Raw genomic sequence first — 57,671 nt, 5'->3', positions numbered from 1 at the left:
TTTAATCCCGGGAACATGTGCCGCCCCCAATACAGCAACAACCTTCGTACCTGGTGCCTCTTTAATTTTCTGGGATAAATACTGGTCACGCTCATCAATTAAAGGCTTCTTTAATTTAGGGAAGCTATCGGTAAACTCCTGCAGCATTGAATTTAGCATGTCCTGTGACTTCATTTTTTCCAGTTCTTCTTCAGATATTGTTTCTTTCGTAAAAATACTGCCAATAACCTGCATGAGAAGCATAGCCTTACCCTTTAGTCCGATACCACTCCAAATACGTGAAAAGGTAGTTTGGATATTCCGATCTGCAAGTACGAGGCCAGCATCATGCTCCTTTGCTGATTCAATCCCTTGAATCATTTCCTGTCCTGCATTAATACCAAACTGCTTTGCCATGCGTTTTTGAAAGGATGATATGGCAAGGTTCATTAAAAGCAGAGTTGCTTTCTTTTCTTTAATAACTTTAAATATATCCATATCCTTCCACTTGTTACCATCAACAATTGATTTATATCGTTGTTCATCCAGTTCAATACAAACAGAATCAGGTTTTTCTGCTTCGATAACTTCTTTTACCTGTTCTGCACTATGCTTTGACACGTGCGCAGTTCCAATAAGAATTAATTCTTTATCATCTATATTTATCCTGGTAATGTTCTCTTCAGACATAAACTACCTTCCTTTTATAACTTCATTAATCACTTTATCCATTATATAATGATATCTTAGACAAACAAAAGCCTGGCGTGAAAACCAGGCTTTCCATCATTATGTCATCCATTTAGGCGGACTGTTTTTATCCCAATAAATCTCACCAATTTCGTGGTGGTTTTCAAAACCATCACTATTTAAATGATAATGGAAGTTAAACCAGTATCCTTCTAACGGCCGGTTGTCACGCCGAACATGGAATCGTGCAATATCTTTTTTTGTTCGATTATCATATATATTAAAAATCTTTTCACCCAGACCCTGTGATGGCCGCTCAGTAATGTTGTAAAAAGGGACTTCGTCTTCTCCTGCTTCTGCTAAAATCATATTAAGGGATTCCTCAATTTTAGGCAAAATAGCAGTCATGAAATCGTCTTCTACATGTGTTACAATCTTAGGCCCCATTTTGGTGAATGTCTGTTCTTTGGCTTTTTTGGTTATTTCATTAATAAAGATTTCTTCATCGGGAATTTGATCAGTTTCCGTTTGATTAATAACCTCAGGTAAAGCAACTGAAACGGATTCATCAATATCCGACTTCGGTGAAATAGCCTCACTATTTTCCTCTGCTTCTCTATCCAGAGAAATTTGCGGGACATAAATCCCTAAGGTCATAATTGCGATAAGGATAACTGAAATTTTTCTGAACCATAGTTTCATAGAAAATATCCCCTTTAATGTACTCTATTAAATTTTACCATGTTAAAGAGAAATGTCTACATTATTCTCTTATTTTATTTAAAAGATTGTTGACAAAAAGGTGTGAACTGCGACACTGAGCAATGTTTATTTCCGCTTCGGACAATCGCACGCTTCAGCTTCCTCGGAAGCATAAACCGCTTCCTGTGGGATCTTCAGCTGTTGCTTCGACGAACAGGACGTTCTAGTACCGGCGTTGGTCACAGGACATGACCGGTTTAAGCCGGTGACCCGCAGGTGTCGACTGCCCTATGCTCCAATAAACCGCCATGTTAGCGAAGGAAATACACGGAGACTCCCTGCAGGAAAGCTCGGCGCGATTCACCTGAAAAGCGTAGTGTATTTCCGAAGTGGTGTCATAGCACTCTAGCATTTTTCTGCATTATGTCAGTTTATATCTAACTGCAATTAATTCAATTTTTCTACGTCTGTTACAGTGAAATTATTTTTGTCCATATCTTTTTTAATGCTGTTTACCATTTGTTCGTTGGCTTCTTCAGGAAGAACAATACATACCCTTCTAACATATTTAGAGCCATTATTCAGCGAAATAACACTCTGTACATTACAGTATTTATTAACAATTTTAAGCATCTTTCTTAGGACCCCGGCGTATTCAAGCGTTCCAATTGTTAGGGAATAGCTTCCAATGTTTGCTCCCCAAGCATTCTCCAGCACCTGAATGACATTTCCGTTTGTTAATATCCCAATAAATTCTTCTGAATCATCAATGATTGCAAGAAAAGGAAGACGCTTAATCGAAGAAAATACCTTAAAGAATTGATCATCTTCTTTTACATAGCCATCCTGATCAGAAACAAGCTCCTTCAAGGCTCCATCGAGGGAATGTTCTCTTTCATATTCAAGTAAATCAACTTTGTAAATATTACCGACGTATTTAGACTCTGATTCATCCAATACTGGAATACAGCGATAACCGGTTTCCTCCAGTTTATTTAATGCATATTCCATACTGTCATTTTCTTTAACAAATTTAACATCATGTTTACTTACATAATCATTTTTTATAAGCATTTTGTTTACCTCCTAATTTCTCTTATACTATGAATTATTAAATATATTTTTACTATTTTCCTATATTTTCATTATAATATCAATAGTTAGAAAATTAAATCATTAATCCTGAAATACAGAGGAATACTTTTTCCTGTACTTCTTGTCTTCTTCTTTTTCAATTAAATTTAGTGCTGTGTTCTTTATCTCTGCTTCATTCAATACTTCATACAAATTACTAAGGTTTTTAATAATATCGAAGCGAATTAATGTGTAGTTTTTTTCGGAAGGGCAATTATTAAAACGATTAACGAGGTGCTTGATAACCATCTCTTTTTGCTCAGTACCTGCAAGACCTACCTTCCACATTGATTGCAGACTATGTCTGGCTGTAACAAATTTTTTATCTTTTGTTACTTCCCATACTGCTGAAAATTCATGTAATATCCTCTTTTCGGGGTCACTTTTTGCCAAACTGCATAAAAACTGTGCAGCTCTGGCTCTTTCATGATTATCAGAATTCGTTAAATCAACCACCAATTGATCCCAAACCTCGTATGCCCAGTCCACTTCAACTTTGGTAGCGTCAAGAATATTGTTAAAAGCCTCATATTGTAAGTTCTTATCACCGGATTGTAAATTTTCAAAATAAGTCTGTATCGTATTATCCATTTGATTCCTCCTTCAAGATCAAAATCTGTAACTTAAGTATAGATGAAAGTTTAGTTAAATTAAAAGTTTAAGATAAGCGTAATTATGGATTATCAATTTTTGCACTCTTTAGATTATTAGTGTATAATAGTAGTTTCATCGAAATGACTCCATTTTCGTTTACATAGTAATAATAGAGTCACTTTCGGAGAATATCCCATGTCTATTAAGGATTTGAACATATAGTAAACCTCAGATCTTTTTCCTTGTTACCATTACCTAACTATGACATTGAAGTACTAAAGGAGGAGCTGCATGGATACAGTGCAAGATGTTTTAAAAAAGGAAGATCAAATTGCCAAAGATTATGTGAATAAAGTATATAATACAGTTGAAAAACGTAACCCCAACGAATACGAATTTCTTCAAGCAGTAAAGGAGATATTCGACTCTCTAATTCCCGTATTTGATAAATATCCTAAATATATTAATTACGGCATACTAGAAAGAATTGTCGAACCGGAAAGAGTTATAACATTTAGGGTGCCATGGGTGGATGACCTCGGCACTGTACAGGTGAATCGTGGATTTCGTGTTCAATTCAACAGTGCACTCGGGCCATATAAAGGCGGTGTACGTTTTCACCCTTCTGTGAACACCAGCATTGTTAAATTTTTAGGGTTTGAACAAATTTTCAAAAACTCACTGACAGGACAGCCAATTGGAGGCGGAAAAGGCGGATCTGACTTTGACCCTAAGGGTAAATCAGAGATGGAAATAATGCGATTTACACAAAGCTTCACTTCCGAATTACACCGATATATCGGGCCGAACATCGATGTGCCAGCAGGCGATATTGGAGTCGGTTCCAGAGAAATTGGCTTCATGTTTGGGCAGTTTAAAAAATTAAGCGGCGGCTTTGAAGCAGGCGTATTGACAGGTAAAGGACTTGAATACGGCGGAAGTCTAGCACGTCGTGAAGCTACTGGCTATGGCACTGTGTATTTTGTTCAGGAAATGATGAAGGACAAAGAACTTGACTTCAACGGAAAAACTGTAGTTGTATCAGGCTCAGGCAATGTCTCCATCTACGCGATTGAAAAGGCTGTAGAATTGGGCGCAAAAGTTGTGGCTTGCAGTGATTCTGATGGCTTTATTTTTGATAAAAATGGAATAAATCTTGAGACGATAAAAAGACTGAAGGAAGATGGGTTAGAACGAATCAGTGAATATGTGAAAGAACAACCTCATGCTCTGTATTCCGATGATTGCAAGGATATCTGGTCAATCCCATGTGACATTGCTTTGCCATGTGCGACACAAAATGAAATTGATGAAGAAACTGCAAGAATGCTAGTAGCGAATGGAGTTAGTGTCGTCGGTGAAGGTGCGAACATGCCGTCTACATTGGAGGCTATCAATGTATTTCTGGACAACGATATTATCTTTGCGCCGTCAAAAGCTGCCAACGCTGGAGGCGTGGCTGTTTCTGCTTTAGAAATGGCACAAAATAGCGGGAAACTATCATGGTCATTTGAAGAAGTCGATATAAAATTAAAAGAAATCATGAGAGATAACTACCGGAAAAGCATTCAAGCTGCAGAGGAGTTTGGAACACCTGGCAATTTGGTGGCAGGTGCAAATATTGCTGGATTCCTCAAAGTGGCTGATGCTATGGTGGCACATGGTATTACCTAATAAAATCAACTAGGAAGAGGCTGACATTAATGTCAGCCTCTTCTTAGTTTAGCAGTTAAAAAAGTATAAATACTTTCTTACTGCATAAGTGCAACTAAGGCACTCGCCATTAAGGCTTGGCGAATGTTTTCTAACAAACCACTTATTTTAATTCTGAAGGATGCTTCATGAAAAATGGTACTGCTTCAACCCCCGCCATGCGAGCGTATGTAAATAATTGACCTTTATGGTGTATCTCGTGATCAATTGCATTAGAAAGCCAGAAACTTCCTGGTGCAATATCTTTGTTGAACTCAACTTCATCTGTTAGTTGTGATTTGGAAAGAGATTTTAGATCCTGCTTGGTTGTTTCCGTATATTTCTTGAGAATCTCGCGTACATCACGCATTGTCTCATAATTTGATTCCTCTTGTGGAGGAGTGAACTTTCCGTTTTTCACCGTTTTAACAAACATGTCCATCGATGTTGCTATATGAACCGCCAAATCACCTAATGATTTCGCGTTATCCCAAGGTTTGAACTGAACTTGTTCGTCATCCACTAATTCCAGCAATTCTTGCACTACTAGCCTATGTTTCAGCCAACCATCAACAACTTCATCCATTGTACTCATCTATAATCCTCCTATCAGGTAACTTTTATAAATACCACTACATCTACTATGCTACAATTATTTGCTAGAATTTCAAATAAAAGGGGCCTCCCTCCTAATTTTTAAAATTATTCCGCTGTATGATAGTTCTTATCTTCCACGTACAGGATAACCACATCACAATGCTTCTTTGGTATATGCTTTACTTTTTATCCACTTCGTACAACTAATTTGGCTAAATATGAAGCGTTTGTGTTTATGTGATTTTTTAATCGGGAATTCTATCTATAAACAACTCGACAAGGAGTGATCCAGCATGGAACAAATTCTTTTTATTCAAACTGGCACCGGAATAGATGTGCATGGTCAAAATGTCACAAAAGCTTCGGTTCGCGCAGTTGAAGATGCAATATATGGAAACTCAATGCCAGGGATTGCGAAAAGCCTTCCTGGTCAGCGGATTGAAAATATGAAAGTAAATGTTCGCCTGGCTGTTCCACTCGACCGTGATAACTTAGACATTGAAGAAGTAAAAGATATCATTCCATATGGTACGGTGACCGTCGATGTTACAGACGGTGGAATGGCTACTTCGAGTGGAATTATTCTCGAAGATAAACAGGATGACAATGATTTAATGTATATCGTAAATGCTGCCGTTGAGGTAGGCTATTAAAAGTCTGCTGGTTAGATTAGGGGACACTTGATGATTCTAGGTCTTACCTATGACTACTAACTTTCACGATTAAATTCACAGTGAAGAAAGGCATGGTTTTTCTAAAAGCTGTTTTTCATTCTAATAGCTGTTGATAAACTAAACGCCATTCTTTCAGATATTTAGCGGACACAGGAGCACTTATTTAACATATATCCAAGTGATATAGGGCTAATTTTAGCAAATAAGGTATCTGGTGTCCGCTTAAACCTTAATATTGCTTGTTTCCCATAAAATAAGGTCCCTCATGTCCGCTAAAGTGCTTCCGTACAACAACGACACTAGGAGTTACCAAGCAATTTACAGTCTTTTTTTTGGTCATACGGCATTTAATGTTGTTTGTATTATTTTTTTCAAAAATAATACTTTGTGTAACTATATTCGATTCTCAGGACAAAGAAGTGGCAATAAAATATCGACAATTTTGTGGAAATTTAAAAATACTGAGGTAATCGCTGCGATGGCTGGTTTTCATGATGGCTTGGCTGAATTGACAGTCTATCCCAAATATGGAAGTGGCTGAGACAAAAGTTTTTTAGAAAAGTAAAATCCGAGCTATGATTCAAAATTCTTCAAATAGAATTCGAGTTAGTTCGGATTTATTTTTTATTGCTGATTAGATATAAACTGCGACATACTTTTTAAAAAGTTTGAGTGCTATTATGCCGCTCCGAAAACACACTTCGCTTTCCGTGGGCGGCTGTCGAGCCTCCTCGTGCTCCGCACTGTGGGTCTCGCCGATGCCTTTCCTCCCGCAGGAGTCTACGTGTATTTCCTCCGCTGTATTTGCTCACTTATTCAATAAAATAAATACATGTTGTGATGATATTAACAAGATTTTAGACCCTCTAAACCAGCAGATGGAATATGCGAGACTCCTGTGGGACAGCGAGCCAAAGAGACCCCACAGGGAGCGTTCTATGCGAGCGAGGAGGCTCGTGGTGAGCCCACGGAAAGCGAGTATATTCCATCTGCGTGGTTAGAGAACTACACTAAATACTACGAATTGGTTACCTTCAGTCTACTTCGCAGTTTATAATAATTAGTATTAGAAAATGAACGTTCTAAACATATTATCCTGTTATTATTCGTCTTTAGTTATGTCCCAGGCTTTTTCGTTATTACTGGAAATCATGCTCTGCCAAGGTTGTTGCAATTGAATCCTCAATGGAAGAATCCGCATTGCCTAAATAATTATTTAACATAATGGAAAATACCAATTCTTTTCCATCTTGTGACGTGACATAGCCAGAAAGCGTTGACACACCAGTTAATGAGCCAGTTTTGGCTACAACATTACCTTGGGCCGGCGGTGACGTCATACGGTACCTAAGTGTGCCACCAACAAGACGTTCTGGTGCACCAGCAACCGGCAGGGAGTTTTCAAATGCGGAAAACCAGCTTTTGTCCTGAATTGCTGCCAAAAATTTGGTAAGTTCATTGCTCGGAATCATGTTTTTGTGGGACATACCTGACCCGTCTCGCAAAAGGATTGTATCACGGTTTACGCCAAGGTCAGCTGCCACATCTTCAATGACATCGATTCCTTTATCCCAGCTTCCTTCGCCATGTACCACTTTCCCCATTTCTTTTGCTAGAATTTCACCGTGGCCGTTGTTGCTCAATTTCATGAACGGAATAAAGAGCTCTTCCAGAGTCATCGATTTCCTTGAAGCAAGTACAGTTGCATCCTCAGGTGCTACACCTCTTGTCACATCCGAATTTCCTGTCAGTTTAATGCCATTTTCCTCAAGTGACTTTTTAAATACATCAAGCGCATATCCTGTCGGCTCCCAAACAGAAACCCAGGACCTGGAGCGTGTCCCGTCAACAGGAATGGTTCCCTCAATTAAAATATCATTTGTTCCGTGCTGCCGTTCAATAGAAATGTCCTTGTTTTCGCCTGCTGGGACTGTTTTGGCCTCATTGACAATCGTGACATAGTCGGTTGCAGGCGTAACACTGACGTCAGGCTCGCCGCCAGGTTCATCAGCTGGATAAACCTTAACAATAACCGTTCCCGCATCATAATCTTCATTTGGGGACAAGGATAGCGCTGAAACCTGTGCCCCCGTATAATAAGGCTCGTCAGACCAGTTTAGGTCCAGTGACAGGCGGATATCATCATACCAGCTATCATCACCCATTAAATCGCCCTGAATGACACTGACGCCTTGATCTTTTAATTCATTTGCAAACTGATCCAGATCACCTTTCATCAGTGTCGGATCACCTTTTCCTTTCAGATATAAATTCCCATGAAGGGCATTCCCTCTGATATTACCGTCCGTCAGTACCTCTGTGGTAAATTGATAATCTGGCCCCAATGTCTCCATAGCTGCTGCACCTGTCAGCAGCTTCATATTAGATGCCGGATGAAGGCGTTCATCACCAGAACGCGCATAGAGTTGTTCACTAGTATTAGCTTCCCGAACACTGACACTTGTACTCGTTCCTTCCAGACTTTCATGACGGAGAATTTCGTCAAGCTTGTCCGCTAACTGATCATTCTCATTTACTGTTTCTGCCGTATCTTCAGATGCTGTTACAAAGGGTTTCTCCTGACTGGCAAATAGTATAACAACAACCATTGCCAGAAGGAAAAACAGAAATAACTGCTTAACATACCCCTTTGTGATCATAAACTGTTCACATCCTTTTAGATTTATTTGAATATTTTCAATTATACTAAAATATCATCTTAATTTAACCCTATTTTCGACAAAATCATTCCATTCACCTATGTCCGGCAAAAATATAGTCCATAATATCCGGTTTTAATTAACTATTTCAATGGTAGAAAACTAGCTAATAAAAAACCCCTTCCTAGATATTATCAGGAAGGGGGTACTACTAGATTATTAAATATTAAACTGTGCGCTTAAATTTTTACAACACTATTCGTCTCTGCGGCTTCCAGTATACCGAGGACCACTTTGAGTGATGACAGTGCATCCTGGCCAGTTACAAGTGGCTCTTCATCAAGGCGGACACAGTTGATAAATGCGTTGATGACACCAGTATTTGTCTGGTTATCATTCGTTTGGATGGCCTCAAGCTGATAATTTACCTGTTCACCATCTTTGGTAATCACTTCAATCTGATACTCAGGATCGTGATAAATTTTCATAATTCCTTTTTCACAATAGATAATTGTGCTATTGTCTTCCTCACCGTAATAAGTCCAGGAAAAGGCTGCTGTACCAAGTCGGCCTTGTTTTGTTTTCAAATTGGAAACGATGTTGTCACAAACTTCAATTGGTTCACCGTTTTCGTCAACTTTATCAAGAGCTCCTTGAAAAGCACTTACTTGTTCGATTTCATCGTCCAATAAGTAATGGATCAGGTCTAGCTTGTGAATACCTAAGTCACCCGCAACACCGAATCCTGAGCGGTCTTTTTTGAAGAACCATGTTGAGTTTGTTTTGTTCACACCCCAATGCTCTGGGCCCTGATGCCCAAAAGTAGTTCTAAATGTGAGAATTTTACCAAGTTCACCATTGTTAAGTATTTCCTTGGCTTTTTGGTGAGCGCGGGTAAATCGCTGATTGTGATCCACCATTAACTTTTTCCCGGATTTCCTTTGCGCCTCGACCACTTCATTTGCATGTTCGATTGTAAGGGAGATAGGCTTCTCACATAGGACATGCTTCCCACTAAGCAATGCTTTGGTTGAAAACAAGTGATGATTTTCATTTGAAGAACAGTCACTAATAACCTGTACTGAGGGATCTGCTAACAATTCATCAACGGTCGTTGCAACGCTTCCGTCAAACAGCTCCGCTAATTCCGCTGACCGCTCCGAGTTTCTATCATAAAAAACAATTTCACTTACATATGGATTTTCCTTATACTCTGGTGCATGACGAAACTTAGCGATTGAACCACATCCGATAATACCTGCTTTTATATTCAAATGACCGCCTCCTATTCTCTCTTTTGAAATACTACTGCTATAATTATAATTAAACCTTTTACCAATCCTTGAAGGTGTGGAGAAACATTCATCAAGTTCATCGTATTATTGAGAATGCCCAGAATCAGCACACCAAAGAATGTTCCAATGATTTTTCCCTTGCCTCCGGTCATTCGAGTACCGCCAATGATAACTGCTGCAATAGCATCCAATTCATAGAGCATGCCGGAGCTTGATGAAGAAATTGAATTCAGACGTGATGTTTCAATTATTGCTGCCACACTGACAAGTAAACCTGCTAAACTGTAGACGCCAAGCTTCACACGATTAACACGAATTGCTGATAAAACAGCTGCTTTCTCATTACTTCCAATAGCATATACATATCGTCCAAACCGTGTTTTATGCATTAAAATATATACACAAGCGGTCATAATGAGGAATATAATAATCGGATAATCAATCATCCATAAATCGGAATTCGCAATAGCCGTAAATCCAGATACTTCCCCAGACATACTTCCACCGTCGGCAATATATAATGCGATGGAACGAGCTGCCGCCATCATCCCAAGCGTGGCAATGAACGATGCAATTTTTCCCTTGGCGACCATTAACCCATTGAGCAGTCCTGCGAATGAACCAACTATAAAGGCAGTCAATACTGCCACAAAAATACTGCCTGAAGCATTTAGTGCTATTACCGTAATCACACCAACAAGTGCCAGTACAGAACCAACTGATAAATCAATACCTCCGGATAACATAACAACGGTCATCCCTAATGCAATAATACCGATAATCGAAACATGCATTAATATATTTAGCTGATTATTGATGTCTAAAAACCTTGGGCTCATTATCGATGCAGCTATAAATATAATCAGGAATGCAATAATGACACTGTACTCTGACCATAACCAGGAAAGCCGGCTTGGATTATTCGATTTGCTTGTTTGATGATTGGTCTCTTTCCGTTCTGTATTAGCCAATTGTTACGACCTCCCTTTTCGAGCCAGTTGCATAACTCATAATACCGTCTTCTGTTGCATTTTCCCCTTTAAACTCAGCAGTTATTTCACCCTGATACATGACATGAATATTATGGCAAATCTTTAATAATTCAGGTGCCTCAGAAGATAAAATAATTACGCCCTTTCCTTGTTCAGCTAATTCAATAATATGTTGATAAATCTCACGTTTCGCCCCTACATCAATCCCTTGTGTAGGATTATCGAAAATAATAATATCCGTATTTACTTCAAGCCATTTGGCAATAACAACTTTTTGCTGGTTACCACCACTTAACTTATCAATGGTTACTCCTGGATTAGCTACCTTAATATTTAATTTCTCTTTATAATACTGAAACTTACTCTTCTCCACTTTCTCCTGGATAAAGCCTGTTTTTTCAAAATGCGCCATAGAGGATAAGCTCATGTTATGAACTACACTTAAATCTTTAATAATTGCATTTTCCTTTCGATCTTTCGGGACAAGGCCTAATCCAGCTTTTAATGCATGTTTGGGATGACTTATATTTACCACTTGACCGTTTATCTTTATTTCACCGGTGTATTTTTTTCGATAGCCAAACAGACTTTCAAACAGCTCTGTTCTGCCGTCACCAGCTAATCCTGTAAAACCGGCAATTTCGCCTTTATGGACGGTAAAATTAATATCATTAAAGAATTCTTTATCTGTTAAGTTGTTCACTTCTAACGCTGCCGGTCCAAATTCATGCTCTTGTACAAACCGGTCCTCAGATACTGATTTCCCTACCATCAGGTTGGTGATTGTATCTAAGTTCTCATTTTCCATACTGCCACCGCCAACCAATTCCCCGTCACGAAGTACTGTATAGCGATCACAGACTTCTTTTATTTCTTTCAATTTGTGGGAAATATAAATAATTGAAACACCTGACTTTTTCAGGTTCTTCATTAGTTCAAACAACCGATCCACTTCATGTTCTGCTAATGCGGATGTCGGTTCATCCATAATAATAAGTGTGGAATTATGTAGTAGAGCCTTTGAAATTTCTATTAATTGTTTATACGAGGTATCTAGATTTCGTACATACTCTTTAGGATTTATTTCAACACCTAACTCAGCAAGTACTTCACTTGATTGTTTACACATTTCTTCTACTTTTACAAAACCCATCTTATTGCAAAGTTCTGAGCCTAAAAACATATTTTCATAAACTCGCAGATCTGATACAACATTCAGTTCCTGGTGAATAAAACTAATCCCATGCTGTTGTGAAACTCTAGGATTGGTCATTTTAGCGTTCTTCCCATTTACATAGATAGTACCATTATCAGGTTGATGAACCCCACCTAATATGTTCATTAAGGTTGATTTCCCGGCACCGTTTTCTCCTAGTAACGCATGTATTTCTCCGTGCTCTACTGTCAGCGAAACATCCTTTAAAACAGGAACGTTATTAAATGATTTTTTGATGTTCTTCATGGCCATGAAAGGATTTGTAGACATGTATTATACTCTCCTTTTATAGGAAAAGAGGAAATACAGTAGTGGTTTTCACACATGCTGTATTTCCTGATATTTTATTAGAATTTTGAATCTGGATTGTAATACTCTTCAACATTATCTTTTACAACCTTAGTTGCTTCTTTAACCACCATTGTTTCTTCTGGATCTTCGCCTTGTGCTAGATCTGCTGCAATTTTTACACCATCTCTAACCATTGTTGGTGAATAAAGGAATGTTGCCGAAATTAAACCGTCATCTCGAATACTTTCGAATACTCCTTTAGCTCCACCTGCACCAGTTACGAATTGTATATCTTCACGTCCTGCTTCCTTAATTGCCTGAACGACACCAAGAGCCATTCCATCATCCTGCGTGAATACAGCATCAATTTCCGGCTGAGCCTGGAGAATATTTGACATAACCTCTAATGATGTTTCAGTTGAGAACTCACCACTTTGTGAAGCGACTACTTCAATTCCTTCTGCACCTTCCATTGCTTCCTGGAATCCTGCACCACGCTGCTCTGTTACTGAGCTTGGAGGACCTGTTATTTCAACAACCTTACCTTCACCATTTAACTTCTCAATGAAATATTTACCTGCGTTTACACCGATTCCTTCGTTGTCACCTTTAACAACAACCGTTGCTGCATCGTTTTCAAGTTCACGGTCAACAATTACTAATGGAATTCCAGCATCTTTTACTTTCTGCCCTACTGGTGACAGTGCTGCTGACTCGATTGGAAGCATAACGATAACATCAACGCCTTGTGAGATTAAATCATCAACATCATTTGCCTGCTTATTTGGATCAGCTGCATTTGTCATTACATAATCAATGCCTTCACTATCTTTGATTTCTTTTGCCTGATTTTCTGCGTTATCAATTAGCGCTCCCATCCAACCATGTGTTGCTGATGGTAATGAAATCCCAATTGTAAGACTATCATCCCCGCTTTCACTATTTCCTTCTTCACCACATGCTGCTAAACTAATTACCGTCGCTAACGTCAAAACCAAAACTAGTAATTTTTTCAACAAATTTCACCCCTTAGTTTTTTATTGAAACGCTCCCCTTAAAATGTAATCGATTACATCAACATCTAAGGCCAGCGCTCTATTATCAAATCTCAATTCAATAACAGAGCGCTAATCTTAGTTGCTTTATCCTGAAGTAGATTCACGAATTACCAATTCATAGTCTAGTATAATACTTTCGACATCTGCACCTTTTATCTTATCAATCAGCATCTCCGCAGCTATCGTACCCATCCTGTGCATTGGCTGTGCGATTGTTGTTAATGTTGGATTTGTCATATTGGAAAAATCGATCTTATCAAACCCTACAACTGCTATATCGTCTGGTACATTTAGGCCGTAGCTGTTAATTTCCTTTAATGCCCCAATTGCTAATAAGTCTGATACTGCGAACACTGCTGTCGGTCGGTTTTTTGAGCCTAATATTTTCTTCATTGCCTGCTGACCATACTCAAACCCTAATTGCTGTGTGTAATAAATGTGGTCTTCATTAACAGGTATGTTGTGTTCTTCCAATGCCTTCCTATATCCAGCTTTACGTTGACGTGCGTATAAGTATTTTTCATCTGTATTTATCAAAGCAATATTTTCATGCCCAATTTTAATCAAATGTTTTACTGCACGATATGCGGCTTCCTCATTATCAATTGTTACATATGGTATTCCGCTGTCTTCTGAGTATTCACTGCATTGGATAATTGCATGACGCTCGGCCAGTTCTGTTAAAGTGTCAATGTTTACAGCCGGATCCATTGAAATTATTCCATCAGCCATTTTTTTCCTGACTAGATCAAAGTAAATGTTCTCCCGCTCAGGATTTGAATCCGTTTCACATAAAAGAATATTGTAATTCTGACTTAGTGCTGCAGTTTCAATTCCATTAATTATGTCCAAATAAAATGGATTTGCAATTTTTGGTATTAGAATTAAAAGAATTCGACTTTCCGAGTTTCGTAGGTTTCTCCCCAGCAAACTTGGTTCATAATTTAATTTTTTAATTGCATCTTCTACTTTAATTCTTGTTTTGGCGGTTACCGTACTTTGCCCATTTAATACCCTGGACACCGTTGCTACGGAAACTCCTGCTTGTTTAGCAACCTGCTGGATGTTTGCCATCTTTTATGTCCTACTTTCCATCATATCAATTTACTATTTGATTGTAATCGTTTACAATTTTTATAGTAATCGATATCAAATTATCTGTCAATACAAAAATTTAATTTATATAAAACTATTGATTTAATAGGATAAATTATATATGTTAATAATGTAATGGATTACAAGGCAGTATATTCTGATAATTATATTGAAGGAGGTCCTTTCTTTGAAATTAGGTGTTTTTACAGTATTATTTTCTGATCAGACTTTTGATGATATGTTACGTTATGTTTCATCAAAAGGACTTGAAGCAATTGAATTAGGTACCGGTGGATTTCCGGGGGATGCACATTGCAAGGTTGATGAACTACTAAATGATGAAACCAAGCTCCAGCAATTTAAACAGAAGATCACGGAATATGGATTAGAAATAAGTGCACTAAGCTGTCATGGCAATGCACTTCATCCCCAAAAGAAAATTGCTAAACCTGCAGATGAGTTATTGAACAAGACAATACGTCTCGCCTCCAAGCTTGATGTTCCAGTTGTAAACACTTTCTCAGGGTGTCCTGGCGATCATGAAGGAGCACTGTATCCAAACTGGCCTGTTACCCCATGGCCACACGACTTTCAGGAAGTACTGAAATGGCAATGGGAACAGAAATTGATTCCATATTGGAAGGATAAAAATGATCTTGCAATAGTCCACAACGTGAAGATCGGTTTGGAACTGCATGGTGGATTTTCGGTCCATACACCAGGTAACATGCTGCGTTTACGGGAAGCATGCGGACCAGCAATTGGCGCAAACCTTGATCCGAGCCACATGTGGTGGCAGGGGATTGACCCAGTAGAGGCAATTAAAATTCTAGGACGTGAAAATGCGATCCATCACTTCCATGCAAAAGATACCATAATCGACCAGCAAAACATGAACCGAAATGGCCTAACCGATATGACCGACTACTCGGAAATGCGTGATCGCGCCTGGTATTTCAGAACAGTTGGCTTTGGCCATGATGTCAAAACATGGGCAGACATGGTCAGCACATTGCGTCTTATGGATTATGATTATGTCGTTAGCATTGAACATGAAGATGGATTAATGTCCATTGATGAAGGGTTTACCAAAGCTGTCGAGAATCTGAAGCCTGTTATGGTAAAAGAGTCCGTTGGGGAGATGTGGTGGGCTTAACTATCTTCATTAACTAAAAGCAAGAGACCGGGACAAAATTGTTTTAGTTAAAGTAAAATCCGGACTATGATTCAAAATTTTTGAGATAGAATTCGAATTAGTTCGGATTTGTTTTTGTTGCAAATTAGAGTTAAAATGCGACTCCACTTAAAAGTAATCTATGTGCAATGACACCGCTCCGGAAATACATTCCGCTTTCAGCAGGCAACGATCCTAAGAGACCCCGCAGTGAGCGTTCTTTGCGAGTGAGGCAGACTAAATACGCCACGTCCTATGCGTCGGAGGCTCTTGGTGAGCACAAGGCTAAGGAAGACACTGTAAAAGCGTAAGCTTGAGCAGATGTCGCCTTTGTACCCGGAGCGGTGAAAGTGACTATTAAAACTGCGTGGTCAGAAAGCCACACTAAATACTATAATCAGTCATCCTAGTATATGTCGCATTTTATACCAACTACGTATTAGATCCAACCATTGAAAATGAACGTTCAAATCATCCTATCCTGTTATTATTCGTCTTGATAGTGGAATGTTTTAGTTATGTCCCGCCTCTTTTTTATCCTTTTTTTAATTTTTGAGGAAACTCACTTTTACTTATGATAAAATAATTTTTAAACTGTTACAGGAGGAGTGATCCAAATGTTCATTTATGAAGTAGATGAAGAAATTACCTTGAAATTCCTCGATAGCAATAATGCAGAATCCTTATTCCAATTAACCGATACTTCACGGGATTCGTTGCGGGAATGGCTCGCATGGGTAGATAATACAACAACAGTTGCTGATTCAAAAGAATTTATTAACTCCACTTTGAAAAACTATGATGAGAAAAAGGGTATGACGACAGGAATTTTTTACAAGGGGGCACTTGCTGGTGTGGCTGGGTTTAATAATTTTAATTGGAGAAACCGCATTGCTTCTATTGGATATTGGCTCGGGGCGAATTACCAAGGCCTTGGGATTATGACACGTGCTACAAGTGGCTTGATTGATTATGCATTCCATACGCTTGAAATGAACCGCGTAGAAATCCGTGCTGCTTATGAGAATAAGCAGAGCAGAGCAATTCCTGAACGGTTAGGTTTTGTGAAAGAAGGACAAATACGTCAGGCAGAGTGGCTATACGATCACTATGTAGACCATGTTATTTATGGAATGCTTTCGAGTGAATGGGAGAGCCGTAACCTATGAATTTCTACGTGGCTTCAGGATTTGCAAATATAGAGCAAGTACAATATGTTACACAAAAGCTCCAGTCTAGGGGTTATAACCTTACATATGACTGGACAAGGAACCAGCGAGCAACAAGTAAACAAGCACTCAGAACAATTGGTGAACTTGAGAAAGAAGCAGTTCTTAACTGTGACTTCTTCATTCTTTTGCTGCCTGGTGGAAAAGGAAGCCATACAGAGCTTGGAATGGCACTTGCATTAGAAAAACGTGTTTATATTTATTCTGCTGAGATGATAGACAAAACAACCGCATCTACGTTTTACTATGTCCATGGTGTCGAGCGTTTTTATGGGGAAATTAATGATTTTGTTGAAATGATAGGATTAACCTAGCCCCTATTATAATACCCCTCTAGCCAAAGCTAAAGGGGGTTCGTCATTTCCCGGGAAATATCGACAAAATGTTTTGTTAATTTATTTATCTGTCTTATCATAAAGTTTGTCAAAGTGATTAACCATCTCGAAATCCAAATCCGTTAATCCCTTCATTTGCCACGATGAAATTTTTACTGTGACAACTTTATAATCAATTGATATAAAAGGGTGATGCTGTTTTTGTTCTGCGTACTCTGCTATTTGATCAACAAACCGTACTCCATTTAGAAAGTCTTTGAAGCGATATTTGCGTTCAATCCACTTATCATCAAGTCGTTTCCAATCAGGCAAATTTGCCAATTCCTTTGTAATTTGCTCTTCACTTAACCGTTCCATTGCTCTCCTCCTTATAAATAATTCGATGGTTTACCCTCAGTTTAACAAATAATTACCCTAATCACCTAAAATCAACAACATATACACAGGATATCCACAGGAATTTGGGGATAACTTAGATAACTTGGCTTATCGCTTGCCCATCACTTGCTTTCAAATTAAGTCAAATCGAATTATTCCTGGATCATAAGCATAAAGTGGTATGCCAAAATGAAATGACTTTCAGAGCAATCCACCACTCTGGTAAACAGGATATAAGTTTCCTTCTAATATAAACACTCCGTTATATTCTTTTCAGAAGTTTTATAAATTTAAGTAGTTGTTTGATAGTGTAAGCATTTTTTTAGACGGATTTACTGTTAGGGGTATATAATACGAAATAATCTTATTACAAGTTTATTATGAATCATTTTAATTTCATTAGTGCATAATAAGCAATGTTTATAAAAGGGGGTTATTCGTATAACTTCAAACTCAATCGGGATTGGGCAAAGAAATTTAAAAAATGAATCTTTAAAAGAATTTGAACCAGAGAAAGTAATAAGTCCTGATGTAAAAATTAATGGTTTTGAGACCTGTGGGATAGACGATAGTTCAACAGCTTAGGAGGAATACAAAATGGCAAAAGTGTTAGCAGTATTATCAAGTGGATATAAAGATGAAGAAAATAATTACCAAACAGGTTGGTGGGGTGAAGAATTATTTGCACCGATGGAACTTCTGGAAAAGTCCGGTCATCTAGTTGATTTAGCTTCACCTCTTGGGGGAAAACCTGACATTGATCAAATAAGTATTAGTGAGGAATATGACCCCCAAGGAACGTATAAGGAACTGTATGAATCAGGGAAAGCAGATGAAACGCAAAAGCTTTCAGATGTGAACCCAGCAGATTATGATGTAGTTTTAGTTATTGGCGGTCATGGTGCCATGTATGACCTTGCAAAAAATGAGGATTTACATCGTATTATCAATACGATTTATGATAATGAAGGAATAGTCGCTGCGGAATGTCATGGGCCAGCCCCACTGATTTGGACAACACGCCCTGATGGAAAAAGTATTATTGCAGGTAAGAAAGCAACGGGTTACCCGGATGAAATCGAACCAGAAGGGTTATTGGATATTCTTCCATTCAGCCTTGAACAAGAAATGACAGAAATCGCAAACTATGATAAAGGTGATCTTAACCAAAAAGCTCATGCTGTATGGGCAGACAATCAAATTGTAACAAGCCGAGACCCATTCTCTTCTGAACTCATGGGAGAAGAATTAGTTAAAGCACTTGAAAAGAGAAAATAGTAATAAAAAAGTGAAATTATAAATCTTAACAAAATATCCAACTTATTTTTTGAGATTGATAATCAGACAATGTAAAATAAAGTTTTTTGCTTAACTAAACGGGTAGTTTGTAAGAGATATAAAAAGATCATCCATATTAGTCAGGACTAATATGGATGATTCTCTATTTTTTATTTTACTAAAAATAATTTAAACGACGCATTTAAAAATGATATTCGGATACGCTAGAGTTAACTCTAGCAATCTAAAGTCGGCGATCCAGATGATGCTAAGACCAATGTCGGGCCGGTGATTAATAGCGGTCAACTGAAAGGCATTCTAGAGGACCTCGAATCTCTATCTGTTATAGTACCCTTTTTCCAAAGGGGAGGATTAGTAAGAATGAATTTATTTTACCTCATCTGCACTTTATGCAAGTGAGCAAATATCCCATCTTGCTTCAATAATTCCTCATGACTTCCTTCTTCTTCGATACCATCCTTGGTTACGACCATGATTCTATCTGCATTCTTAATTGTTGCTAATCGGTGGGCAATTATTAGTGTAGTCCTGTCTTTCGTAAGTTCTGTTAATGCTTTTTGGATTATCGTTTCAGTTTCTGTATCCAGCGCTGATGTTGCTTCATCCAAAATCAGGATCGGTGGATTTTTTAAAAACATACGTGCAATCGCAATACGCTGCTTCTGACCGCCAGATAATTTCAAACCACGTTCACCAACTTGCGTTTCATAGCCCTCCGGCAATTCTTGTATAAATTCCTCCATATGTGCTTGCTTTGCAGCATATTCGATTTCTTCGTTAGTTGCATCAAGCTTTCCATAGGCAATATTATCTCTTAATGTGCCGGTAAATAAAAATACATCCTGCTGCACAACACCTATTTGATGTCGTAACGATTCTTTCGTCATATCTCTAAGATCCAGTCCATCAATCTTAATGCTCCCATCATCAACATCATAGAACCTTGGAATAAGTGAACAAATCGTTGTTTTACCAGCTCCGGATGGTCCGACAAACGCAACTGTTTCACCTGATTGAATATTTAGGCTAAGAGACTTGAGAACAGGTGCTTGTGTTTTTTCATAACCAAAGGTAACGTCCTCAAATGATATGTTTCCTCTTAATGCATTGACTGGCTTTGCACTGTCATGGTCAACGACATCTGGTTCTATGTCCAATAAATCTGTAAAACGTTTAAAGCCCGCCATTCCTTTCGGGTATAACTCGAGCAAGGCGCTAATCTTTTCAATAGGCTTGAACAACACATTAACAAGCAGTACAAAGCCAACTAGTTCTCCCGTTGTAATTTCATCGTTAAAGCTAAGCCATGCACCAACTACTAACACGATTATAACGATCAGGCGCATCATCATGTATATGTTCGAATGGACAAATGCCATTACTTTGTACGCTCCAACTTTTGCTTTACGAAAACTGTAGTTGTCCTTTGTAAAACGTTTCATCTCAAATTTTTCATTTGTAAATGATTGGACAACCCTGACACCTGAAACAGCATCTTCAACCCGTGCGTTCACTTCTGCAATATCATGGTACATTGCCCGCCAGGCCTTATTCATTTTAATGTTACTATAAGCAATCAAAAAGATTAAAAACGGTACGGCAATTAAAATAATCCATGCCAGCTGTGCATTCTGATAAAACATATACCAAAAGGCACCCACAAACGTCATAATCGCAATGAAAAAATCCTCTGGTCCATGGTGTGCCAGCTCTCCAATATCAAATAAATCGTTGGTGATCCGACTCATTATATGTCCTGTTTTTGTGTTATCAAAAAAACGAAATGACTGACGTTGAACATGGTGGAACAAGTCTTGACGCATATCCGTTTCAATATTGACACCAAGTTTATGACCAAGGTACGTCACAACATATTGCAAAAACGTACTAAGTAAATAAATCAGTAATAATCCAATACTGACTATGATAATTAAATCCCAATCATCTTTTGGTAATAGTCTATCAATAAATTCCTGAACAGCTATCGGAAAAGCGAGTTCCAATAACGCTACGAACACTGCAGCTGTGAAATCAATAATAAATAAACGCCGATGTGGTTTGTAGTAAGCAAAAAAACGTCGAATCAAGAGTTGCACTTCCTTTTCAGTTAATCTAAAGGAATTATAAGTCTAATTAAGAGGCTTGGCAATAAAGAGGGCTTGCCATCTAAAAAGGTTGTCAAGGTTGTCTATGTTCTTGCATATGTATAACATATAAACTTTTTGGAGGTGGACTACTTATGAAGAAATTACCTGTGATAAATTGGATTTGTTATGCGGTAGGCTACGTATTTATAACGACTGGAATTCTAAAGTTACTTGTTAATGACTTTAAAATTGTTTTCAGCAACTTAGGATTACCATATCCGGAATCAATTCTTTTCCTTGTTGCCATCACAGAAATAGTGTGCGGTGCACTAATTGTTAGCCGGATGTATCTTAAACGCGCTACCGCAGCACTTATATTTATTATCTTAGCAGCGATTTTTCTGACAAAACTGCCTATCTTAACAAACCAAGGTTTTCTTTCTTTTGCATTTGAAGCAAGACTTGATATTGTTATGCTTATCTTGCTCGTACTGCTTTGGCAGAACGCACCAGGCAAAACACTTACCTAGTACTTTACGATTCAGCGTTTGAAAACTTCATGGTAGCAAACACAACAAAAATAGCACCAATAACCCCTACAACAACGACTTCTTCTGTAAATGTAATAATATGATCAAATATCTTTAAATCCAGTCCCATTGCCTGCCGCAGTGGGGCACTCATTGTTTCCGGCTGCAGGATTATTTCTTTAAACATGTCAACAGAGTATGTCAGTGGATTTATTTTCACAATAATATCCATCCATAATGGCAACCCGTTTAACGGGAACATTGCACCTGATAAAAATAGCATAGGGAATAACAGAATTTGAATTACCATTTGAAATCCTTGTGCTGTTTTCAATATACTGGCAATTAATAACCCAATTGCTGATATAGTGAAGGCTACCAGAAACATTATTGGTATCAATTGCAGGATCATCATAAAGGTTATCGAAACACCGATAAATGGAACAAAAATTAGCATCATCAAGCCTTGGATGACAGCAATGGTTGTTCCACCAAGAACTTTTCCAATAGCGATTGACACACGTGACATTGGTGAAACAAGTATTTCACGCATATAACCAAATTCCTTATCCTGTACAACTGATAGTGCAGAGAAGATTGCCGTATTAAAAACCGTCATACCAATAATCCCTGGAAACATAAACTCAACAAAATCAAAGTCAGCTAATGGACCGCCACTTGAATCGCCACCAAGCATTGCTTGCATAGCACCGCTCATTCCACTGCCAAATAAAATCAAGAACATAAATGGCATAGCAAATGACCCAATTAAACGTCCTTTATCTCGAAAAAACTTTATGACATCCCGCTGCCATACAGCAAAAACTGCTTCCATTAGTGACCCCTCCTCATTGCATGCTTAACATCTTTTTTCGATACTGTTTCTTCACGGATTTCACGACCTGTTAAATGTAAAAAGACATCATTTAATGTTGGCCTGCGTAAATTCACGGTTAATATCCCGATTGAGAATTCCTTTATAAATTGAACAAGAAACTCATTTCCTTTATCTACCTGGAAAGATAAAGCATCATCCACTTCCTTAACTTCTAGATTATAGCTCTTTTCTATCTCAGTTTTCGCTTTTTCATTATCAACAGTTCTTATTTCGATGATGTCTCCACCGACATTCGTTTTTAACTTTTCAGGGGTGTCTAGCGCAATCATTTCGCCATGATCCATCACGGCAACTCGATCGCAGATTTCAGCCTCGTCCATATAATGTGTTGTTAAAAATATGGTAATCCCAGCTTTTTTCTTTAACCGTAAAATATATTCCCATATATGATTTCTTGTTTGCGGATCAAGTCCCACAGTAGGCTCGTCAAGAAATAGCACCCTTGGATAATGCAATAAACCACGAGCTATTTCCAGTCTGCGCTTCATTCCACCTGAGTATGTCTCAACAACCTGCTTTCGCTTATCTGTCAGATCAACAATTTCCAGTACTTCCTGAATACGCTCTTCTCGTTTTTCTTTAGGAACTTTGTAAAAACGGCAGTGGAGCATTAAATTTTCATTCGCTGTCAGTTTTTCATCAAGTGTGGACTCCTGAAAAATAAGGCCAATGCTTTCACGTACCTTATTCTTATCAGTTACAATATCGAAACCGTTAATTACCGCCTCACCACTAGTGGGTTTGTTAATTGTGGATAACATATTGATGGTCGTACTTTTTCCGGCACCATTTGGCCCAAGAAAACCAAATATCTCACCTTCTTCCACAGCAAAATTAACACCTTTAACTGCTTCGAAATCCTTATAGTGCTTTTTTAAGTCATTAACTTCCACAATATTAGTCATGTGACTCTCCCCCATCATCAAGGCCATTTCTGTTTAATACTTCCTTCATCAAAGTTAAACCGTTAATAATCTTTTCAACTTCTTCGTCACTGGCTGTCTGTGTCATATCCTCCATAAATTCTGATATTCCCATATTAAGAGAAGCTTTAATTTCGATTGCTTTGTTCGATAAGGATATTAACACAACTCGTTTATCATCCTTGTTCCGTTCACGTGTAATAAGTTCATTTCGTTCCAAGCGATCCAGAATACTTGATACAGTACTCGCTGCTAAGTTTAAATGCTTACTAATATCACTAACCTTACGCTCTTTGTTCTTATATAAGTAATGTAATATCATCATCTGTGGAGGGGTTATTCCCAGTCCTTGAAACGCTTTGCGCAGCTGCTGATTCATTATTGCATTAATTTCACGAAACAATTGTGCAATTTGCCTACTTGATTGCGGAAATTCATCCATCTTCATTATTTATCCCCTCTTTATTTCGCATTCTAATATTTCGTATACTAAATAATTTAACACACAGATGTTTTTGAGTAAAATAAATAGTTATCCACAATTTTATCCACATATGCACAAATGTTCGTATTTATTTAGTTATAGAATAAATGTTCTGCACAATATATTGATGTTATAAACAATCTATTCACAGTCTGTGGATAAAAAAAGACTAACTTTGGAAGTTAGCCTTTACAATCGTTCTTATTATTTTACTTTATCGTTGTTCACCTAATTTAATTGTTGTCTCTTTTTGTTTTCCATCTCGGTAAAAGGTAACCTTTAATGAATCACCGACTTCTTTTTCCCGGTATAAAACCTTTCTCAGATCAATGATATTCATTACTTCCTTCCCACCAACAGCTACAATCACATCGAGCCGCTTTATTCCTGCTTTATCTGCTGGAGATAATGACTCAACACTCCATACATACACGCCACCATTTATGTCTTCAGGAAGGTTTAAGGTTTCATCCCATTCTGTTTGTGGTACTTCTTCAAGTGAATAAATTTCAACACCTAAGTATGGTCTTGTGACTTTACCAGACTTTTCAAGCTCTTCTACAATAGGTCTTGCAGAATCAATCGGAATTGCAAAACCAATTCCCTCTACTGCTTCCTGGTTGACTTTCATCGAATTAATCCCAATCAAATTTCCCTCAATATTAATCAAGGCACCACCGCTGTTACCCGGGTTAATTGCAGCATCTGTTTGTATTACTTCGGCTTGCCAGTCAGCACGCCCATCTTGGTTAAAATCCTGCGGTATCGTACGCTGTTTTCCACTTATGACTCCTTGTGTTACGGAGCCTGAAAACATCATCCCTAATGGATTACCAATTGCGATTGCCGGTTCGCCAACCTTAACACTTTCAGATGTTCCCATTTCAATTGCTTTTTCGACTTGTTTACCATCCATTCGCAATACAGCTAAATCGGAGAACAAATCACTACCAAGTATCTCCGCTTCTATATGATTGTCATTTGATAAAACTACTTCAACTGTATCTGCTCCATCGATCACATGATGATTTGTAATAACGTAGGCATAATCATTCTTTTTTTTATAAATGACTCCTGACCCTGTTCCTTGGTTCTGCCCTCCTTGACCATTGTTCCCTTCCTGTTTATCCCAGAAATTTCCCTGATGTTGGATATTTACAACACCTACTACTGCAGGTGACACATTTTCCACAACATCTGTAATCTGAGTTGAAACATCAACAGAAACGTAGCCACTTGATTCAGGATTGCTGTCTGAATTGTCATTTGCAGTTTCAATAGGAGCAGTCCACGCTTTTGGTAATACATCTGATTTCAATAAGCTGGGTAAAGCAACCAAAATAATAATCATACCAATAATAATTCCTGCTAGAGCAGGAACCAGCCATCGGCTTCGTTTATTATCTTGGTCCGGAGGCTGATAGTCATCATCAAAATAACCCATTGAAACATCCCCTTTTTCTTAAAGGTTCTTTTCGTAAATGTTATTGTTTTTTAGACTTCGCAGTTGATATAAACTGCGAAGAAACATGGAAAAATAGCAGAGTGCTACGTCATCGCTTCGGAAATACATTCCGCATTCCGCGGGCAACGCTTCAGCTTCCTCGGAAGCAAAAAACGCTTCCTGCGGGATCTTCAGCTGTTGCTTTTCCCGCAGAAGTCTCCAAGTATTTCCTCCGCTGGGTTTTGCTCACTTATTCAAAAAAATAAATGCATATTGTGATGATATAAACAAGATTTTAGACCATCTAAACCAGCAGTTGGAATATGCGAGACTCCTGTGGGACAGCGATCCTAAGAGCCCCCACAGGGAGCGTTATTTGCGAGCGAGGCAGACTAAGTACGCCACGTCCTATGCGTCGGAGGCTCGTGGTGAGCCCACGGCAGGGAAGAAACTGTGAAAGCATAAACTTGAACAGATATCGCCTTTGTACCCGGAGTGGTGAAAGCGAGTATATTCCAACTGCGCGATTAGTGAGCCTCACTAAATGATATTAATCGAATCTATGTCGCAGTTTATATCTACTGCGAACAAAAATCTTTATCATTAGCTATTTCTATAGTATTACCAAAATTGACGATTTATTAACCAACATCGTATAACGTGGTTGGCGATTTTGGATCTGTGTCATATATATCAAGCTTAATACCACGTTCCTTCAGCACGCTATCAACTGACATGCGAGCCAAATCTTTCATATTGTTATCTTGACTCAGATGGGCCAAATAAATACGCTTAGTCCGGTTACTAATTATATCGGCTAAAGCAAGTCCACAATCTTCATTGGAAACATGGCCGTTATCACCTAATATACGCCGCTTCACATTCCATGGATAACGACCCATCCGAAGCATACCTACATCATGATTAGCCTCAAATATATAGGCATCCGCATCTTCAACTGTTTTCTTAATTCGTTCAGACACATAACCTAAATCTGTTACTAGAGCTACCTTTTTACCGTTTTGACGAAATGTAAAAAACATTGGTTCTGCAGCATCATGAGAAACTCCGAATGATTCCACGTCAATATCACCAAATGTTTTTATTTCTTCCATATTAAAATGAAATTTCTGATCCAATGAAATGGAACCAATGGAGTTCTCCATCGCCTTCCAGGTTTTATCATTTGCATAAATTGGCAAGTTATATTTTCGAGCGATTATTCCAAGTCCTTTTATGTGGTCGCTATGCTCATGTGTTACAAGGATTCCCGTAAGGCTCGAGGGGTTAACTTGAACTTCTCCAAGTAATCGATCCATTTGCTTACCACTTAATCCCGCATCGACTAGCAACTTTTCTTGATCAGATTCAATAAAAAAGGCATTCCCAGTACTTCCTGAAGCGAGCACACTAAAACGCAAAGTCATTCTGTATCACTCCGATTTATCTATTAGCTTTGTATTTAAATGATTTAATACAAATTCTTTTACTTCATTACCATCTTTAAGTTCTTGAAGTGTTTCTGTTGTATCTGTTATATATTGGGTTAAAAATGTCATTTCATCACTGGAAAATACCAGGTTTTCGATAGCATTTACATAAAAGTTCTCATTGTCGTTAACAGTTATCGTCCACGTCGGTGCAAATAACTGCTCACCACTGGATAGAGGTATTCGTGTATGAAAACCCATGTTAACATCAGTTATTTCATCACCAGCCAAGAGCCTGTTGCCATCAAACAATACTTGTATTGCACTTATGGGTTTAATGAGTGACTCTGTATCTGTGGGCGATTCAGCTTCCCCTAACACTGTCTGTGTGTAGAAAATCATTTCATTATCGTTATTTAGATAAACAACAACTATTCCGTTTTGATTATAGTAAATTGGAAGACCATTTTTCTCCTGGAAGAATACAAGTATATTCATCTCTTCGTTCCATGTACCATATGTGTAATTATCAGACAACAAAATTTTACTTTTTACAATTTCACTTATCAGAGTATTATCTGCATTTTCAGGTATCGTAACGGGCTCCTCAAACAGAGACACGATAAAGTTTCCATTAATAACTTCTGATTGCTGACCATCAAGTCCATTCAACGATTCCACTTCTTCGTCTGTAAACGATTTTTGATTAACCGATATATAAGATTTGTCTAACTCTTCCTCAGGTAAATCAGCACTTATGGTTATATTTTCATTTTCAAGCTGCTCCTTAAACGTAGATGATTCTTCGTTTTCAGCTAATCCATAATCCAGTTCTTCTAGTTTATCAAAGAACATAAACAGCAAATAAGCATTTAAAATGAGAAAGCAGAGGATAAATAACGTCTTGATTTGTCTCCATTGCATCCTCAACTCCCTCCTTTTTGTTGTGTGATAACCTCAAAATTCAATTGCTGCCAGTTGCCATTATAATGTATAAACCATGCTGGTTCTAACGTTACCGCATCATCGCTGCCTCGATATGACAAATGATAACCAACTTTTATATCATTGACATTTTCCATTTTATATCTTGAACTATTCTCTAAATAAATTACCACATCACTGCCTGATCGTAGCTCAATTGAATCGTCACCGCCAAGCAAATTATTCAGCGTAAATAATGGGCGACTGTATTGGTTTAGCTCCGATCCCCGGAATTGCTGCTGAATTATAGACGAATTTGTATTGCTAAATACTGGAAGCCCTTCATAATACATTTGATAGCTTATTGTATTCGATGTCATATTAATGCCCATCAAATTAAATTCATCTGTCCATCCATTGTTCTCATTAATATTTGCGATACTCCGTTCAATAAGTTCATTTGAATTCATTTGCTCGTACGGTGACTTGATTGGATTTTGAAATACCATCGTTCTCCTGTTTTGGTAAACACGCATAATTCCTCGTGCACTATCAGTATAGTAAACCTCATTTTCACTAACCTGAGTGCCTCTCACAATATCAGTGTTATTAAATAATGCATCTATCATCAAATTAGAATTAATCTCTCTAACGGCTATCGATCTTCTTGGTTCAACAACTTTATGTTTTGGAATATAGATTGGTGATCCAGCTAAATCAACTCGCAAATACTCTGTTAGACCCTCATATGTTGTAAGATAGCTCCATAATCTCTCAAATTTATCAGGATTATTTACAACTGCTGTTGCCTGCTTTTCACCATTTGATGATTTGAACATAATGTTCAGTGAAGAGGAATTTCTATTAAATGTAATAAACAATCGTTTAAAGTTCCAATCGGGTAAATAAACATCCGAATTAAATGTAAATAAGTCTCCTGCTAATTCCATTGGTAAAGCTTCTGGAAAAATAATTTCCAGCTGATTTTCTTCTGATGGTCTTTCGCCTGTGCTTTTGGTTTGAAATTCATAAAGAACCCACGACTGCATATCCTCGTAAAATGATTTTCGGTCTACTTGGTCCGTAAAGCTGTAATAGTTATCATTATTCTGGAAAATAACCGACTTCGGCTCAATTATAGTTTTCTTGGTTTCCTTTTTACCTCCAAGATTTACACTATCAACAAACTCATCTGTTTTTACCATCGGGTATTCAGGTTGACTACTCCATAAAGCAAAAGTAAGTAAAAGACTTACTCCTACTAGTACCACCAATATATATGACTTTATTGTTTCAAGATTCATTATTTACCCCTCCGCTTCTTATTCATTAGCGGAAGTGTAAAGAGAATGGTAGTCCCTTTACCTTCTTTACTTTTAGCCCATATTTTACCGTGATGTGCCTCAACCATTTCCTTAGCAATCGCAAGACCTAGGCCTGTTCCGCCAAACTTACGAGTTCTGGCCTTGTCTGCACGGTAAAAACGTTCAAATATCTTATTAAGCTTTTCATATGCGATACCCATACCTTGGTCTTCAATACTTGCCAGCATTTGATTTTTCTGCTTCACTACATTAAAACGAATTGTTCCACCCTCTGGTGAATATTTAATAGCGTTAGATATAATATTATCAAGTACTTGGGTCATTTTGTCTTTATCCATCCACACATAGAACTGGCCGTTCGGTAATTCACGCTGTAAGGTGATATTATCCGAGACATTCATTTCAAAACGATCTATTACATGATGAAAGAATGTGATAAATTCAGTTTTTTCCTTCTGTAGTGAATAATCTTTATCATCCATTCTAGAAAGCTGTAACAAGTCATTCACCATACGGATCATGCGTTCCGTTTCATTTTGGGTTACACTCAAGAATTTGGGCGCAATTTCCTTATCCTCCCACGCACCTTCTGTCAAAGCTTCAATGTAGCTTCGCATTGTTGTAAGTGGTGTACGTAGTTCATGGGATACATTTGAGACAAACTCACGGCGTTCCTGTTCTACTTTTTCCTGTTCGGTAACATCACTAATAACTGTGATAAACCCTGTGATATCCGCTTCATCATCCGAAATCGTAGAGAAATTTGCACGAATTAAAAAGAAATTATCTTGATCACTAAAATCAATAATCATAGAACCGCTATCTGGCAAATCGGTAATATCCACAGTCTTTTCATCCAACTCAAGTACATCAAGTAAAAAACTGCCATGTGCTTCCTCAGGACTCCTGCCAATAAGCCTCGCTGCTGCATCATTCATCAAAGTAACAGCCCCTGACTTATCAGTAGCAATTACACCATCAGACATATTGGACAATACAGAGCTAAGCTTTCGCCGTTCTTCCTCAGTAGAAGCTCTTGAATGTTTTAATTTTGCATTTAAATCATTAAAAGATTCAGCAAGCTGACCAATTTCATCCGACCCATAAACATTTACTTTCTGAGAAAAGTCTTCTCTAGCCATTGTTTGTGTCTGCCTTCGCATTTCCATAATTGGCTTTGTAATCGTCCTGGCAACAAGAATTCCCAAAAAGGCCGAAACTGTTATTGCTAATACTGAGCCCCGTAAAAAGATGTTATTAATATCCTCCATTTGGTTATATACGCTACTGATTGAGGATTCTATATAAAGAGCACCAACCTGTGTCTCTTCATCATCTGTTATTGGTACTACCCTGCGATATATTAAGTTTCTTTCCGTATTATATACCTTGTCAGAATCAGCAACACCGAAACGCAGTGTATTCTTTATAAAATCACTTGTCGTTTTTTTTCCAATATTACCGCTGCTTGAACTATTACTTGAAGCGATAATTCTGCTTTGCATATTAACTACTTGAATGTTAATAATATTATCCGTGTCGTTCACTCTTACAACATCCTGAACTTCTTGCTTAAGTGTCGGTCCATCTCCGTCTTCAGGTCTTTCTTTGCTAAACGCCTGTTCCATATTAACCTGCAAGATATCAACCGTCGATTCAATAGATTCTTCAAAGTTTTTAACCAGCTCTTTTTCCAACTCTCGTGCAAAATAAGACCCGATAACCTGAATTGCCACAAGCAACAGCAATATAAAGATAATAATGAATTTTAATTGGATCGAACGGAAAAAACCAACTTTATGCATAAAACCTACTCCTGTTCAGGCTTGCGTAAATAATATCCCACACCACGACGTGTAACAATCCACATTGGATTACTTGGATTCTCCTCAATTTTCTCACGAAGGCGTCTTACGGTAACATCCACTGTCCGGACGTCACCAAAGTAGTCATAGCCCCACACTGTTTCAAGTAAATGTTCACGTGTCATAACCTGTCCAGTATGGCGTGCTAAGTAATGCAGTAGTTCAAATTCGCGATGCGTCAACTCCATCTGCACACCATCTCGTGTAACTGCATATGCATCAGGGTGTATTACGAGTTTTCCAATTTCAATATTCTTGGTTGTTTTAACCGCGTCATCAGGCAACTGCTGCTGTCTGCGCAAATTAGCCTTAACCCTTGCGATTATCTCGCGATTACTAAAAGGCTTTGTCACATAATCGTCTGCTCCTAGCTCTAAACCCAACACTTTGTCAATCTCAGCATCCTTAGCAGTTAACATGATAATTGGCATAAACTGAGTCTTTCTAATTTCACGGCAAACTTCATTTCCATCTTTGTTTGGTAACATTATATCCAATAGAACTAAATCAGGTTTTTCTGTTTCAGCAAGATCAATTGCTTCATCACCATCATAGGCGACGACTACCTGATAACCTTCTTTTTCTAAGTTGAACTTTAAAATATCTGCGATTGGTTGTTCGTCATCTACTACTAAAATCTTTTGACTCATTGTAGTCACATCCTTTTCAGCATTCCTTAGCTCTATTTTATCGTACTTTGGCTAAAATGTCTTGCATATGAAAAAGACTGACTCCGCTATTCCATGGAGCCAGCCTCAAACTATCTTTATTTTTCTATAAATATTTCTGTGGGTTTTGCAGGGAACCGTTCTTGTAAAGTTCAAAGTGTAAATGAACACCTGTAGAATTTCCAGTTCTTCCCATAACCCCAATCTTGCTTCCTTTTTCTACCGTCTGTCCAGGACTTACACTAATGGATGAGAGATGCGCATACACGGTCTTCATCCCGTTATTATGACTAATAACTATTTTATTACCATAACCGCCACTATCCCATCCAGCAGATACAACTGTACCATTATCAGCTGCAAGAATTGAACGGTTGCTTGGCTGTGCTATGTCCATTCCCTTATGCATTGACCCCCAACGCTCACCAACATTACTGGAGACATATCCCCCGACTGCTGGCCAATGTAATTCACCTGTTCCTCTTGATGGCACAACTTTTGTCCCTTTTATAATAACTTCTTTTACCGGCTCTTTAGTTGTTTCTTCAGTTACTGTTTCTTTATTAATTATGTTACCATTTTTCTTTTTAAGAGCGTAATGGACTTCCTTTTTGCCTTTTTGTCCTTCTTGCTTAACTTTTTTATCACCTTTATACATTTCATCTGATTCTTTTACTTCAGTTTCATAGTCTATTGTTTCTTCTACTAGTCTTTCTTCATTGACGATAACATCAACAAATGACTTATAATCTGTCACATGAACTTCCTGATCAATCTGCAGAACCGAATTTTCTTTCAATTCTTTATTTAACTCTAGTAATTTGTCAATCGACAGTTCATACTGGTCTGCAATACTACCCAGTACTTCGCCTTTTTCTACCTTGTGTACTTTATCTTCCAAAGTTCCTTTTTCTAGCATTTTCAAACCTTGTTTTACGGTAAGTACTTTTTCGGGTTTAACTTTTTCATCAGAAAATGAAACTTTTTCCGATAGAGCTACGTCTGTAATAATAGAATCTCCAACGTCAAGGTTAAGATTTTCATTTTGTTCATTCTTGTTAGGCTTCTCTTTATTTTCGGAATTGTTAGCATCACTTTGTCTATTGGTCAGTTTTTCAAGTACCTTTTTATCGACATATTTTGCCTTGTATTCTTTTAAAACTTTATTAGCTGTTTCCTGGTCTTTAAAAAAGCCCACTGTTTCATCGGCAATTTTGATTTCAACTGCTTCTGCTTTAGCTGAAAGATCATCTTTGAGCATATTCACTACATTTTCATTGTCATATGTAGGGTCAAAAACACGTTCAGATACAAATGATACTTTTTCACCGATGGATATGGATAAATCCTCAAATTCTTTACTCTTTTGACTAACCTTTGCATCTATAATTTCCTTAATAGATTCTTTGTCTCCAACTTTCCCAACATGTTTACCATCTACATAAATGTGGAAGATAGTCTCTAAAGAGTCATCATTATCATCTGCATATGCTGTTGTAAGTGTAAAAGAAAGAGCGACACATGTCATAATGGCCACTTTTTGCAGCATGCTAAGTGTACTTCGTCTGTTAGTTCTGTGGTTAGTGGATTTTATCTTCCTTTTATACAATGTCGTTTTCCCCCTTGCCATATATATATTTATTTAGCAGTTAAAAAGTAAATACATTTTTACTGCATAAGTGCAACTAAGCTTTCTTGCACTCTAAAGTATTTTCTAGTTCAAAAGACTTTCCCAATGTCATTGTCTAATCTACCACAGTTATGGTAGATAATAAAAGAGAGTCAAGGAAAATGTAAAGTAAATGTATAATAACTTCCATTAATTTACATAAATCGCCTTTTATTGCCTCTCCCAAAGTGTAAAAGGTGACTTTTGGTGTATTTTATGTCTTTTTTTTGCCCTTATTTTACAGTCATGTTACATAGATAATGACAACTACATTTAAAATTTACCCAATAAAAGGAATTTATTGTAAAAAAATAAGCCAAAACCTAGAAAGTAGTTCAAATATTATCGTAATTTTAATAGATTTTCTTGCACAACTTTCCTCTTGAAGGGAAATTTCTGATTCTTTACATAAAAAACCTCTATCAAATTTGATAGAGGTTTTGATTCTTTTGGACTATTTGTTAACTATAGACACTTCTTACAATATTCGTCTGCGAACGATCTGGTCCGACAGAAAATATAGATAACGGAATCGCAGTCAATTGAGAAATCCGCTCCAGGTAATGCCTTGCATTCTCTGGCAGGTCATGAATACTTTTGACATTTGTAATATCTTCAGTCCAGCCAGGCATCTCTTCGTATACTGGTTCACATTCAGCTAATACTTTCAAGCTTGCCGGAAATTCGTTAATTACTTCACCCTTATGCTTGTAGGCTACACATATTTTTAACGTTTCAATACCAGTTAATACATCAAGTGAGTTTAACGATATATCCGTAATACCACTTACACGGCGTGCATGTCCGACAACTACACTATCAAACCAACCGACACGGCGTGGTCTCCCTGTTGTTGTTCCGTATTCACGACCAACTTCGCGAATTTGGTTACCAATTTCATCATTCAATTCGGTAGGAAACGGACCATCACCAACTCGAGTTGTGTAAGCTTTTGACACGCCTACAACATGATCAATTTTAGTTGGACCAACACCGGAACCGATAGTTACTCCACCAGCAACTGGGTTTGATGATGTAACAAAGGGATATGTTCCCTGGTCAATATCCAGCATAACGCCCTGTGCACCCTCAAATAATACGCGGCGGCCACCGTCAAGCGCGTCATTTAATACGACAGATGTATCACAAACATATTTAGCCAATTGTTGTCCATACTCATAATACTCTTCCAGAATATCTTCAACTTGTATTGGATCAACTTCATATATTTTCTTAAATAATCGGTTTTTTTCATTTAGATTTTGTTCAAGTTTCACGCGAAAGGTTTCTTTATCTAATAAATCAGCAATACGTATACCAACTCGTGCGGCTTTATCCATATACGCTGGACCTATTCCTTTTTTTGTTGTACCGATTTTATTAGCACCTTTTTCTTCTTCCTGAAGAATATCGATTTTTAGATGATAAGGTAAAATTACATGCGCACGGTTGCTTATACGGAGATTATCAGTCGACACATTTCGTTCGTGTAAGTAAGCAATTTCCTCTACGAACGCTTTTGGATCGATAACCATTCCATTTCCTAATACACATGTCTTTTCATTGAAAAAAATACCAGATGGGATCAAATGCAACTTATACGTTACATCATCAAATTTAATTGTATGTCCTGCATTGTTACCACCTTGATAGCGAGCAACAAGCTCGGCATTTTGCGATAAAAAGTCAGTAATCTTACCTTTTCCTTCATCGCCCCATTGCGTTCCAACTACTACTACTGAGGACATGATGCACCTCCACTATATAATCATTTGTTTTTCATTAAGTAACAGCGCAATTCTATCAATAATAATAAACTGTGTCAATATAAAACACGAACGTTATGTTATAAATAGATTAAATCGTTCGTTATAATTGTAATTTAGAAAACATAGCATTCTTATCGAAAGCGTACTTAGAAACCCTTATGCAGCTTCTTAACTTCAAAAAAAACCAGCCCATTTAAAGGGCTGGTTTTATACTTGTGCAGACACTGGAGGGACATCACTATCCGAATAGCGATGGTCCAAATCTACGAACTTATTATATTCTTTAACAAACGCAAGTTCCACATTACCAACAGGACCATTACGCTGTTTGGAAATTATGATTTCAATAATATTTTGTTTCTCAGATTCTTGATCATAATAGTCATCACGATATAAGAATCCAACAATGTCAGCATCCTGCTCAATACTCCCAGATTCACGCAAGTCAGACATCATCGGCCGCTTATCCTGACGTGATTCAACGCCACGTGATAGCTGCGATAATGCAATTAGTGGTACATTCAATTCACGTGCCAAAGCTTTCAAGGAACGGGAAATCTCGGAAACTTCCTGTTGTCTGTTTTCCTTTGAATTGGCATTCCCTTGAATAAGCTGCAGGTAATCTATCAGAATCATACTAAGTCCATTTTCTTGTTTTAAACGTCGACATTTAGACCTAATTTCACTAACACGGATTCCAGGAGAATCATCGATATAAACTCCAGCATTGGATAAACTTCCCATCGCCATTGTTAGTTTACTCCAGTCATCTGCCTCCAAATTACCATTACGCAAACGCTGGGAATCGATATTTCCTTCGGCGCAAAGCATACGGGAAACAAGTTGATCAGCACCCATCTCAAGACTGAAGATAGCTACATTCTCATCAGTGTTTATAGCAACGTTTTGCGCAATATTTAACGCAAACGCCGTTTTACCAACAGATGGTCGTGCAGCAATAATGATTAAATCATTTCTCTGAAAGCCTGAAGTGATTCGATCCAGATCCCTATATCCGGTTGGAATACCTGTCACATCTGCATCTTGGTGTTGTAGTTGTTCAATATTATCATATACTTCGATAAGGACATCTTTTATAGCCTTAAATGCTCCAGAATTTTTCCTGCCAGATACCTCAAGAATGTTCTTTTCTGCTTCATTTAAGACATCTTCCACTTCATCTTCAGTTGCAAAACCGGATGAAACAATATCTGTTGCAGTTCGAATTAATCTGCGAAGTAACGCTTTTTCTTCAACTATTTTACTGTAATAAAGTATATTTGCTGCTGTTGGAACGCTGCCTGCCAAATCAGACAAGTATGCAACACCGCCAACCTCGTCCAGTTTTTTCTCATTCGATAAGGAGGTCGTTACCGTCACAAGATCAATTGGTTCTCCTCTATCCAACAGTTTCAACATCGCTTCGAATATTCTCTGGTGGCTTGCACGATAAAAATCATCAGGCATTAACAGTTCTGATGCTGCAGACAATGCATCAGGTTCTAGAAAAACAGCACCTATAACAGCTTGTTCCGCTTCTATATTATGTGGTGGTGTACGATCATTCCAAATTTCACTCATTCATTTTCCCCCTTCTGGAGAGGATTCCCAAGTTAATAATTGCTTTTCTTAAGCTTCTATTACATGAACTCTTATTGTACCAGTTACTTCCTGGTGTAACTTAACAGGTACATTCGTATATCCTAATGATCGGATTGGGCTATCAAGTTCTATTTTGCGTTTGTCGATTTTATGGCCATAAGTTTCTTTAAGGACTTCAGCAATTTGTTTACTTGTGATAGAACCGAATAAACGTCCGTTATCTCCAGATTTTGCTTTCACTTCAACATCAATTTCAGCTAACTTAGCTTTAAGCTGCTCAGCCTCTTCTACTTCTTTCTGTGCTTCTTCCTCTTGTTTATTCTTTTTAGCTTCCAGTTCTTTCATATTACCTGAAGTAGCTTCTTTTGCCAGGTTATATTTTAGTAAATAATTACGTGCATAGCCGTCAGAGACGTTTTTTACTTCACCTTTTTTGCCTTTTCCTTTTACATCTTTTACAAAAATTACTTTCATTTTTTGTCTCCTCCTTCATAGAAAACTTGGCACTTTTATGGGATTCTTATGAAAGCTTGCTTTGCTTTCATAGAACCCCTTATACTTTGGAGTTCAAGCCATAGTTGCACTTTTACTAACCTAAAAAGCTCTAACTTTATTGTAATTGCATTTAAAACGACTGTTAACTTGCAAAATATTCCTCTATTATATCCTTTAATAATGCTTCTGCATCATCTATTGTCGTATCCTCAATTTGAGTGGCAGCGTTTGTTAAATGCCCACCACCATTCATTTTTTCCATGATAATCTGAACATTTACTTCTCCAAGCGAACGGGCACTGATACCGATTCGGCCATCACTTCGTTCTGATATCACAAATGAAGCGTTAATACCGCTCATCGTTAGGAGCGTATCCGCTGCCTGTGCTATTAATACGCCACCATATATTTCTTCTGGTTTTCCTTTGGAAATAGCAATCGAATCCCGATAAACTTCAGCACGCTCGATTAGCTTACTGCGTTTAATATATATATCCAAATCTTCCTTCATAAATTGCTGTACCAACACGGTATCTGCACCTTTTGATCGTAAATAAGATGCCGCATCGAACGTACGCGAACCTGTTCGTAATGTGAAACTTTTGGTATCTACAATAATCCCCGCCAATAATGCTGTAGCTTCAAGCATTTTTAATTTAAGGCTTTTTGGCTGATATTCCAGTAATTCAGTAACCAGTTCCGCTGTAGAGGATGCATATGGCTCCATATAAACGAGCGTTGGATTATCAATAAATTCCTCTGCACGCCGATGGTGGTCAATAACAACTTTATACTCACTTTTACTCAACAAGCGCTGATTCGAGACCATCGATGGCTTGTGTGTATCAACAACTACAATAAGGCTTCTGCTCGTTACTACTGCTTCCGATTCCTCCGGGTCTATGAAATGTTCCCATAGCTCTTCATCCTCTTTTATTCCCTCAACAAGTCGGTAAACACCTGTATCTACGTCATCTGGATCCAATACAATATATCCTTCAACACCATTGGTCTTAGCAATATTTAATATACCAATTGCTGCACCAACCGAATCCATATCTGGTGATTTATGGCCCATAATAATAACATTATCACTTTCTTTAACTAGTTCTTTTAATGCATGTGAGATAACACGCGCTCGTACGCGGGTACGTTTTTCCATTGGGTTGGTACGTCCACCGTAAAAGCGAACTTTTCCAGCTTCATCTTTAATTGCAACCTGATCGCCACCCCGACCTAGTGCCAGATCAAGGCTCGATTGTGCTAATTCACCAAGCGTTGGAAGTTCGACACTTCCTAGACCAATCCCAATACTCAATGTAATCGGAATGTTTTGTTCGGCATTAAGTTCACGTACTTCATCCAGAATATCAAATTTTGATTTTTCCAGCTGATCCAGAATTTCTTTTGTCGAAACAGCCAGAAAACGATCCTGAGACGTTCGTTTCATATATATTCCATAATCATGTGCCCAATTATTTAACACAGAGGTAACCTTTGAATTTAATTGACTCTTTAACGTATCATCCATGTTTTGAGTAATTTCCTCGTAGTTATCAAGGAAAATTACTAACAGAACAGTTTGCTCATTTTGGTATAGCGTTTGTATTTCCGATTGTGTCGTTCGGTCAAACAGATATAGTAACCGTTCTTCCTTCTTTATTGTTGTTTGAAATTCAAATCCTTCCACATTGAACCATAATTCATCTTTACTTTCTTTAATTCTTGAAGTTAAATCATCAGATAGCGTATTAACTGATTTCCCAACTAAGGTATCTTCATCAGCAAAACGGTTCATGTAAGGATTTGCCCATTCAATAAAATAATCTTCATTATACAGAATGATTCCTATTGGCATTTCCAACAAAGCCTCTTCCCCAACACGTTTAATTCGATGGGAAAGTGTAGCTATATATTCTTCAGTTTCATTCTGCAGAGTTCTTTCCGTTCTTATACTATAATAAATCGACGCTGCTAATAGCAATGCCATCAACAATCCTAGCATCCATTGAAAATACCAAATAAACCCAAGCAGAGTAACGGACAAAAGGTAAATAACCCATAAGTGTCTGCTAAGTTTTGGTCTCCTTTGTAAATCGTGCATATAATCAGCTCCTACTACTTACTCCCACTTAATTCTTACCCTTTGAAATACGATCTCTTAGTGAGAATCCTATATCAATTATACCTAAGAGACGTACAAAATATAGGAAGAAAAATGGGAAAAGTATTGTCAATATAACACTTACTACTGGTAGTGCTTTTGACTTGTTTTTCTGATGAGCATAGAAAAAAATAAAAGATAATCCTTGCAACGTCATTAACATTCCTGCAACTATCATCACATTGTTTACAGCCAAATATAACGTACTCGATGGATCGAGTTCAAAAAATGTGAAAATCAATGCGAAGAAATAAATCCAAACTAATGAAACCGGTAAGCGCAACATACGAAACGGAGGAAATCCCAAATCCTTGCTGTCTAATCGATTGATCACTTTATAACTTACCCATTGACCAATAAAAGCCATAAAAATTCCAATGAATGCTATTCCAGCGGGAACCAGAGTCGAAAGCATACCAATCTGTTGTTCCAGTAACTCAACCTGTTCTTCTGCTTGATCCATAAGCCCAAATTGTTCCATTAAATCTTTAACCGTTTGTACATACTGGTTAAGTATTTGGTCTATTTCATTCATCAAATTCACTTGTAAAACGAATTGACTAAACACAAAAATAAATAAAAGTCCCACTACAAAACCTATCGTTCCTCTTCCCCATGTTTCATACGCGGGTAACTTTTTATGAATAGCACTACCAAGCATTATACCACCAAGACCCATTAGCACGGTTAACGGCAGGCTAACTATCGTTGCAAATAGAATAGATAATACAACCGCAACCCCAAACATTAAAAGAGAGGGCTTCCAATTATGTCTGGAAGCAAATATTATGAAAGGTACTGGCAGTAAAAATGTAGCAACTATTGTTATTACTGGTACAAAAGCTGCGATTAACAGCAATATAATATATATTGCTGTAAGCATGGCACCTTCTGTTAAAATTTTTGATTGATTCATGTATTGCACCTACATATCTAATTAATTTATCTCATTACAATATGATAACACGATTTAAGCATTAATTGGTATTCGAAATAACTGATTCTAATATTTCCCGGGTAATAACTTGTTGAATTTTGTAGACAAACAATAAAAATCAACGAATTTTCAAGGCCAGGAAGCGAATTTATTACAGATTTTTATTATAATGGATCTAATGGAAGATTCTAAGATGAAGGATGAAACTAATGATTTTATTGCATGCATTCTTAAACAGTGTTAAATTGCCAAATAAACAGGCAATGTTTAAATTAAATCGAATCGGAATGGACATTACTGTATTATATATGTCTATTCTTGTATTGCTTGTTTCTATTCCGTCGCTAGTTGACCGACTAACAGCAACTGGTGGTGCAAGTGCTGATGTGCAGTTATTTTTACTGTTCGTGTACTTTTTCTTATTTTATTACTTACCATTAATTATAATGGTTTTTCTGCTGCTTTCACTAATTGCTTACATAGGAACGGGCATATCCCGGTTAATGAGACGTAAAATCAGATTCCCAATACTGTGGAAAATGAGTGCTTATACAGCAACTATCCCTTTTTTACTATATACAATCATAGCTCTGATTTTTAAGATAGATGTTATGTATTTATGGATTTTCTTAATCTATTCTATTCTTTTTATAGTAAAAATAATCACCATTTATCCCAAGCGGAAAATTCGAAAATAGGAGTTTTTTTAATGAAATATATTGTATACATTCTTCTTGCATTATCTCTCCTGATTAACGCAGGCTGCAGCGATCAGGATAGTACTAAAGAACATGAGCTCTTCATATCAGCTGCATCAAGTTTATCCAATGTACTGTCAAAGCTAGCTGAAGCGTTTGAATCGGAACATCCAAATACGAAGCTTACATTAAACTATGGAGCTTCTGGCAAGCTTGCACAGCAAATACAGCAAGGTGCACCTGTTGATTTATTTCTGTCAGCAGACCAAAAATGGATGGACAACCTTGCAGAGCAAAAGATGATTCTCGATGATACAAGAATAAATTTTACACAAAATAAACTTGTACTAGTCTCAACAAATAATGCTAATCTATCCATTGATTCATTGAAAGATTTACCTTCTAGCGGACTGGACCAAATAGCAATTGGAAACCCTGAAAGCGTACCTGCAGGAAGTTATGCAAAAGAAGCATTAACCGCAAGTGGAACTTGGAAAAGTATAAAAAGTCAGCTTGTTCACGCCAAAGATGCACGACAAGTGCTTACATACGTTGAATCCGGTAACACTGACATTGGATTTGTTTATGCCAGTGACCTGAATCGTTCTAAAATGGTAACAGAGGTTACTAAAATAGATGAATCGTTGTATAAGAGAATCGATTATCCTGCCGCTGTAATGACATCAAGTGACACCATGGAGAAGGCAAAAGCATTTATCGACTTTCTGCAAACAGATGAAGCACAATCGATATTGGCCGAATATGGATTTAACTCTTAAGGGTGGGAACTGAAATGGACTACACACCATTATTTCTATCATTGAAAATAGCCAGTATTGCAACAGCTATAGTTGTAATTATTGGCATTTTCCTTGCTAGAATTATCTCCCGCTATCGATTTCCCGGAAAGAGAATACTAGAATCACTGTTAATGCTTCCATTGGTGCTTCCACCTACTGTTGTTGGATTTGGACTGCTTTATTTGTTTGGCAAAAATGGTCCATTCGGAAGTTTATTACTAGATCTGTTTGGTATTCAGATTGTATTCACATGGTTTGGGGCAGTGTTAGCTGCAATTGTCGTTTCCTTTCCATTAATGTATCAAAGCGCTGCCGCTTCTTTTCAAAATTATGATGCCAACATCGAAAATGCTGCATTGACGATGGGCGCATCAAAGTGGACGGTGTTTTGGACAATAACCTTTCCATTGGCATGGCCCGGATTATTAGCAGGGTTGGTATTAACATTTGCTCGGGCGCTTGGCGAGTTCGGCGCGACACTTATGATTGCCGGCTATATTCCAAATCAAACAGAAACAATCCCACTTGCCATCTATTTTGCTGTTGATGCTGGGAATATGGATGCTGCAGTGTTTTGGGTTATCAGTATTATCGCTGTTGGATTCACCGCCATTCTGTGGTTGAATTGGTGGAGTGGGCGGAATATTTTAAGATTTACAAGTGACAAATGAGCTAGGTGGGGTGAATAATGCTTTCATTGAAGATAAAGAAAACACTTAAAGCATACACGCTTAATGCTGTGTTAAACGTTAGCGAGGAAATTATAGTATTAACCGGACCATCTGGTGCTGGCAAAACCACAACATTGAACTGTATCTCAGGACTTATTCATCCTGATTCTGGTGAAATCGTATTAAATGACCGGATTCTTTTTCAGAAAAAAGAAAAGCCAATTCCTGTTCAAAAACGGAATATAGGATATGTGTTTCAGAATTATGCTTTATTCCCTCACATGACAATTAGAGGTAACATCAATTACAAAATGAAAGATATCAAACTTGTTAATACATTAGTTAACGTTGTTGGAATCGAACATATCCTTGAAAGTTACCCTGCTGAAATATCAGGTGGCGAGAAACAACGTGTAGCCCTCGTGAGAGCCTTAGCTACTAAGCCGGAGGCACTTCTGTTGGATGAGCCTTTTTCCTCCTTAGATGATGAGACAAAGGAAGAATGCCAGAATGAACTACTGCGTCTGCATGCCATGTGGAAAATACCAATTATCATGGTTACACATGACCTTAAAGAAGCTGAGAGACTGGGCGATCGTGTTCTGAGAATAGAACAAGGGAAAATAATCGATAATTGAGTGATTGTTGCTATAGATATAAACTTCTACGTAACATGGAAAAATAGCTGAGTCTATGACACCGCTTCGGAAACACACCTCGCGCACCTTAGGGCAACGCTTAAGAGATCCCACAGGGAGCATTTTGTAAGCGAGGTAGCTTATTAGGTACGTCACGTCTGCATTAGCACGTCCTATGCGTTGGAGGTTCATAGTAAGACCTAGGTGCGCGGATATATTCCAACTGCTTGGTCAGAGATCTACACTAAATACAACAATTAATTGCCTTAGTCCGTTCCAAAAACAGCAATAAAAAAAGCCTTTTGATAGTATTTACACTGTCAAAAGGCTTTTTATTACTGTTATTACTCTGTTACATATGGCAATAATGCCATTGTACGAGAGCGTTTAATCGCTTTTGTAAGTTTACGTTGATATTTTGCAGAAGTTCCAGTTACACGACGAGGAAGAATTTTCCCACGTTCTGAAATGAAACGTCTTAGTAAATCAACATCTTTATAATCGATGTGTGTAATTCCATTGGCTGTGAAATAACACACTTTACGACGCTTTGCACGTCCGCGACGAGCTGCCATTAATACCCCTCCTTCTTTTTAAATTAACACTCTATTTATTTAGAATGGTAAATCATCGTCTGATATATCGATAGGCTCACCGTTGTTTTTAAACGGTTCCTCTTCGTTTTGATTTTGATTTGTTTGGTTCTGATTCTGGTTTTGACTTTGATTTTGTTGGTATCCTGATGCTTGTTGTCCACTGCTTTGTGAAGAACCTTTAGATTCAAGGAATTGAACACTGTCTGCAACAACTTCCGTTACAAATACAGTTTTCCCATCCTTTCCTTCAAATGTACGTGTTTGTAAACGTCCATCGACACCAATCATACTGCCTTTTTTCATGTAATTTGCCAGGTTTTCTGCCGGTCTGCGCCAAACAACACAGTTGATAAAGTCAGCATCACGGTTACCTTGCTGATTTGAAAAAGGTCGATTAACTGCTATCGTAAAGTTGGCTACTGCCACTCCATTTGGTGTATAACGTAGATCAGGATCCTTCGTTAACCTGCCGACAAGTACGACACGATTCAACATCAGAACCACCCCTTATTATTGATCATCTTCTCGAATTACCATATGACGAATAATATCATCAGAAAACTTAGCTAAGCGATCAAATTCATTGATTGCATCTGCATCACTAGTAAAGTAAATGACTACATAATATCCATCACGATAATCATTGATTTCATATGCAAGACGTTTCTTGCCTTTTTCATCAACTTTTTCAATCTCCGCCCCATTGTCAGTTAAAACTTTATTAAAGCGCTCAACTAAAGCTGTTTGAGCTTCGTCTTCAATATCTGGGCGGATGATATACATGATTTCGTATTTTCTCATCCGGTACACCTCCTTTTGGTCTTAGCGGCTTCATTTAGTCAATGAAGCAAGGAGTAATCTTGTTTCATTACTCACAACATCGTATTATACCAAATATTATTATAAAAAACAACCATTCGAGGGATCCTGCTACGTTAAAGTTTACACATTAAAGCGAAAATGGATTACATCGCCATCTTTCACGATATATTCTTTACCTTCTAATCGGACATTTCCTTTTTCACGTGCTTGCGCCATTGCTCCTGCATCCATAAGATGATCATAGGATACGGTTTCGGCACGAATAAAGCCTTTTTCAAAATCAGTGTGAATAATTCCCGCAGCCTGTGGTGCTTTTATTCCTTTACGGAAAGTCCATGCACGCACTTCCTGTTCACCAGCAGTAAAATAGGTTGCCAAGCCCAATAAGTTATAAGAAGCTTTGATAAGCTTATCTAACCCAGACTCAGAAATACCTAAATCATCAAGAAACTCTTCCTTTTCCTCCTGATCAAGTTCAGCTATTTCTTCTTCAATTTTTGCACAAACTACAATAACCTCTGCACCTTCTGCCGCTGCATACTCTTTCACCCTTTGCACATTTTCATTTGCGTCAGGCTCGGTAATTTCTTCTTCACTTACATTTGCTACATACAGTGTTGGTTTACTAGTTAACAAATGAAGCCCTTTTACTATTTTCCAATGTTCTTCCGAAAACTCCAAAGCTCGTACAGGTTTTTCTTCTTCAAGCCCTGCTTTAAGCTTAAGGAGAATATCATGCTCTGCAATAGCTTCCTTATCCTTCTGTCTAACAAGCTTTTCCACCCGTTGTATCCGTTTGTTTACAGATTCTAAGTCGGCTAAAATAAGCTCAAGATTGATAATCTCAATATCATCTATTGGATCAATTTTACCTGATACATGCGTAATATTATCATCTTGAAAACAACGCACAACTTGGCAGATTGCATCAACCTGGCGAATATGGGATAAAAATTGGTTTCCCAGTCCTTCCCCTTTACTCGCCCCTTTCACAATACCAGCAATATCGGTAAATTCGAATGCTGTTGGTACTGTTTTTTTCGGTTTTACTAATTCTGTTAATTTATTTAAGCGATTGTCTGGTACTTCTACAATCCCTACATTTGGATCAATGGTTGCAAACGGGTAGTTCGCAGCCTCTGCTCCAGCTTGTGTAATTGCATTAAACAATGTTGATTTACCAACATTGGGAAGTCCAACAATTCCTGCTGTTAAAGCCATTCAACTTTCACTCCTTAAGGATTTCATTCATATGAACGCGTTAGTCATATCAATTATAGATACAAGATGTTAAATTGACAAGCAATGAAAAAGCAAAAATAAGCAATTATAATTGCTTATTTTCATAGAGTGCTTCCACAATTTTCTTTTTTCATTGATCATACCACAACTATAATTAATTTTTTTAGACACTTAAAAGAATTTTAGACAAATTATTCTTCTGCCTTCACAAGTATTTTTTTCATCTTTTTAGCGAATTCTTTCCTTGGGATCATGACGCTGTGATCACATCCCATACACTTAATTCGGATGTCCATACCCATTCGAACAATTTTCCAGCGATTTTCACCACAAGGATGCTGTTTTTTCATCTGAACAATATCATTTAATTCAAATTGTTTATCCGACATGTCGCACCCCCCTTTTATAATTCCTTGTCATGATTTAGCTCTAATGAAGTCGGTTCTTGGTTTCTGGAATACATCACTAGACGTGGTGATGGAATTTCAATACCTTCTTTATATAATACCTCCTGGACTTCTTTTCGAACTATTCGTGCACCTGCCCATTGATAGACTGGCAATGTTTCAGCAATAATACGAATTACATAATGAGAACTTTCCAATGTTTGTACACCTATTATTTCTGGAACTCGAACGATTTCTTCATATTTATCCGGCAATGTCTTACTCACACTCTCGATTATTTTCTCGGCACTGCCAACGTCACTCTCATAAGGTACGTTTACATCCACAACCGCAAGACCATTATAAATTGAATAATTAGTAACCTGGGTTACGTTTCCATTTGGAAGTACATGCTGTTCGCCAGTCCAGCTTTGAATTTTAGTTGTACGCATCCCGATTTCTTCTACTGTTCCTTCAACACCTGAAGTAAGTATATAATCCCCTACAGAAAATTGATCCTCAAAAATTATGAAGAACCCGGAAATAATATCACGTACAAGGTTCTGTGCACCGAAGCCAATAGCTAAACCTGCAACACCCGCACCAGCCAGCAAAGGCCCTATTTTTTGACCTAATACATTGTCTAATATCATTATAATTGCTGTAAAATACACGGTATACTTTAATGCATTTTTAATCAGTTTTTTAAGGGTATTCTCTCTTCTTTCTGTTATCCGAAAAGGACCACGTGATTTATTTTGGAAAACACGGCCTATTACATTATTTCCAACACGAATTATAACTATCGATAGGAATATGATTAAGATAATCTCAATTAATCCCTGCCCAATAACTATCCATAATTCAGGACCTGCAATATAGTCCCATAACTGCTCAAATTTATTTTTGATAAATTCCAAAATAAAACCTCCGACGTTCAACTCTATAGCTAAATTCTACAATAATGCCTCTATCATTGAAAGAGAAGAGAAATTCATTTATTATTTTCCATTTTTTTCCATATAGGGTAAAGTAATAATCTTGTTAATACATATAAATTAAGGATACCATATATCGGATAAATATAGCTTATTAACGTAGAGAAACCTAATGTCGTTAATGGAATCATTGCTATTAATATGAGAATGACTAATAACCAAATTGGCACATTTATTATGCTTTGGAGTCTGGAAACAATACCTAAAACCCCTGCAGCTGCCGTCGTAAAGATAGCAAACCATAGAAGGATTGACATAAATATAAGCATTCCAAATGGGTAGTGCTTTAGTATCGCGAATAATGGTATTTCATATAAAAGTAATTCATCTGCTATCTGTATTAAACTATTATTATATATGAATGATATCGTACCCAAGGTTAAACCGCTGCCAAGTGAGGCAATCCATATTTCCTGCTTGGATCTAACTTTATTTCCTATCGCTCCCAACACCGCAATTAAAGGTAAAATATTCAATGCTGTAAAAGGAAATGCTGCAGTCCAATTTCGTTGTTCAGATAAATGTGAAAACAATGAAAGTTCTTGATCCATTGTAAATATTAACAAAATATACAAAAGTCCACCAAGTAATAATGGCAAAATAACCTGATTCATTGCCAACAGTCCACTAATATCTTTCAAAAACAAAATAATTAAGCAAACTGCTATAACAAGCACTCCCCACCAATAGGAAAAGTTAAATGCTTGTCCCGTAGCACCACTACCAGCAATCATCACAACTGTTGTAGTAAATAAATATAAAAATATCATAACATCATATAGTTTTGTTAATTTAACTCCTACTATATCACCAAGTACCGGTAAATAGTCAGTTGACTGTTTTTCATAGCTTACATTCATTATTACATTACAGCATATCGAAAAAAATAACGTAAACAACAAAATGGCAAGTCCACTTTCATGACCAAAAAATTGCCATAATTCCCTGCCAGAAGCATATCCAGCCCCAATAGTTGTACCAATAATTAAAAACATCCACTTTAGACCAGCTCTCCACATCGCATTTCCTCCATTATTTTTCGTATCTACGTATAGATCGATAATTTTTTCCGTATACTTATACCAATATGTTTATGGAGGATAAGCTATGAATCTTATAAATCGTTTTGTTCCAAAAAATGATAAATTGCAATTGTTACATACTGACCCTACCCTAACGGATGCTATGAGCGAGAGGTTAATTTCTTGGTTTCCTAAGATACCTCGTGAATATGTTGTTGTTTGTATTGGAACCGATCGATCAACCGGGGATGCACTTGGTCCATTGACAGGATCCTTTTTTTCAGAAATGAAACCGAAACATATAAATGTTTATGGGACATTGGCAGACCCTGTTCATGCCATAAATCTAGAAGATCATATTAAATTAATAAATGCCCAACACAATGATGCATTTATTATTGCTGTAGATGCATCATTAGGGAAAATGACATCTGTGGGCAGTATCATTTCAGATGTTGGATCATTGAGGCCTGGAGCAGCATTAAATAAGAATCTTCCTTCTGTCGGGGATATTCATATTACTGGTGTGGTTAATATAAGTGGATTTATGGAATATTCTATCTTACAAAATACAAGATTATCACTTGTTGTAGACATGGCTAAGTCCATTGCTGCTTTACTAGAGGCATTAGATCAGCAATTAACATATAACAGGCCTTTACCAGCTATTATTGCTTCGAACCAAAAACGTAATAGAGGTGTAGAAGCCTAACTTGTTTTACATTAAAAAGAACCCTACTATATTGTAGAGTTCTTAGAATAATAAATAGATATAATAGACAAATCCTACTGTAAGAAGAGAGGGCAACAAATTTCCAACTCGTATCTGGACGATTTTCAGTAGATTTAATCCAATTGCTACGATAAGCAACCCGCCCACTGCAGTTAATTCTACAATCAATCCATTTAAAAAAGATTCAGGAAGCAGCTTTTCAATTTGCGTAGCTAAAAGTGCAATTGAACCTTGGTAAAGTAGAACAGGAATCACAGAAAATATGACACCAAACCCCAATGTTGTCGTTAATACTAGAGCAACGAAGCCATCGATCACGCCTTTTGTAATAAGAACTTCATGGTCTCCTCGCAGACCACCATCTAAAGCTCCAATCACAGACATAGCTCCTATAACAAATATTAGTGAGGCCGTTATAAATCCTTGTGCGATACTAAAATTGTCGTTTGTTGTCGTAAATCGGCCACCTATCCATGCACCTAGTCGATTTAAACCTTCTTCCACATGAATAAATTCTCCAATAATTGCACCAGTTAATAGACTCAATAACACAACAACAATAACTTCAGTAGTAAATGCCATTTGCATACCAATTAATATAACCGCAAGCCCAATTCCATGCATTACCGTTTCTTTATATCTTTCTGGTATTTTCGTAAAAAATAACCCTATTAAACACCCTGCTATAATAAGTGCCCCATTTACCAATGTTCCAAATAAGACCATAACGACAACTCCATTTGTTAGTAAATATTAAATCAAATTATATGAAGATGCTATTTCATCTATCGCTATAATAAATGCATCGACTTCTTCTTTAGTATTATATATACCCAGACTCGCCCTGACCACACCTTGATCAGTTGTGTTTAATGATTCGTGTGTTATCGGACTGCAATGAAGCCCTGATCTAACAGCTATTTTATAATGCGAGTCAAGGATCATCGCTATTTCCTGTGAAGATATATTAAAGATATTAAATGCAACAATCGGCATTCGGCGTTTATGCTTGGTTGGTCCGTAACAAGTAACCCCTTCAATATTTTCTAATCCTTCTAATAGTGTTTCTGCTAAAAATGTTTCACGTGGAACATTTACATTTTGTCTACTTTCAAATGCTTTTAGAGCAGCATTCAAGCCAGAAATCCCTGGGGTGTTTAATGTGCCACTTTCGAGTTTTTCAGGCATTTGACAAGGTTGCTCAGGTGCTTCTGAAAAAGCGCCTGTCCCTCCCTGAAAAATTGGTTGAAGTTCAATATTTCCTTCAATTAGCAGCATACCTGTCCCCTGAGGTCCCATTAAACCTTTATGTCCGGAAAACGCCATTAAATCTATTCCTATTTGACTCATATGTATAGGTATATGACCAGCAGTTTGTGATGCATCAACAAGTGTTAATACATTTTGACTCGATGCGATGCCAGCTATTTCTTCAATTGGTAATAGTAACCCAGTAACATTTGATGCATGTGTCATTGTTATTAGTTTGGTATTAGAATTAATGGATTTCTTTATATGTTCGATAAATGATCTATCATCTTCATCCCAATTAATGTATGAGACTTCAACACCATAGGTACGCTTAAGGTTCTCCAGGGGTCTCCGTATGGAGTTATGTTCAAATCTAGTGGCAATAATGTGATCTCCTTCTCGCCAAGGCAGACCCTTAATTGCTTGATTCAATGCGCTTGTTGCATTCTGGTGGAATATTGCTTTTTTAGGATCACTACAACCAAATATGCGAGCGGCTCTTTCTCTAGTTTCCTGTATTATTTCAGATGCTTTTCTGGCAAATTGATGACCACCTCTGCCCGGGTTAGCTCCAACTTCGTTAAGTGCGAAAATCATTGCCTCCCCTACCTCTACTGGTTTTGGAAAAGATGATGCAGCCTGATCAAAATATATCATAACTAAAACACACCACTTCTTGTCAAAATTTTAGAAAACTAGGCATTCACCCAGTCTTAATGGCGTATGCCTAGTTTCACTTGTGCATTAAGAAAGTATTTATACTCCTAACTGCCAAAAAAAGACTGACTATTTAATGAATCAACCTTTAAAAAGTCAGTCGTTCCTATTCATTACTAGTCCAATGTTTCCAATATACGCTGTAAGTCATCATTAGAGTAGAATTCAATTTCAATTTTCCCTTTACGTTTACCTTGGTTTATTGTCACAGCAGTACCTAGACGTTCACGCAATATTGATTCTCTTTCCTGAAGAAATATATCTTTTTTTGGCTTTTCTTTTTTCTTCTTACCAGCTTTTTCATTCATTTCAAGAATGTATTGCTCTACTTGCCTTACATTCATCTTTTCTTTTCGTATTTTATCAACAAACGGCAGAACCTTCTGCTTATCTTTAATACCTAACAAAGCACGACCATGTCCCATCGTAAGTTCTCCGTTGTTTATGTAGGCTACAACTTGATCAGGAAGTGAGAGCAATCGAACAATATTAGCAATATGGGATCTACTTTTACCTAAACGCCGTGAAAGTTCATCTTGCGTAATTTCCAATTCATTCATCAAATTTTGATATGCATGTGCTTCTTCAATCGGAGTTAAATCTTCCCGTTGAAGGTTTTCCAATAAGGCAACTTCCATCATCTTTCCGTCAGTCAATTCTTTTACTACGGCTGGAACATTCTCAAGCCCGGCTTCCTTTGCAGCACGAAAGCGTCGCTCTCCTACAACAACCTCATAGCCTTTAATGCTTTTACGTAAGATTAAAGGCTGAATTATACCATATTCCAGAATTGAATCCTTTAGTTCCTCTATTGCATCTGCGTGAAAAGTTTTTCTTGGTTGATAAGGATTTGGTCGGCATTCATTAATGGGAACTTCCTGAATAACGTCGTCATCCTTCTCTTCTACATCTGGAAAAAAAGCATTAATCCCCTTACCTAACCCTCTCGCCATTACTCATCACTTCCTTCGCTAATTCAAGATATACCTCAGAACCTTTTGATTTTGGATCATATGTTATGATAGGTTCCCCGTGACTTGGCGCTTCACCTAATCGAACATTTCTAGGGATGACTGATTTGTATACTTTGTCCTGAAAGTACTTTTTCACTTCCTCAATGACTTGTATGCCAAGGTTGGTTCTTGCGTCAAGCATTGTTAATAAAACACCTTCAATCATTAATGATTTATTTAAATGCTTTTGCACCAGACGAATGGTGTTTAATAACTGGCTTAGACCTTCTAATGCATAATACTCACATTGAACTGGTATTAATACAGTATCAGAGGATGTAAGTGCATTAATAGTAAGCAATCCTAAAGAAGGTGGACAATCAATTATAATATAATCATACTCTTCTTTTAGATTTTCCAAGGATTTTTTCAATCGAATTTCACGCGAAATAGTAGGAACTAATTCAATCTCAGCTCCCGAAAGTTGAATCGTAGCAGGTATAATGTCCAAATTCTCAACTTTAGTAGGGACACATACCTCTTCAGCAGGTAAATCCTCTACCAGTACATTATAGATACATTGATTCATGTCAGCTTTGTTAATGCCAACTCCGCTCGTGGCATTACCTTGAGGATCAATATCCACAATCAAAACTTTATTCTTCAAGTGTGCAAGACCTGCACTTAAGTTTACCGATGATGTTGTTTTTCCGACGCCACCCTTTTGATTGGCTATGGCTATAATTTTACCCATGCTGTCACCTACCTAAAATCTATACTTATTATTCTATCACTTTTTTTAGTAAAAGACCTATTAATATAGTTGATTGTTTAAAAAAATATTTAGAAATCTACTAACTGCTAATAAAATGTTAAAAACCACTCATCTTTATTAGCAAAGATGAATGGTCCAATTGTGAATTTTAAAGGTATCTCATATAAATGAACAAAATATTATTTCTTTTTCGGGATTTTAATCGTTATTTGATAGAATTCATCGAGATCTTCCTCATTTGATTCCACATCAATACCAGTATCTGAAACCATACTTAATGACTGTCGAATGGTATTCATTGCAATTCGAATATCCTTATTTACACCTTTAAGTTTAGCTTGTTTTTTAGTCGGCTTATCTTTCGGCTGGCTCAACTTAGTAATATATTCTTCTGTCTGTTTTACATTTAATTCTTTTTCAAGAATTGCATTTAAGACTTTCAGTTGTTCATCGGGCTCGCTCAACTTTATTAACGCCCTAGCATGTCTTTCTGTAATATCCTTCTTTAATATCGCGTGCCTAACTTCCTCTGGCAGCTTTAGTAACCGTAATTTGTTAGCAATGGTTGATTGGTTTTTACCTAAACGTTGAGCTAAAGCTTCCTGTGTTAATGAATGCATTTCTAATAGACTAGCATATGCGCTTGCTTCCTCTATAACAGTTAATTCTTCTCGTTGAAGGTTTTCAATTAAAGCAACAGATGCTGTTTCTGCATCAGACATACCGCGGATGATAGTCGGTATGTTTTCCCATTCTAATAGCTTTACAGCACGCCACCTTCGTTCACCGGCAATAAGTTCATACATTTCCCCATCATCAATTTTACGAACCACTATCGGCTGAATCATTCCATGTGTATGTATAGTTTGAGCTAGTTCTTGGATTTTATCGTCATCAAATACCGACCTTGGCTGGAATCTATTCGGTTCTATTTTCTGAACAGAAAGTTGGATTACTTCATCTGGATGGTACTTTTCTTCTTCTGATTCAGAATCAGATTTATCTCCCGAACCGAAAATTCGGTTAAAAGGGCTTACCATTACCAAACACCACCTTTATTAATACTATATAACAAAAATTGCTATATTAGAAAACTTTGGCCTATCGCCACGCATTAACGGCGATAAAATTATTTATACTTTCTTAACTGCTTAAAACTAGTAAAATGTTTCACGTGGAACATTTTTAAAAAGTTAAAACTATTAACAAGAAAAAAGCGCAGTATAAACACTGCTGCGTGTGAACGATATAACTCAGTTTATAAACCTATTTTACCATATATATACCTAGAAGAGTATTAAATAGAAAAATATTATTTCAGCAATCAGTTACCTATGTAGTAGTTTAGATAATTGGATTTTTACCTGGAACGCCAGGCTTTCTTGGATATTTATTTGGGGTATTACGTTTTTTATTTATAACAATAATAGACCTTTCGCTATTTTCATTTGGTAATGTAAACGTGTGTACAGAGTCCAGTTCCCCTCCCAGTAAATTAATTACTGTATTTGAATCATTTACTTCCTGATCACTTTGGGAACCTTTCATGGCTATAAATTCACCGTTCTTTGTTACTAGTGGTAAACATAACTCACTCAGCACAGTCATTCGTGCAACTGCCCTTGCTGTGACTATATCAAATGATTCTCTGAATTTTTTGTTTTTCCCAAAACTTTCCGCACGATCATGGTAAAAAGCCACTTTACTTATATCTAATTTTAAAGCTAATTCATTTAAAAATGTAATACGTTTCTTTAATGAATCCACAATTGTCACTTGTAAATCCGGAAAACATATTTTAAGTGGAATACTGGGGAAACCAGCCCCAGCACCCACATCACAAATATGCAGTTCTTTAGTAAAGTCATGATAAAAGGCTGCGGAAATCGAATCATAAAAATGTTTTAAATAAACATCTTCCTCATTCGTTAAAGCAGTCAAATTTATTTTATCATTCCATTCAACCAAAGTTTGAAAATAAATAGCAAATTGCTCTATCTGTTTATCTGTTAATTCAATACCTTTTTGACGTAATTCTTCAACAAATTGTTCTGGATTCATAAAATAGAGCACCTCACACTCAATTAATTAGCAACTCTAGCAATTTTTCCCTGTTCAATATAGACAAGTAATATCGACACATCTGCTGGATTCACACCTGAAATACGAGATGCCTGACCAACTGAAAGTGGACGAACTTTTTTCAGTTTTTCTTTGGCTTCAGATGCAATCCCGCCAATATCATCATAATCAATATTGTCTGGAATTTTTTTATCTTCCATTTTAAGCATCCGTTCCACTTGTTCGTTTGACTTCTTAATATAACCTTCATATTTTACTTGTATTTCAACTTGTTCCCGAACATCATGTGGAAGTAATTCATTTGGTTCAATTACTTTTTCAAGCAAATCATACGTTATTTCTGGTCTTTTTAGTAAATCATATGCTTTAACCGCTTCTTTTAACGGTGTAGCATTTGCTTCACTCATCATTTGTTGTACATGCTCTTCTGGCTTAATGACAATTTTTGACAATCTTTTCTTCTCTTCTTCTACCAATCGTTTCTTTTCAACAAATTTATTATAACGTTCTTCAGTTATTAAGCCTAGTTTGTAACCTGTTTCAGTCAAACGCAAATCTGCATTGTCATGACGTAGTAACAAACGATATTCTGCACGAGATGTTAGAAGACGATACGGTTCATTCGTTCCTTTAGTTACAAGATCATCGATCAGTACGCCAATATAAGCCTGAGAACGATCTAGAATTAATGGATCTTTTCCAAGTACTTTAGAAGCTGCATTAATTCCAGCTATAATTCCTTGCGCACCTGCTTCTTCGTAACCGGAAGTTCCGTTTATCTGGCCCGCAGTAAAAAGTCCTGGGATTTCTTTCAATTCTAATGTTGGCCATAACTGTGTAGGAACAACTGCGTCATACTCAATCGCATATCCTGCACGCATAATTTCAGCATTTTCCAGACCTGGAACTGATCTAACCATATCATGCTGAATAGATTCTGGAAGTGAAGTTGATAACCCTTGCACATAAACCTCTTCCGTATCTCTTCCTTCTGGCTCAAGGAAAATTTGGTGTCGTGGTTTATCATTAAATCGAACAATTTTATCTTCAATTGATGGACAATAACGTGGACCAGTACCACGTTTCATTCCAGAATACATTGCAGATAATGACAAATTATCATTAATTAGCTGATGGGTAACTTCATTCGTGTACGTTAACCAGCAAGGAATCTGATTCAGAATATATTCAGTTGTTTCATATGAAAAAGCTTGTGGTTTATTCTCACCAGGCTGGATTTCCGTTTTTGAATAGTCAATTGTATGGCTATTCACACGTGGCGGTGTACCAGTTTTAAACCGGGTAATTTCAATTCCAAGCTTTTCAAGATGCTCAGATAGTTTTACTGATACACGTTGATTGTTTGGACCACTTTCATATTCAAGGTCTCCCATTAACACTTTACCACGCATAAACGTACCTGTTGTAACAATTACAGTCTCTGCATGATAAGCAGCTTTTGATTCGGTAATAACCCCTTTACATATACCATCTTCCATTATTAGTTCATTTACCATACCTTGTCTTAATGTTAGATTTTCTTCGTTCTCAATAACATTTTTCATTTCTTTTATATATAAAGGTTTATCAGCTTGGGCACGTAATGCCTGTACTGCTGGCCCTTTTCCTGTATTTAACATGCGCATTTGAATATGAGTTTTATCAATTACTTTTGCCATTGCCCCACCTAATGCATCTATCTCACGTACGACAATTCCTTTAGCAGGCCCGCCTAATGATGGGTTACACGGCATAAAAGCTATCATATCTAAATTCAATGTCAGCATAAGTGTTTTTGCACCCATTTTAGATGCAGCAATACCAGCTTCTACACCTGCATGACCTGCGCCAACAACGATTACATCATAATGTCCTGCATCGTATACCATACTTTGTCATCCTTTCTAATTTTTAAAGCTACTTTCCTAAACAAAATTGTGAAAATAACTGATCAATTAAGCTGTCACTAGCAGTATCTCCAATGATTTCCCCTAAAAACTCCCATGTTCTTGTTACATCTATTTGAACAATATCAAGTGGCATATTCATATCAAGGCTTACCATTGCATCTTCAAGTGCTTGTTTAGCTTGCTTTAGCAATTGAATATGTCTTATATTTGAAACATACGTCAAATCTCCGGCATCAAGTTCTCCAGCAAAGAATGTCTTAGCAATTGCGGACTCCATTTCATCAACACCCTCTTCTTTAATTAATGAAGTTGAAATGACTGGTTTACCATCAGCTAGTTCATTGACTTTATTCATATCAAGTTTTGGTTCCAAATCAGATTTATTAATAATAACAATATAATCCAATCCTTGAACAGCCTCAAAAAGTTTCTCGTCCTCAATAGTTAATTCTTCATTATAATTTAATACAAATAATATAAGATCTGATTCTTTCAACACTTTTCTAGACCGTTCAACACCTATTTTCTCAACAATATCTTCCGTTTCTCGGATACCAGCTGTATCTACAAGCCGAAGTGGGACACCCCGAACATTAACATATTCTTCAATCGTATCACGAGTTGTACCAGGTACTTCTGTTACAATTGCTTTATTTTCTTGAACAAGTGTATTCATTAATGAAGATTTACCAACGTTTGGACGTCCAATAATTGCTGTTCCTAAACCTTCACGCAAAATTTTTCCTTGCTTTGCAACCTGTAAAAGTTCCTCTATTTCAGCATGCACTTCTTTTGATTTGCTACGCATCATTTCGTTCGACATTTCTTCGACATCATCATACTCAGGGTAATCAATATTAACCTCTACGTGGGCAACTGTTTCAAGTAACTCCTGTCTGAGCCGTCCAATCAGTGCTGATAATCGACCGTCCATTTGTTTTAACGCTACCGACATAGCTTTGTCCGTTTTAGATCGAATCAGATCCATTACAGCCTCTGCCTGTGATAAGTCAATTCTGCCATGCAAAAATGCCCGTTTTGTAAATTCTCCCGGTTCAGCAATTCGAACTCCTTCTCCA

General features: G+C 37.3%; 55 protein-coding genes (2 of these 55 cut by a window edge). 12 read left to right on the top strand and 43 right to left on the bottom strand.

Annotated elements, in window-relative coordinates:
* The 4 genes from BMY13_RS00630 to BMY13_RS00615 form a co-directional block, all read right to left on the bottom strand.
* Positions 1-669: the 5' portion of a TraB/GumN family protein gene (locus BMY13_RS00630; protein WP_092491075.1), read on the bottom strand. The gene continues 498 nt to the left of window position 1, outside the view; only the first 669 of its 1,167 coding nucleotides appear in the window; it begins with the start codon at positions 667-669; its stop codon lies beyond the left edge, outside the window.
* Between the two features lie 99 nt (positions 670-768).
* Positions 769-1,371, bottom strand: a complete 603-nt coding sequence (locus BMY13_RS00625) for a YpjP family protein (RefSeq protein WP_092491074.1) — start codon at positions 1,369-1,371, stop codon at positions 769-771.
* Positions 1,372-1,818: 447 nt separating this feature from the next.
* On the bottom strand, positions 1,819-2,445 hold the full coding sequence (cbpA, locus tag BMY13_RS00620) for a cyclic di-AMP binding protein CbpA (RefSeq protein WP_092501701.1): 627 nt from the start codon (positions 2,443-2,445) through the stop codon (positions 1,819-1,821).
* Positions 2,446-2,547: 102 nt separating this feature from the next.
* The gene (locus tag BMY13_RS00615) at positions 2,548-3,096 is read right to left on the bottom strand and encodes a hypothetical protein (RefSeq protein ID WP_092501699.1); all 549 of its coding nucleotides are present in this window, start codon (positions 3,094-3,096) and stop codon (positions 2,548-2,550) included.
* Between the two features lie 294 nt (positions 3,097-3,390).
* On the opposite strand from BMY13_RS00615, the gene gdhA reads away from it, so the two are divergent.
* Complete coding sequence (gdhA, locus tag BMY13_RS00610) at positions 3,391-4,773, top strand: NADP-specific glutamate dehydrogenase (RefSeq protein WP_092501696.1); 1,383 nt, start codon at positions 3,391-3,393, stop codon at positions 4,771-4,773.
* A 142-nt stretch (positions 4,774-4,915) separates the two neighbouring features.
* Here gdhA and BMY13_RS00605 read toward each other — a convergent pair whose 3' ends face one another.
* Positions 4,916-5,386 (bottom strand): DinB family protein, encoded by a 471-nt coding sequence (locus BMY13_RS00605; RefSeq protein WP_092501694.1) that lies wholly within the window; start codon positions 5,384-5,386, stop codon positions 4,916-4,918.
* A gap of 295 nt (positions 5,387-5,681) precedes the next feature.
* On the opposite strand from BMY13_RS00605, the gene BMY13_RS00600 reads away from it, so the two are divergent.
* On the top strand, positions 5,682-6,041 hold the full coding sequence (locus BMY13_RS00600; RefSeq protein ID WP_092491069.1) for a Lin0512 family protein: 360 nt from the start codon (positions 5,682-5,684) through the stop codon (positions 6,039-6,041).
* Positions 6,042-7,201: 1,160 nt separating this feature from the next.
* On the opposite strand, the gene dacB is transcribed toward BMY13_RS00600, so the two are convergent.
* The 6 genes from dacB to BMY13_RS00565 form a co-directional block, all read right to left on the bottom strand.
* Positions 7,202-8,722: a D-alanyl-D-alanine carboxypeptidase/D-alanyl-D-alanine endopeptidase gene (dacB, locus tag BMY13_RS00590; RefSeq protein ID WP_092501689.1), complete on the bottom strand. Its 1,521-nt coding sequence runs from the start codon at positions 8,720-8,722 to the stop codon at positions 7,202-7,204.
* Positions 8,723-8,961: 239 nt separating this feature from the next.
* Positions 8,962-9,996 (bottom strand): Gfo/Idh/MocA family protein, encoded by a 1,035-nt coding sequence (locus BMY13_RS00585; protein ID WP_092501686.1) that lies wholly within the window; start codon positions 9,994-9,996, stop codon positions 8,962-8,964.
* Positions 9,997-10,007: 11 nt separating this feature from the next.
* Positions 10,008-10,988, bottom strand: coding sequence for an ABC transporter permease (locus tag BMY13_RS00580; RefSeq protein WP_092501684.1), 981 nt, complete (start codon positions 10,986-10,988; stop codon positions 10,008-10,010).
* Positions 10,981-12,495 (bottom strand): sugar ABC transporter ATP-binding protein, encoded by a 1,515-nt coding sequence (locus BMY13_RS00575; protein WP_092501681.1) that lies wholly within the window; start codon positions 12,493-12,495, stop codon positions 10,981-10,983. The genes BMY13_RS00580 and BMY13_RS00575 overlap by 8 nt, the downstream gene beginning before the upstream one ends.
* Positions 12,496-12,572: 77 nt before the next feature.
* Positions 12,573-13,532, bottom strand: a complete 960-nt coding sequence (locus BMY13_RS00570; protein ID WP_092501679.1) for a substrate-binding domain-containing protein — start codon at positions 13,530-13,532, stop codon at positions 12,573-12,575.
* A gap of 126 nt (positions 13,533-13,658) precedes the next feature.
* Entirely contained in the window at positions 13,659-14,648 is a 990-nt protein-coding gene (locus BMY13_RS00565; RefSeq protein WP_092501677.1) for a LacI family DNA-binding transcriptional regulator, read from the bottom strand.
* 208 nt (positions 14,649-14,856) lie between these two features.
* Between BMY13_RS00565 and BMY13_RS00560 the strand changes: the two genes are divergently transcribed.
* From BMY13_RS00560 to BMY13_RS00550, 3 genes are all read left to right on the top strand, one after another.
* Complete coding sequence (locus BMY13_RS00560) at positions 14,857-15,825, top strand: sugar phosphate isomerase/epimerase family protein (protein ID WP_092501675.1); 969 nt, start codon at positions 14,857-14,859, stop codon at positions 15,823-15,825.
* A 635-nt stretch (positions 15,826-16,460) separates the two neighbouring features.
* Positions 16,461-17,012, top strand: a complete 552-nt coding sequence (locus tag BMY13_RS00555) for a GNAT family N-acetyltransferase (protein ID WP_092501673.1) — start codon at positions 16,461-16,463, stop codon at positions 17,010-17,012.
* Complete coding sequence (locus tag BMY13_RS00550; protein WP_092501671.1) at positions 17,009-17,386, top strand: nucleoside 2-deoxyribosyltransferase; 378 nt, start codon at positions 17,009-17,011, stop codon at positions 17,384-17,386. Before BMY13_RS00555 ends, BMY13_RS00550 begins: the two co-directional genes overlap by 4 nt.
* Positions 17,387-17,467: 81 nt before the next feature.
* On the opposite strand, the gene BMY13_RS00545 is transcribed toward BMY13_RS00550, so the two are convergent.
* Positions 17,468-17,764, bottom strand: a complete 297-nt coding sequence (locus BMY13_RS00545; RefSeq protein ID WP_092501669.1) for a 4a-hydroxytetrahydrobiopterin dehydratase — start codon at positions 17,762-17,764, stop codon at positions 17,468-17,470.
* Between the two features lie 618 nt (positions 17,765-18,382).
* Here BMY13_RS00545 and BMY13_RS00540 point away from each other — a divergent pair.
* Positions 18,383-19,063, top strand: a complete 681-nt coding sequence (locus tag BMY13_RS00540; RefSeq protein WP_092501667.1) for a type 1 glutamine amidotransferase domain-containing protein — start codon at positions 18,383-18,385, stop codon at positions 19,061-19,063.
* Between the two features lie 392 nt (positions 19,064-19,455).
* On the opposite strand, the gene BMY13_RS00535 is transcribed toward BMY13_RS00540, so the two are convergent.
* Entirely contained in the window at positions 19,456-21,171 is a 1,716-nt protein-coding gene (locus BMY13_RS00535; RefSeq protein WP_092501665.1) for an ABC transporter ATP-binding protein, read from the bottom strand.
* Positions 21,172-21,323: 152 nt separating this feature from the next.
* Here BMY13_RS00535 and BMY13_RS00530 point away from each other — a divergent pair, with 152 nt between their 5' ends.
* Complete coding sequence (locus BMY13_RS00530; RefSeq protein ID WP_092491046.1) at positions 21,324-21,701, top strand: DoxX family protein; 378 nt, start codon at positions 21,324-21,326, stop codon at positions 21,699-21,701.
* 4 nt (positions 21,702-21,705) lie between these two features.
* Here BMY13_RS00530 and BMY13_RS00525 read toward each other — a convergent pair whose 3' ends face one another.
* The 15 genes from BMY13_RS00525 to BMY13_RS00455 all read right to left on the bottom strand — a co-directional run bounded on the left by BMY13_RS00525 (position 21,706) and on the right by BMY13_RS00455 (position 40,277).
* A complete protein-coding gene (locus tag BMY13_RS00525) occupies positions 21,706-22,536 on the bottom strand; it encodes an ABC transporter permease (RefSeq protein WP_092491045.1) in 831 nt (276 codons plus the stop codon).
* Entirely contained in the window at positions 22,536-23,504 is a 969-nt protein-coding gene (locus BMY13_RS00520) for an ATP-binding cassette domain-containing protein (RefSeq protein ID WP_092491044.1), read from the bottom strand. The genes BMY13_RS00525 and BMY13_RS00520 overlap by 1 nt, the downstream gene beginning before the upstream one ends.
* Positions 23,497-23,970, bottom strand: coding sequence for a MarR family winged helix-turn-helix transcriptional regulator (locus BMY13_RS00515; RefSeq protein WP_092501663.1), 474 nt, complete (start codon positions 23,968-23,970; stop codon positions 23,497-23,499). The genes BMY13_RS00520 and BMY13_RS00515 overlap by 8 nt, the downstream gene beginning before the upstream one ends.
* A gap of 250 nt (positions 23,971-24,220) precedes the next feature.
* Positions 24,221-25,450 carry a S1C family serine protease gene (locus tag BMY13_RS00510; RefSeq protein ID WP_092491042.1) on the bottom strand — a complete coding sequence of 410 codons (1,230 nt, stop codon included), beginning with the start codon at positions 25,448-25,450 and terminating at the stop codon, positions 24,221-24,223.
* A gap of 641 nt (positions 25,451-26,091) precedes the next feature.
* Positions 26,092-26,877, bottom strand: coding sequence for an MBL fold metallo-hydrolase (locus BMY13_RS00505; protein ID WP_092501661.1), 786 nt, complete (start codon positions 26,875-26,877; stop codon positions 26,092-26,094).
* Between the two features lie 6 nt (positions 26,878-26,883).
* Positions 26,884-27,804, bottom strand: a complete 921-nt coding sequence (locus BMY13_RS00500) for a two-component system regulatory protein YycI (RefSeq protein ID WP_092501659.1) — start codon at positions 27,802-27,804, stop codon at positions 26,884-26,886.
* Between the two features lie 2 nt (positions 27,805-27,806).
* On the bottom strand, positions 27,807-29,108 hold the full coding sequence (locus tag BMY13_RS00495) for a YycH family regulatory protein (protein ID WP_092501657.1): 1,302 nt from the start codon (positions 29,106-29,108) through the stop codon (positions 27,807-27,809).
* Positions 29,108-30,934, bottom strand: a complete 1,827-nt coding sequence (walK, locus tag BMY13_RS00490; protein ID WP_092501654.1) for a cell wall metabolism sensor histidine kinase WalK — start codon at positions 30,932-30,934, stop codon at positions 29,108-29,110. Before walK ends, BMY13_RS00495 begins: the two co-directional genes overlap by 1 nt.
* Before the next feature lie 5 nt (positions 30,935-30,939).
* Complete coding sequence (yycF, locus tag BMY13_RS00485) at positions 30,940-31,644, bottom strand: response regulator YycF (protein WP_092501652.1); 705 nt, start codon at positions 31,642-31,644, stop codon at positions 30,940-30,942.
* Between the two features lie 124 nt (positions 31,645-31,768).
* Positions 31,769-33,271, bottom strand: coding sequence for a M23 family metallopeptidase (locus BMY13_RS00480; protein ID WP_245735947.1), 1,503 nt, complete (start codon positions 33,269-33,271; stop codon positions 31,769-31,771).
* A gap of 521 nt (positions 33,272-33,792) precedes the next feature.
* Positions 33,793-35,079 carry an adenylosuccinate synthase gene (locus BMY13_RS00475; protein ID WP_092501650.1) on the bottom strand — a complete coding sequence of 429 codons (1,287 nt, stop codon included), beginning with the start codon at positions 35,077-35,079 and terminating at the stop codon, positions 33,793-33,795.
* A 228-nt stretch (positions 35,080-35,307) separates the two neighbouring features.
* The gene (gene dnaB, locus BMY13_RS00470) at positions 35,308-36,681 is read right to left on the bottom strand and encodes a replicative DNA helicase (protein WP_092491035.1); all 1,374 of its coding nucleotides are present in this window, start codon (positions 36,679-36,681) and stop codon (positions 35,308-35,310) included.
* Positions 36,682-36,729: 48 nt separating this feature from the next.
* A complete protein-coding gene (gene rplI / locus BMY13_RS00465) occupies positions 36,730-37,176 on the bottom strand; it encodes a 50S ribosomal protein L9 (RefSeq protein ID WP_092501648.1) in 447 nt (148 codons plus the stop codon).
* A gap of 163 nt (positions 37,177-37,339) precedes the next feature.
* A complete protein-coding gene (locus BMY13_RS00460; RefSeq protein WP_092491033.1) occupies positions 37,340-39,301 on the bottom strand; it encodes a DHH family phosphoesterase in 1,962 nt (653 codons plus the stop codon).
* A 28-nt stretch (positions 39,302-39,329) separates the two neighbouring features.
* On the bottom strand, positions 39,330-40,277 hold the full coding sequence (locus BMY13_RS00455; protein WP_092501646.1) for a YybS family protein: 948 nt from the start codon (positions 40,275-40,277) through the stop codon (positions 39,330-39,332).
* A 230-nt stretch (positions 40,278-40,507) separates the two neighbouring features.
* On the opposite strand from BMY13_RS00455, the gene BMY13_RS00450 reads away from it, so the two are divergent.
* From BMY13_RS00450 to BMY13_RS00435, 4 genes are read left to right on the top strand one after another with little or no spacing between them, the layout of a single operon-like run.
* Positions 40,508-40,996 (top strand): DUF1189 family protein, encoded by a 489-nt coding sequence (locus tag BMY13_RS00450; protein WP_092491031.1) that lies wholly within the window; start codon positions 40,508-40,510, stop codon positions 40,994-40,996.
* Between the two features lie 11 nt (positions 40,997-41,007).
* Positions 41,008-41,775 (top strand): molybdate ABC transporter substrate-binding protein, encoded by a 768-nt coding sequence (gene modA, locus BMY13_RS00445; protein WP_092501644.1) that lies wholly within the window; start codon positions 41,008-41,010, stop codon positions 41,773-41,775.
* Between the two features lie 14 nt (positions 41,776-41,789).
* On the top strand, positions 41,790-42,467 hold the full coding sequence (gene modB / locus BMY13_RS00440) for a molybdate ABC transporter permease subunit (protein WP_092491029.1): 678 nt from the start codon (positions 41,790-41,792) through the stop codon (positions 42,465-42,467).
* A gap of 17 nt (positions 42,468-42,484) precedes the next feature.
* Entirely contained in the window at positions 42,485-43,105 is a 621-nt protein-coding gene (locus BMY13_RS00435; RefSeq protein WP_092501642.1) for an ATP-binding cassette domain-containing protein, read from the top strand.
* A gap of 344 nt (positions 43,106-43,449) precedes the next feature.
* Here BMY13_RS00435 and rpsR read toward each other — a convergent pair whose 3' ends face one another.
* The 7 genes from rpsR to BMY13_RS00400 all read right to left on the bottom strand — a co-directional run bounded on the left by rpsR (position 43,450) and on the right by BMY13_RS00400 (position 48,168).
* The gene (gene rpsR, locus BMY13_RS00430) at positions 43,450-43,680 is read right to left on the bottom strand and encodes a 30S ribosomal protein S18 (protein WP_092491026.1); all 231 of its coding nucleotides are present in this window, start codon (positions 43,678-43,680) and stop codon (positions 43,450-43,452) included.
* 39 nt (positions 43,681-43,719) lie between these two features.
* Positions 43,720-44,196, bottom strand: coding sequence for a single-stranded DNA-binding protein (gene ssb / locus BMY13_RS00425; protein WP_092501640.1), 477 nt, complete (start codon positions 44,194-44,196; stop codon positions 43,720-43,722).
* A 15-nt stretch (positions 44,197-44,211) separates the two neighbouring features.
* Entirely contained in the window at positions 44,212-44,502 is a 291-nt protein-coding gene (rpsF, locus tag BMY13_RS00420) for a 30S ribosomal protein S6 (protein ID WP_092491024.1), read from the bottom strand.
* Between the two features lie 141 nt (positions 44,503-44,643).
* Positions 44,644-45,744, bottom strand: coding sequence for a redox-regulated ATPase YchF (gene ychF / locus BMY13_RS00415; RefSeq protein WP_092491023.1), 1,101 nt, complete (start codon positions 45,742-45,744; stop codon positions 44,644-44,646).
* Positions 45,745-45,956: 212 nt separating this feature from the next.
* Entirely contained in the window at positions 45,957-46,154 is a 198-nt protein-coding gene (locus BMY13_RS00410; RefSeq protein ID WP_092491022.1) for a DUF951 domain-containing protein, read from the bottom strand.
* Between the two features lie 14 nt (positions 46,155-46,168).
* A complete protein-coding gene (locus BMY13_RS00405; RefSeq protein ID WP_092491021.1) occupies positions 46,169-47,071 on the bottom strand; it encodes a mechanosensitive ion channel family protein in 903 nt (300 codons plus the stop codon).
* 74 nt (positions 47,072-47,145) lie between these two features.
* Positions 47,146-48,168 (bottom strand): YkvI family membrane protein, encoded by a 1,023-nt coding sequence (locus tag BMY13_RS00400; protein ID WP_092491020.1) that lies wholly within the window; start codon positions 48,166-48,168, stop codon positions 47,146-47,148.
* Between the two features lie 88 nt (positions 48,169-48,256).
* Here BMY13_RS00400 and yyaC point away from each other — a divergent pair, with 88 nt between their 5' ends.
* Complete coding sequence (yyaC, locus tag BMY13_RS00395) at positions 48,257-48,883, top strand: spore protease YyaC (RefSeq protein WP_092501637.1); 627 nt, start codon at positions 48,257-48,259, stop codon at positions 48,881-48,883.
* Between the two features lie 42 nt (positions 48,884-48,925).
* On the opposite strand, the gene BMY13_RS00390 is transcribed toward yyaC, so the two are convergent.
* The 8 genes from BMY13_RS00390 to mnmE form a co-directional block, all read right to left on the bottom strand.
* Entirely contained in the window at positions 48,926-49,630 is a 705-nt protein-coding gene (locus BMY13_RS00390; protein WP_092491018.1) for a DUF554 domain-containing protein, read from the bottom strand.
* A gap of 27 nt (positions 49,631-49,657) precedes the next feature.
* A complete protein-coding gene (locus tag BMY13_RS00385; RefSeq protein ID WP_092501635.1) occupies positions 49,658-50,812 on the bottom strand; it encodes an aminotransferase class V-fold PLP-dependent enzyme in 1,155 nt (384 codons plus the stop codon).
* Positions 50,813-50,988: 176 nt separating this feature from the next.
* Complete coding sequence (locus tag BMY13_RS00380) at positions 50,989-51,825, bottom strand: ParB/RepB/Spo0J family partition protein (protein WP_092501633.1); 837 nt, start codon at positions 51,823-51,825, stop codon at positions 50,989-50,991.
* Positions 51,806-52,579, bottom strand: a complete 774-nt coding sequence (locus BMY13_RS00375; RefSeq protein WP_092491015.1) for a ParA family protein — start codon at positions 52,577-52,579, stop codon at positions 51,806-51,808. Before BMY13_RS00375 ends, BMY13_RS00380 begins: the two co-directional genes overlap by 20 nt.
* A gap of 200 nt (positions 52,580-52,779) precedes the next feature.
* Positions 52,780-53,640: a nucleoid occlusion protein gene (noc, locus tag BMY13_RS00370; protein WP_092501631.1), complete on the bottom strand. Its 861-nt coding sequence runs from the start codon at positions 53,638-53,640 to the stop codon at positions 52,780-52,782.
* Between the two features lie 304 nt (positions 53,641-53,944).
* The gene (gene rsmG / locus BMY13_RS00365) at positions 53,945-54,661 is read right to left on the bottom strand and encodes a 16S rRNA (guanine(527)-N(7))-methyltransferase RsmG (protein ID WP_092501629.1); all 717 of its coding nucleotides are present in this window, start codon (positions 54,659-54,661) and stop codon (positions 53,945-53,947) included.
* Positions 54,662-54,684: 23 nt separating this feature from the next.
* The gene (gene mnmG, locus BMY13_RS00360) at positions 54,685-56,571 is read right to left on the bottom strand and encodes a tRNA uridine-5-carboxymethylaminomethyl(34) synthesis enzyme MnmG (protein ID WP_092501627.1); all 1,887 of its coding nucleotides are present in this window, start codon (positions 56,569-56,571) and stop codon (positions 54,685-54,687) included.
* 28 nt (positions 56,572-56,599) lie between these two features.
* Positions 56,600-57,671 carry the 3' portion of a tRNA uridine-5-carboxymethylaminomethyl(34) synthesis GTPase MnmE gene (gene mnmE, locus BMY13_RS00355; protein WP_092501625.1) on the bottom strand. It continues 305 nt past the right edge of the window, so only the last 1,072 of its 1,377 coding nucleotides appear in the window; the start codon falls outside the window, past its right edge; its stop codon occupies positions 56,600-56,602.

Source organism: Virgibacillus subterraneus (assembly GCF_900110695.1).
Lineage (GTDB): Bacteria > Bacillota > Bacilli > Bacillales > Amphibacillaceae > Lentibacillus > Lentibacillus subterraneus.
The sequence above is the reverse complement of the archived record's forward strand: the minus strand, read 5'-3'. Positions and strand labels throughout refer to the sequence as shown.

Bases quoted from the DNA above. Each gene is read 5' to 3' on its own strand.
- BMY13_RS00435 (WP_092501642.1), top strand. From the start codon at position 42,485: ATGCTTTCATTGAAGATAAAGAAAACACTTAAAGCATACACGCTTAAT.
- rsmG (WP_092501629.1), bottom strand. From the start codon at position 54,661: ATGAATCCAGAACAATTTGTTGAAGAATTACGTCAAAAAGGTATTGAA.
- BMY13_RS00495 (WP_092501657.1), bottom strand. From the start codon at position 29,108: ATGAATCTTGAAACAATAAAGTCATATATATTGGTGGTACTAGTAGGA.
- gdhA (WP_092501696.1), top strand. From the start codon at position 3,391: ATGGATACAGTGCAAGATGTTTTAAAAAAGGAAGATCAAATTGCCAAA.
- dnaB (WP_092491035.1), bottom strand. From the start codon at position 36,681: ATGAGTGAAATTTGGAATGATCGTACACCACCACATAATATAGAAGCG.
- BMY13_RS00575 (WP_092501681.1), bottom strand. From the start codon at position 12,495: ATGTCTACAAATCCTTTCATGGCCATGAAGAACATCAAAAAATCATTT.
- ychF (WP_092491023.1), bottom strand. From the start codon at position 45,744: ATGGCTTTAACAGCAGGAATTGTTGGACTTCCCAATGTTGGTAAATCA.
- modA (WP_092501644.1), top strand. From the start codon at position 41,008: ATGAAATATATTGTATACATTCTTCTTGCATTATCTCTCCTGATTAAC.
- BMY13_RS00555 (WP_092501673.1), top strand. From the start codon at position 16,461: ATGTTCATTTATGAAGTAGATGAAGAAATTACCTTGAAATTCCTCGAT.
- ssb (WP_092501640.1), bottom strand. From the start codon at position 44,196: ATGTTGAATCGTGTCGTACTTGTCGGCAGGTTAACGAAGGATCCTGAT.
- noc (WP_092501631.1), bottom strand. From the start codon at position 53,640: ATGGTAAGCCCTTTTAACCGAATTTTCGGTTCGGGAGATAAATCTGAT.
- BMY13_RS00625 (WP_092491074.1), bottom strand. From the start codon at position 1,371: ATGAAACTATGGTTCAGAAAAATTTCAGTTATCCTTATCGCAATTATG.
- BMY13_RS00385 (WP_092501635.1), bottom strand. From the start codon at position 50,812: ATGATATATTTTGATCAGGCTGCATCATCTTTTCCAAAACCAGTAGAG.
- yycF (WP_092501652.1), bottom strand. From the start codon at position 31,644: ATGAGTCAAAAGATTTTAGTAGTAGATGACGAACAACCAATCGCAGAT.
- BMY13_RS00455 (WP_092501646.1), bottom strand. From the start codon at position 40,277: ATGAATCAATCAAAAATTTTAACAGAAGGTGCCATGCTTACAGCAATA.
- mnmG (WP_092501627.1), bottom strand. From the start codon at position 56,571: ATGGTATACGATGCAGGACATTATGATGTAATCGTTGTTGGCGCAGGT.
- BMY13_RS00510 (WP_092491042.1), bottom strand. From the start codon at position 25,450: ATGGGTTATTTTGATGATGACTATCAGCCTCCGGACCAAGATAATAAA.
- BMY13_RS00460 (WP_092491033.1), bottom strand. From the start codon at position 39,301: ATGCACGATTTACAAAGGAGACCAAAACTTAGCAGACACTTATGGGTT.
- dacB (WP_092501689.1), bottom strand. From the start codon at position 8,722: ATGATCACAAAGGGGTATGTTAAGCAGTTATTTCTGTTTTTCCTTCTG.
- BMY13_RS00530 (WP_092491046.1), top strand. From the start codon at position 21,324: ATGAAGAAATTACCTGTGATAAATTGGATTTGTTATGCGGTAGGCTAC.
- BMY13_RS00520 (WP_092491044.1), bottom strand. From the start codon at position 23,504: ATGACTAATATTGTGGAAGTTAATGACTTAAAAAAGCACTATAAGGAT.
- BMY13_RS00375 (WP_092491015.1), bottom strand. From the start codon at position 52,579: ATGGGTAAAATTATAGCCATAGCCAATCAAAAGGGTGGCGTCGGAAAA.
- BMY13_RS00410 (WP_092491022.1), bottom strand. From the start codon at position 46,154: ATGTCGGATAAACAATTTGAATTAAATGATATTGTTCAGATGAAAAAA.
- BMY13_RS00450 (WP_092491031.1), top strand. From the start codon at position 40,508: ATGATTTTATTGCATGCATTCTTAAACAGTGTTAAATTGCCAAATAAA.
- BMY13_RS00500 (WP_092501659.1), bottom strand. From the start codon at position 27,804: ATGCAATGGAGACAAATCAAGACGTTATTTATCCTCTGCTTTCTCATT.
- BMY13_RS00475 (WP_092501650.1), bottom strand. From the start codon at position 35,079: ATGTCCTCAGTAGTAGTAGTTGGAACGCAATGGGGCGATGAAGGAAAA.
- rplI (WP_092501648.1), bottom strand. From the start codon at position 37,176: ATGAAAGTAATTTTTGTAAAAGATGTAAAAGGAAAAGGCAAAAAAGGT.
- modB (WP_092491029.1), top strand. From the start codon at position 41,790: ATGGACTACACACCATTATTTCTATCATTGAAAATAGCCAGTATTGCA.
- rpsR (WP_092491026.1), bottom strand. From the start codon at position 43,680: ATGGCAGCTCGTCGCGGACGTGCAAAGCGTCGTAAAGTGTGTTATTTC.
- BMY13_RS00550 (WP_092501671.1), top strand. From the start codon at position 17,009: ATGAATTTCTACGTGGCTTCAGGATTTGCAAATATAGAGCAAGTACAA.
- BMY13_RS00505 (WP_092501661.1), bottom strand. From the start codon at position 26,877: ATGACTTTGCGTTTTAGTGTGCTCGCTTCAGGAAGTACTGGGAATGCC.
- BMY13_RS00390 (WP_092491018.1), bottom strand. From the start codon at position 49,630: ATGGTCTTATTTGGAACATTGGTAAATGGGGCACTTATTATAGCAGGG.
- BMY13_RS00545 (WP_092501669.1), bottom strand. From the start codon at position 17,764: ATGGAACGGTTAAGTGAAGAGCAAATTACAAAGGAATTGGCAAATTTG.
- cbpA (WP_092501701.1), bottom strand. From the start codon at position 2,445: ATGCTTATAAAAAATGATTATGTAAGTAAACATGATGTTAAATTTGTT.
- BMY13_RS00400 (WP_092491020.1), bottom strand. From the start codon at position 48,168: ATGTGGAGAGCTGGTCTAAAGTGGATGTTTTTAATTATTGGTACAACT.
- BMY13_RS00565 (WP_092501677.1), bottom strand. From the start codon at position 14,648: ATGGCAAACATCCAGCAGGTTGCTAAACAAGCAGGAGTTTCCGTAGCA.
- BMY13_RS00380 (WP_092501633.1), bottom strand. From the start codon at position 51,825: ATGGCGAGAGGGTTAGGTAAGGGGATTAATGCTTTTTTTCCAGATGTA.
- BMY13_RS00540 (WP_092501667.1), top strand. From the start codon at position 18,383: ATGGCAAAAGTGTTAGCAGTATTATCAAGTGGATATAAAGATGAAGAA.
- BMY13_RS00615 (WP_092501699.1), bottom strand. From the start codon at position 3,096: ATGGATAATACGATACAGACTTATTTTGAAAATTTACAATCCGGTGAT.
- walK (WP_092501654.1), bottom strand. From the start codon at position 30,934: ATGCATAAAGTTGGTTTTTTCCGTTCGATCCAATTAAAATTCATTATT.
- yyaC (WP_092501637.1), top strand. From the start codon at position 48,257: ATGAATCTTATAAATCGTTTTGTTCCAAAAAATGATAAATTGCAATTG.
- rpsF (WP_092491024.1), bottom strand. From the start codon at position 44,502: ATGAGAAAATACGAAATCATGTATATCATCCGCCCAGATATTGAAGAC.
- BMY13_RS00600 (WP_092491069.1), top strand. From the start codon at position 5,682: ATGGAACAAATTCTTTTTATTCAAACTGGCACCGGAATAGATGTGCAT.
- BMY13_RS00605 (WP_092501694.1), bottom strand. From the start codon at position 5,386: ATGAGTACAATGGATGAAGTTGTTGATGGTTGGCTGAAACATAGGCTA.
- BMY13_RS00525 (WP_092491045.1), bottom strand. From the start codon at position 22,536: ATGGAAGCAGTTTTTGCTGTATGGCAGCGGGATGTCATAAAGTTTTTT.
- BMY13_RS00515 (WP_092501663.1), bottom strand. From the start codon at position 23,970: ATGAAGATGGATGAATTTCCGCAATCAAGTAGGCAAATTGCACAATTG.